General features: G+C 56.1%; 43 protein-coding genes. 30 read left to right on the forward strand and 13 right to left on the reverse strand.

Features of this window, described 5'->3' with window-relative positions; genetic code table 11:
- Positions 1-2463, forward strand: a 2463-nt coding sequence (locus QZ725_RS01165; RefSeq protein ID WP_293775671.1) for a calcium-binding protein, incomplete at its 5' end; no start/stop codon positions are given.
- Positions 2464-2529: 66 nt separating this feature from the next.
- On the opposite strand, the gene QZ725_RS01170 is transcribed toward QZ725_RS01165, so the two are convergent.
- A complete protein-coding gene (locus QZ725_RS01170) occupies positions 2530-3330 on the reverse strand; it encodes an outer membrane protein assembly factor BamD (protein ID WP_293775672.1) in 801 nt (266 codons plus the stop codon).
- Positions 3331-3446: 116 nt separating this feature from the next.
- On the opposite strand from QZ725_RS01170, the gene QZ725_RS01175 reads away from it, so the two are divergent.
- Both QZ725_RS01175 and pgeF read left to right on the forward strand, forming a co-directional pair.
- Positions 3447-4406 (forward strand): RluA family pseudouridine synthase, encoded by a 960-nt coding sequence (locus QZ725_RS01175; RefSeq protein WP_293775728.1) that lies wholly within the window; start codon positions 3447-3449, stop codon positions 4404-4406.
- A gap of 4 nt (positions 4407-4410) precedes the next feature.
- The gene (gene pgeF / locus QZ725_RS01180; protein WP_293775673.1) at positions 4411-5178 is read left to right on the forward strand and encodes a peptidoglycan editing factor PgeF; all 768 of its coding nucleotides are present in this window, start codon (positions 4411-4413) and stop codon (positions 5176-5178) included.
- Positions 5179-5198: 20 nt separating this feature from the next.
- Here the strand turns inward: pgeF and QZ725_RS01185 are convergent, their stop codons facing one another.
- Positions 5199-5420, reverse strand: coding sequence for a hypothetical protein (locus QZ725_RS01185; RefSeq protein ID WP_293775675.1), 222 nt, complete (start codon positions 5418-5420; stop codon positions 5199-5201).
- A gap of 199 nt (positions 5421-5619) precedes the next feature.
- Between QZ725_RS01185 and phaR the strand changes: the two genes are divergently transcribed.
- The 9 genes from phaR (at position 5620) to ehuA (ending at position 12996) form a co-directional block, all read left to right on the forward strand.
- On the forward strand, positions 5620-6090 hold the full coding sequence (gene phaR / locus QZ725_RS01190) for a polyhydroxyalkanoate synthesis repressor PhaR (protein WP_293775677.1): 471 nt from the start codon (positions 5620-5622) through the stop codon (positions 6088-6090).
- 80 nt (positions 6091-6170) lie between these two features.
- Positions 6171-7535, forward strand: a complete 1365-nt coding sequence (gene rimO, locus QZ725_RS01195) for a 30S ribosomal protein S12 methylthiotransferase RimO (protein ID WP_293775679.1) — start codon at positions 6171-6173, stop codon at positions 7533-7535.
- Positions 7532-8005 (forward strand): hypothetical protein, encoded by a 474-nt coding sequence (locus QZ725_RS01200; protein WP_293775681.1) that lies wholly within the window; start codon positions 7532-7534, stop codon positions 8003-8005. Before rimO ends, QZ725_RS01200 begins: the two co-directional genes overlap by 4 nt.
- A 66-nt stretch (positions 8006-8071) precedes the next feature.
- Entirely contained in the window at positions 8072-9238 is a 1167-nt protein-coding gene (locus QZ725_RS01205) for a cystathionine beta-lyase (RefSeq protein WP_293775683.1), read from the forward strand.
- 38 nt (positions 9239-9276) lie between these two features.
- On the forward strand, positions 9277-9732 hold the full coding sequence (locus QZ725_RS01210; protein ID WP_293775684.1) for a hypothetical protein: 456 nt from the start codon (positions 9277-9279) through the stop codon (positions 9730-9732).
- A 262-nt stretch (positions 9733-9994) separates the two neighbouring features.
- Positions 9995-10843, forward strand: a complete 849-nt coding sequence (gene ehuB, locus QZ725_RS01215; protein ID WP_293775686.1) for an ectoine/hydroxyectoine ABC transporter substrate-binding protein EhuB — start codon at positions 9995-9997, stop codon at positions 10841-10843.
- A 37-nt stretch (positions 10844-10880) separates the two neighbouring features.
- Entirely contained in the window at positions 10881-11537 is a 657-nt protein-coding gene (gene ehuC / locus QZ725_RS01220) for an ectoine/hydroxyectoine ABC transporter permease subunit EhuC (protein WP_293775730.1), read from the forward strand.
- Positions 11537-12220, forward strand: coding sequence for an ectoine/hydroxyectoine ABC transporter permease subunit EhuD (gene ehuD / locus QZ725_RS01225; RefSeq protein ID WP_293775688.1), 684 nt, complete (start codon positions 11537-11539; stop codon positions 12218-12220). The genes ehuC and ehuD overlap by 1 nt, the downstream gene beginning before the upstream one ends.
- A complete protein-coding gene (gene ehuA, locus QZ725_RS01230) occupies positions 12217-12996 on the forward strand; it encodes an ectoine/hydroxyectoine ABC transporter ATP-binding protein EhuA (protein WP_293775689.1) in 780 nt (259 codons plus the stop codon). Before ehuD ends, ehuA begins: the two co-directional genes overlap by 4 nt.
- 74 nt (positions 12997-13070) lie before the next feature.
- Here the strand turns inward: ehuA and QZ725_RS01235 are convergent, their stop codons facing one another.
- The 8 genes from QZ725_RS01235 to dapC all read right to left on the reverse strand — a co-directional run bounded on the left by QZ725_RS01235 (position 13071) and on the right by dapC (position 21908).
- Entirely contained in the window at positions 13071-13913 is an 843-nt protein-coding gene (locus QZ725_RS01235; RefSeq protein WP_293775690.1) for a Rossmann-like and DUF2520 domain-containing protein, read from the reverse strand.
- Between the two features lie 18 nt (positions 13914-13931).
- Positions 13932-15920, reverse strand: a complete 1989-nt coding sequence (locus QZ725_RS01240) for an ATP-binding cassette domain-containing protein (RefSeq protein ID WP_293775691.1) — start codon at positions 15918-15920, stop codon at positions 13932-13934.
- Positions 15921-16064: 144 nt separating this feature from the next.
- Positions 16065-16955: a 50S ribosomal protein L3 N(5)-glutamine methyltransferase gene (gene prmB / locus QZ725_RS01245; protein ID WP_293775693.1), complete on the reverse strand. Its 891-nt coding sequence runs from the start codon at positions 16953-16955 to the stop codon at positions 16065-16067.
- Between the two features lie 112 nt (positions 16956-17067).
- Complete coding sequence (gene dapE, locus QZ725_RS01250; protein ID WP_293775695.1) at positions 17068-18195, reverse strand: succinyl-diaminopimelate desuccinylase; 1128 nt, start codon at positions 18193-18195, stop codon at positions 17068-17070.
- A 4-nt stretch (positions 18196-18199) separates the two neighbouring features.
- On the reverse strand, positions 18200-18559 hold the full coding sequence (locus QZ725_RS01255; RefSeq protein ID WP_293775696.1) for an ArsC family reductase: 360 nt from the start codon (positions 18557-18559) through the stop codon (positions 18200-18202).
- Positions 18560-19687, reverse strand: coding sequence for a PilT/PilU family type 4a pilus ATPase (locus QZ725_RS01260; protein ID WP_293775697.1), 1128 nt, complete (start codon positions 19685-19687; stop codon positions 18560-18562).
- Between the two features lie 143 nt (positions 19688-19830).
- Positions 19831-20655, reverse strand: a complete 825-nt coding sequence (gene dapD, locus QZ725_RS01265; RefSeq protein WP_293775698.1) for a 2,3,4,5-tetrahydropyridine-2,6-dicarboxylate N-succinyltransferase — start codon at positions 20653-20655, stop codon at positions 19831-19833.
- Between the two features lie 44 nt (positions 20656-20699).
- A complete protein-coding gene (gene dapC, locus QZ725_RS01270; RefSeq protein WP_293775700.1) occupies positions 20700-21908 on the reverse strand; it encodes a succinyldiaminopimelate transaminase in 1209 nt (402 codons plus the stop codon).
- 9 nt (positions 21909-21917) lie between these two features.
- On the opposite strand from dapC, the gene QZ725_RS01275 reads away from it, so the two are divergent.
- The 5 genes from QZ725_RS01275 to def all read left to right on the forward strand — a co-directional run bounded on the left by QZ725_RS01275 (position 21918) and on the right by def (position 29787).
- Positions 21918-22151 carry a hypothetical protein gene (locus QZ725_RS01275; RefSeq protein WP_293775701.1) on the forward strand — a complete coding sequence of 78 codons (234 nt, stop codon included), beginning with the start codon at positions 21918-21920 and terminating at the stop codon, positions 22149-22151.
- Positions 22152-22182: 31 nt separating this feature from the next.
- Positions 22183-25698 (forward strand): chromosome segregation protein SMC, encoded by a 3516-nt coding sequence (gene smc, locus QZ725_RS01280; RefSeq protein WP_293775702.1) that lies wholly within the window; start codon positions 22183-22185, stop codon positions 25696-25698.
- 328 nt (positions 25699-26026) lie between these two features.
- Positions 26027-27139, forward strand: a complete 1113-nt coding sequence (locus tag QZ725_RS01285; RefSeq protein ID WP_293775703.1) for a cell division protein ZipA C-terminal FtsZ-binding domain-containing protein — start codon at positions 26027-26029, stop codon at positions 27137-27139.
- Between the two features lie 6 nt (positions 27140-27145).
- On the forward strand, positions 27146-29221 hold the full coding sequence (gene ligA / locus QZ725_RS01290; RefSeq protein WP_293775705.1) for an NAD-dependent DNA ligase LigA: 2076 nt from the start codon (positions 27146-27148) through the stop codon (positions 29219-29221).
- Positions 29222-29250: 29 nt separating this feature from the next.
- Complete coding sequence (def, locus tag QZ725_RS01295) at positions 29251-29787, forward strand: peptide deformylase (RefSeq protein WP_293775706.1); 537 nt, start codon at positions 29251-29253, stop codon at positions 29785-29787.
- Between the two features lie 50 nt (positions 29788-29837).
- Here def and QZ725_RS01300 read toward each other — a convergent pair whose 3' ends face one another.
- Genes QZ725_RS01300 through map form a run of 3 tightly spaced genes read right to left on the reverse strand, consistent with a single transcriptional unit; the run spans position 29838 to position 34024 of the window.
- Complete coding sequence (locus QZ725_RS01300; protein ID WP_293775708.1) at positions 29838-30584, reverse strand: pseudouridine synthase; 747 nt, start codon at positions 30582-30584, stop codon at positions 29838-29840.
- Between the two features lie 54 nt (positions 30585-30638).
- On the reverse strand, positions 30639-33191 hold the full coding sequence (locus QZ725_RS01305) for a [protein-PII] uridylyltransferase (protein WP_293775710.1): 2553 nt from the start codon (positions 33189-33191) through the stop codon (positions 30639-30641).
- 2 nt (positions 33192-33193) lie between these two features.
- Positions 33194-34024, reverse strand: a complete 831-nt coding sequence (map, locus tag QZ725_RS01310; protein WP_293775712.1) for a type I methionyl aminopeptidase — start codon at positions 34022-34024, stop codon at positions 33194-33196.
- Between the two features lie 254 nt (positions 34025-34278).
- On the opposite strand from map, the gene rpsB reads away from it, so the two are divergent.
- From rpsB to lpxA, 13 genes are all read left to right on the forward strand, one after another.
- Entirely contained in the window at positions 34279-35025 is a 747-nt protein-coding gene (gene rpsB, locus QZ725_RS01315) for a 30S ribosomal protein S2 (RefSeq protein ID WP_293775713.1), read from the forward strand.
- Between the two features lie 155 nt (positions 35026-35180).
- The gene (gene tsf, locus QZ725_RS01320; protein WP_293775715.1) at positions 35181-36062 is read left to right on the forward strand and encodes a translation elongation factor Ts; all 882 of its coding nucleotides are present in this window, start codon (positions 35181-35183) and stop codon (positions 36060-36062) included.
- Between the two features lie 183 nt (positions 36063-36245).
- Entirely contained in the window at positions 36246-36962 is a 717-nt protein-coding gene (pyrH, locus tag QZ725_RS01325; RefSeq protein WP_293775716.1) for a UMP kinase, read from the forward strand.
- Positions 36963-37036: 74 nt separating this feature from the next.
- The gene (gene frr, locus QZ725_RS01330; protein WP_293775717.1) at positions 37037-37597 is read left to right on the forward strand and encodes a ribosome recycling factor; all 561 of its coding nucleotides are present in this window, start codon (positions 37037-37039) and stop codon (positions 37595-37597) included.
- A 49-nt stretch (positions 37598-37646) separates the two neighbouring features.
- On the forward strand, positions 37647-38414 hold the full coding sequence (gene uppS, locus QZ725_RS01335; RefSeq protein WP_293775718.1) for a polyprenyl diphosphate synthase: 768 nt from the start codon (positions 37647-37649) through the stop codon (positions 38412-38414).
- Complete coding sequence (locus QZ725_RS01340) at positions 38408-39226, forward strand: phosphatidate cytidylyltransferase (RefSeq protein ID WP_293775719.1); 819 nt, start codon at positions 38408-38410, stop codon at positions 39224-39226. The genes uppS and QZ725_RS01340 overlap by 7 nt, the downstream gene beginning before the upstream one ends.
- A 7-nt stretch (positions 39227-39233) precedes the next feature.
- A complete protein-coding gene (ispC, locus tag QZ725_RS01345) occupies positions 39234-40406 on the forward strand; it encodes a 1-deoxy-D-xylulose-5-phosphate reductoisomerase (protein WP_293775721.1) in 1173 nt (390 codons plus the stop codon).
- A complete protein-coding gene (gene rseP / locus QZ725_RS01350; protein WP_293775723.1) occupies positions 40403-41767 on the forward strand; it encodes an RIP metalloprotease RseP in 1365 nt (454 codons plus the stop codon). The genes ispC and rseP overlap by 4 nt, the downstream gene beginning before the upstream one ends.
- A gap of 49 nt (positions 41768-41816) precedes the next feature.
- The gene (gene bamA, locus QZ725_RS01355; protein ID WP_293775724.1) at positions 41817-44201 is read left to right on the forward strand and encodes an outer membrane protein assembly factor BamA; all 2385 of its coding nucleotides are present in this window, start codon (positions 41817-41819) and stop codon (positions 44199-44201) included.
- Between the two features lie 82 nt (positions 44202-44283).
- Entirely contained in the window at positions 44284-44775 is a 492-nt protein-coding gene (locus QZ725_RS01360) for an OmpH family outer membrane protein (RefSeq protein WP_293775731.1), read from the forward strand.
- Positions 44776-44789: 14 nt separating this feature from the next.
- On the forward strand, positions 44790-45830 hold the full coding sequence (gene lpxD, locus QZ725_RS01365) for a UDP-3-O-(3-hydroxymyristoyl)glucosamine N-acyltransferase (protein WP_293775725.1): 1041 nt from the start codon (positions 44790-44792) through the stop codon (positions 45828-45830).
- A 19-nt stretch (positions 45831-45849) separates the two neighbouring features.
- Positions 45850-46335, forward strand: coding sequence for a 3-hydroxyacyl-ACP dehydratase FabZ (fabZ, locus tag QZ725_RS01370; protein WP_293775726.1), 486 nt, complete (start codon positions 45850-45852; stop codon positions 46333-46335).
- A 4-nt stretch (positions 46336-46339) separates the two neighbouring features.
- The coding region (gene lpxA / locus QZ725_RS01375; RefSeq protein ID WP_293775727.1) for an acyl-ACP--UDP-N-acetylglucosamine O-acyltransferase at positions 46340-46809 on the forward strand (470 nt) is incomplete at its 3' end.

Consider the following 46809-nt stretch of genomic DNA (forward strand, 5'->3'; position numbering starts at 1 on the left):
GATACCTTCATTGCCAGCGCTGCGGCGAATGCCTTGGATGGCGGTGCAGGCAGCAACACCGTGCATTACGGTGCCTCGACCGCGGGCGTCATCGTCAATCTGAGCAGCGTGACGCAGGGTGGTGTCAACGCGATGAGCGGTAGCGGTGGTTATGCCGATGGCGATACCTATGCCAATATCCAGAACGTCACCGGCAGTAGCGGTAATGATGTCTTTTATGGCGGTAGTGTCGCGAATGTCTTCAACGGGAATGGAGGTCGTGACCGCGTCAGCTATGCCGCCGACACGGCAGATCTCATCATCAATTTTTCTGCTGCATCCGTCACAGTCGGCAGTACGACCGTTGCTGCCGGACGAGGTGCGGGCGGCAATGCATTAAATGACACTTATACTGCCATCCAGGATGCAACCGGTGGCAGCGGCAACGATACTTTCGCTGCGAGCGCATCGGCAAATGCCTTCGATGGTGGTGGTGGCAACAATACCGTCACCTACATCAATTCCGCTGCCGGGGTGAGAGTCAATCTTTCCGACGAAGTGGTCAATACCGTAGCGGCACGCAGCGGCAAGGATAGTCACGCCGAAGGTGACAGTTATACAAATATCCAGAACGTGATCGGTAGTGGTTCGGCTGATACGCTGATCGGCGCTAGCAGTGGTGCTACGGTGCTTACGGGCGGCGCTGGTAGCGATACGCTGATAGGTATTGCTGCGAATAGCAGCAATACCTATGCGAGCTATGCCGGTTCAACAGCGGGCGTCACCATCAATCTGATGGCAGGCACCGCAACGGGTGGCCATGCGCAAGGTGATACCTTGTCCAATATCGATAACCTCATTGGCAGTTCATTTGACGATATCTTTATCGGTAATGGCAAGGTCAATATATTCAATGGTGGCGCTGCGGGAAATAACACGGTGAGCTATGCAGCATCGTCATCCGCCGTACGCGCCGATCTCAATGGCACGACCAATTCCTTTGGCGATGCGACCGGCGATACGTATATCAATATCCAGAACCTGACCGGTTCGGACTATGACGACGTGCTGATCGGTCTGGCGGCGGGTGGTTCCATCCTCACCGGTGGCATGGGGGCCGATCAGATGACAGGTTATGGCCTGAACAATACGATCAACTACGCCGGTTCGGCTCTGGGGGTGGTGGCAGATCTTCATAATGGCAACGGTATCGGTTCTGTTGTCGGCAGTGAGTCTTATGGCGATACGTTTACAGGTATCCAGAACGTAATCGGTAGTACCTCGAATGATCTGTTCTACGCCAGCAGCCAAGCCAATATTTTCCGTGGTAATGGCGGAGTGGATACCGTTAACTACACCCATTCAACGAGTGGCGTGACTGTCAATCTCTCCGCCACGACCATCGGTGGCGTGGCGGGAGGAAGCGGTTCGGGTGGCTTCGCTACGGGCGACACCTATGTTGCCATCAGCAATGTGGTTGGCAGCAATTTCAATGACACCTTCATCGCGAGCGACGTGGCGAATGCATTCGATGGTGGCGCTGGTAACAATACGGTCAGCTATGCCGCTTCTGCGACAGGCGTTACGGTGAACCTTTCCGGCACGACCGTGAGCGGGGTTGCTGCCGGAACCGGGGCCAATGGTTATGCCGCTAGCGATAGCTATGCCAATATTCAGAATGTGACAGGTGGCGCCGGTAACGACACCTTCATCGCCAGTGATGTCGCGAATATTTTCGATGGTGGTGCCGGGAACAATACCGTCAGCTATTACGCGATGACCGGCAATGTCAGTGCCAGTTTGGCTTCGGGTACTGGCGGTACGGGGGGCGTTGATGTCGACACCTATGCAAATATCCAGAATTTGACGGGAAGTGCCTTAAACGGCGGTAATGTTCTTGGTAGCAATGAATATCACAATCTGCTGATTGGTAATACCGGCAGCAATATCCTGACTGCGAGCGGTAGCAATACCGTTAATCGCCTTGAAGGCGGTGGCGGCAACGATGTACTGGACGGTATTCTGGGTGGGCAAAATACCTTGATCGGCGGCAGTGGCAACGACACTTTCAAGATCACGGCCAATACCAACGGCTCCAATGTTACTTCCAGTAACGCTGTTTCGATTGTCGGTAATGGCGGTAGCGATACGCTGGAAGTGCACGGTACGGGAACGACACTCAATGTTTCGGCATTTTCGAATATCGTCACGTACGGCAGTATCTCCACGTTGGATTTGAGTCAGGGCAGCTGGTCGCTGATCAAATTCAGCTTTGCCGATATTTCCTCGGGTAGCAGTGGTATCGGTTACACCGGTGTCAATAACAATCCTTATTTGAACATCACGCTGAAGAACGGCCAAGGTTTTCAGATTGAATCGAGCGCGGGTAGCGATTCCTTTGCGTATTTCTCGGGGGCGTCGGAATACCGGTTCTATGACAATGGGACAGAGGTAGGTCGTATTCACCTCAATAATATTGCCTGATCCCAAAGTCGTGACGATAAATAAAAAAGCCTCGCAGTTGCGAGGCTTTTTTCTATCTGGATGCGATTACCAAATCTGATACCAAGCCTTGTCCTTGGCTTTCGGTCCACCGCTGAAATAAGCGCTGTTTGGATAATTTAGTCGTAACACACGCTCGGCATCGGCGCGCAACTCAGGCATATTCATTGCCTCGTAAGACTTCATCATGATGAACAAGGCCTGTTCGCTTGCAGGGGTGCCAGGATAGTTCTTTACGGCAGACTGGGCGCGGTTGGCAGCAGCGAGGTAGGCACCGCGGCGATAGTAGTAATCGGCGACGTGCACATCGTATTTGGCCATGGCATTGACGAGATAGGCGAGGCGATCGCGTGCATCCGGCGTGTACTTGCTGTCAGGGAAGCGTTGCACCAGCAGCTTGAAGGCATCGAATGCTTCGCGTACTGCTTTCGGGTCACGTTCGGTCGGGTCCTGACGTGAGAGCGAGTCGAAAATGCTGACGCGATCGTTGAAGTTGATCAGGCCACGCAGGTAATACATGTAATCGACGTTCGGGTGATCGGGATGCAACTTGATGAAGCGCTCGACTGCGGCAAGTGCCTGTGGTTGATCGCCCTGACGATAGTATGCATAGGCAATTTCCATTTGCGCCTGTTGGGCGTAGGTGCCGAATGGATAGCGCGATTCGAGTTTTTCGAGATGCTTGATGGCTTTTTCGAAGTTACCCGAATTCATCTCGTCGCGGGCCTCCGCGTATAATTTCGACGGCGACCAGTTCTTGGTTTCGTCTGCCTGTTCGGAAGTGGAGCTGCATGCTGCCATCAAAACGGCGAAAGCGACGAGAAGGATTTTTTGCGTGAGTTTTTGCATGATGTGCGTAATGTGCGAAATGGCCGCTAAACGATGGGTGATTATAGCTGATGGGACGGGTAGTGAAGCAGACAGAGAAAGTGATTCCTGAAAATACGGATTTCGAGGACGAATGGCTGGCCGATGAGGCAGAGGCCGTCGAGAGCGCTGATGCGGCCATCGAACTGGAATTGACAGCGGAAGTGTGCGGCCAGCGCTTGGACAAGGTCCTTGCCACATTGGTGCCGCAGTATTCGCGCAGCCGTTTGCAGCAATGGATCGATGCCGGCCACGTCAGCGTTGATGGCGCGGTTGCCAAGGCCAAGATGACCTTGTACGGCGACGAGAAAATCGTCATCCAGCCGCAGCCGGCGCCTGAAGAGCTGGCATTCAAGGCCGAAGCCATGAATCTTGCCATCGTGCATGAAGATGCGGCCATCCTCGTGATCGACAAGCCGGTCGGCATGGTCGTGCATCCGGCTGCCGGTAACTGGTCGGGCACCTTGTTGAACGGCTTGTTGCATCATTTTCCGGACATCTCCGGCGTGCCGCGGGCTGGCATCGTACATCGTCTGGACAAGGACACCAGCGGATTGATGGTCGTTGCGAAATCGCTGATCGCGCATACGGATCTCGTACGCCAATTGCAGGCACGTACCGTCAAGCGCGAATATCTGGCGCTGGTCTGGGGTACGCCCAATGCCAGTGGTCGTATCGAAGCATCGATCGGACGCCATCCGCGCGACCGTATCAAGATGGCAGTGTCGGAGAATTTTTCGGCCAAGCCGGCGGTTACCCATTTCGAGCGGCTGGCGACTGGCATGCTGGATGGCAAGCCGGTCAGTCTCGTGCAATGCCGCCTTGAAACGGGCCGCACCCACCAGATTCGCGTGCACATGCAATCAATCGGTTTTGCACTGGTTGGTGACGGTTTGTACGGCAAGCAGCATTTGATGACGGCGTTTCCACGTCAGGCACTGCATGCGCGTCGTCTTGGATTGGTCCATCCGGTTAGTGGCGAAACCTGCGAATGGTCGGCCTCCTTGCCGCAAGACATGAACGATCTGTTGCAACGCGCCGGTATCGCCGCACCTTGACATCATGACGATGGCCTTGCCGCTATTGAAGCCGGAATGGACCGTCGCAATGCCGAATGTCGCGGCGTGCATGACCACGCGTGTCGGTGGCGTCAGTGGCGGCGTATATAGCGATGTCGTTGGACATGGCGGCCTCAATCTGGGCACCCATGTTGGCGATGATCCCCATGTCGTGCAACAGAATCGTGCCTTGCTACGCGCGGTCTTGCCGGCTGAGCCAGCCTGGCTGACCCAAGTACACGGTACGCAGGTACTGGATGCTGCTGACGTCGCAGATGCGCCGCAGGCAGATGCAAGTTTTACCGATCGGGCCGGAATCGTGTGCGCCATCATGACCGCCGATTGCCTTCCGGTACTGCTGGCCGATGTATCCGGCAACGTTGTGGCCGCCGCGCATGCTGGTTGGCGTGGATTGGCTGCCGGGGTACTGGCGCAGACCGTTCAACGCATGCGTGATGCGGGTGCCGAGACGATCCAGGCCTGGCTCGGGCCGGCTATCGGTCCGCAGCATTTCGAGGTCGGCGAGGATGTGCGACAGGTTTTCATGCAGCACGATATGTCGTTTGCAGCTTGTTTTGTTGCCGTTTCCGGCAAGCCGGCCAAATATCTGGCCGATATCTATGCGTTGGCGCGTGCCATGCTCAAGCAGCATGGTGTGACCATGGTCACGGGTGGTGATGCCTGCACTGTCGCTGATGTCACACGCTTTTACTCCTATCGGCGTGACGGCGTTACTGGACGAATGGCTGCGCTGATCTGGCGCCAGCCCTGATAAAAAGTGTTTTCTATTTTCTAGCTGCCGGATGCGTCAGGTGGCGTTGCCTGTTTCGTCTGTTCACGTTCCAGACGACGTTGGCGATTCGCGCGACGCTTGCCTGTCGTTCCGATATAAAAAATGATGGCAACCGGCAGCGCGCCGTACAGCAAAAATGTCATGACACCCGCCACGGCCGAGGTTTCGGTAATGGCCATCATGAAGGCGACATAAATCCAGGCGATGACGACGATGTACATGGCGGATGGCTGTTGCGGTCGAAAGCATGACAATACGCGAAAAGTATGCAACGATGAAATTGGCTGAATATCCGACAAATCGCCAAGGCATTTTCATGCTCCGCTGGTCGCAGCAGCACTATAATCATGCGATTCGCCGCCTGAACGGTTTTTGTTCAATCTGTTGCCGATCCCGTGATGCCATTTACCGGAGTTTTCGATGCCGAACGTCCATCTGCTCTCTGATCGCCTCATCAAGAAATATCCGAATCGCCGCCTCTACGATACGCAGAACAGCGTCTACATCACCGTTCAGGATGTTCGCGAAATGGTGCGGGGTAACGAGTCATTCGTGGTGGTCGATGCGCGCAGCGGCGACGATCTCACGCGCAGCGTGCTGCTGCAGATCGTGATGGAAGAGGAAGAGGGCGGCATGCCCTTGTTGTCGTCCGAGATGCTGGCGGCAATGATCCGCAGTTATGGCCGTACGGTGCAAGGCATGATGGAACACTGCCTGGAAAAAAGTCTGCAGACGTTTTCGGTCATGCAGGACAGCTTGGCCTTGCCCGCGGGCGATCACGACAAGACTGCCGCGCCAGTCGTTGATTTGTCGTCAACCACACCGTCGACGGCACTTTTCGGTCAATTTTCCGCCGAGCAATCTTCTGAGTCACCCCCGCTGAACGCCTAGGCTGTTCTACAACATTGCCGACAGGTGAAGAGGGCGAGCAGGTACAATAGCGGCTTCGTTTTTCACAGCCGCAGTCTGCCATGACCACTCATACTCAAGCCGCGCCCAAGATCGGCTTCGTTTCCCTCGGATGTCCCAAAGCGCTGGTCGATTCGGAACAGATTCTGACCCAGTTGCGTGCCGAAGGTTACGACACGGCAAAATCCTACGATGGTGCCGATCTGGTCATCGTCAACACCTGCGGTTTCATCGATGCGGCCGTGCAGGAATCGCTCGACGCGATTGGCGAAGCGCTCAACGAAAACGGCAAGGTCATCGTGACTGGCTGTCTCGGTGCCAAGAAGGATGCTGACGGCGACGACCTGATTCAGAAGATTCACCCCAAAGTTCTGGCTGTAACAGGTCCGCATGCTTTGGGCGAAGTCATGGATGCCGTGCATATCCACATGCCCAAGCCGCATGCGCCGTTCATCGACTTGTTGCCACCACAGGGCGTCAAGCTCACGCCCAAGCATTTTGCCTATCTAAAGATTTCCGAGGGCTGTAATCATCGTTGTAGCTTCTGCATCATCCCGTCGATGCGCGGCGATCTCGTATCGCGTCCGATTGCCGACGTCATGCTCGAAGCAGAAAACCTGTTCAAGGCGGGTGTCAAGGAATTGCTGGTGATTTCGCAAGACACTAGTGCGTATGGCGTGGATGTCAAATTCCGCACCGGTTTCTGGAATGGCAAGCCGGTCAAGACGCACATGACGCAATTGGCGGAAGCGCTGGGCGAACTGGCTGCGCAATACGGTGCATGGATTCGTCTGCATTACGTGTATCCGTATCCGCACGTTGATCAGGTGATGCCGCTGATGGCTGAAGGCAAGATTCTGCCGTATCTGGACGTGCCGCTGCAGCATGCGCACCCCGATGTACTCAAGCGCATGAAGCGCCCAGCCAGCGGCGAAAAGAATATCGAGCGTATCCAGGCCTGGCGTTCCATGGTGCCTGATCTGACGATTCGCTCTACCTTCATCGCCGGTTTCCCCGGCGAGACCGAAGCCGAATTTGAATATCTGCTCGATTTCCTCAAGGAAGCGCAGATCGACCGCCTCGGCTGTTTTGCCTATTCGCCGGTTGAAGGCGCAACGGCCAACGACATTCCGGGCGCGGTGCCCGAAGAAGTGCGAGAAGAGCGCCGTGCACGTGTCATGCAATTGCAGGAAGAAATTTCCAAGCAGCGTCTGCAAGCCAAGGTCGGCAAGACCATGCGCGTGCTGATTGATGAACTCGATCGCAGCGGTGGTGTGGGTCGCTCTGCTGCCGATGCGCCGGAGATTGATGGCGTGGTTTATGTGAAACCACCGTATGAACCGAACCGCAAACTCAAGGTCGGTGAATTCGTGGAGGTAAAAATCACTGCGGCCGATGCGCATGATCTGTGGGCGGAGGCGCAATGAAATTGTTTTCCGCTTCATGCGTGATGCTGGCGGCAATGGCTGGCATGGCCTCGCCGCATGCGGCCGAGCCGACGGTTGTCGCAGCAAGCGCTTCAGCGGCGCAGCCGGCACAAGTGTCGCCATTGTTCCAGCAAGCGGTACATCTGCGCGGCACGATTGGCGACACAGGGGTCCAACTTGTCTTGCGCCCCAAGGTGCCGGCGGAAGATGGCGTGGAAGGCGAGTATTTTTTCTTTGGTCAGTCGTTGCGCGTTCTGGTGGCGGGCGAGATTGCCGGCGATGTTTTTCTGCTCGAAGAGTCGCAGGATGGAACGCATATTTCCGGCGAATGGGATGGCGACATTCGTGACGATCGCATCACGGGGACATGGATGTCGGCCGATGGAACGGTGACCAAACCGTTCGCTCTGCAAATCGTGCAGCAAACCAACGCAACGGTCGCCGTGAAAAAGAAGGCTGCCAAACAATAGCTTCTATGCGGCATGGCGACACGTGCTGGCGCCAGAACATTAACCGAATCTGATCGAGGTGAATTCGTGGCAAACCGTCGTGCATTGCAAACCACATTAGTCCACAGCGATTACCAGGCCCCCGAGGGTTTCGGTGCCTTGCCACAGGCGATTCACCATGCGTCCACCGTGTTGTTCGATAACGTTGCCGCCATGCGCGCGCGCAACTGGCATGACAAGAGCGGTTATACCTACGGCCTGCACGGTACACCAACGACATTCACCTTGGAAGCGCGCCTGGCCGAAATCGAAGATGGTCGTCATTGTGTGCTCGCGCCGAGCGGATTGGCGGCGATCGCGCTCGTCAATTTTGCTTTCCTGAAAACGGGCGACGATGTGCTGTTGCCGGATAACGTCTACAGCCCGAGCCGCGAACTTGCGAACTGGCTGCAACAGGATTTCGGCATCATCGCACGTTACTACGATCCGATGATCGGCGGCGATATCGCGGCGCTGATGCAGGACAACACCCGCCTGATCTGGGTCGAGGCACCGGGCTCGGTATCGATGGAAGTGCCTGACCTGCCTGCCATCTGCGCGGCTGCACATGCAAAGGGTGCGCTGGTGGCGCTCGACAATACGTGGTCGGCTGGTCTGGCGCTGAAGGCGTTCGAACTGGGCATCGATATCGTGATGCAGGCACTCACCAAATATCAATCGGGCGGATCCGATGTGTTGATGGGGGCCGTCATCACGCGTGACCAGGCCTTGAACGCCAAGCTCGACGCTGCGCACATGCGTCTCGGTTTTGGTGTCGGGGCCGACGACGCGTATTTGGTCTTGCGCAGCTTGCCGACCATGAAAGTACGCTTCGATGCGCACGACGCCGCAGCACGGAAAGTGGCTGCATGGCTGAAAACACGTCCCGAAGTGGCGGCTGTGTTGCACCCGGCTTTTGAGGATTGTCCGGGGCATGCAAATTGGCAACGCGATTTTACTGGTGCTGCGGGTTTGTTTTCGATGGTCTTCGATGCGAAGTACAGCGAAGCGCAAACTGATCGCTTTGTCGATGCGCTCGAACTCTTCAAAATCGGTTTCAGCTGGGGTGGAGTACACAGTCTTGCCGTACCGTATCGCATGCATGGCATGCGTCGTAACTGGCCGTACGCGGGCCAACTGGTGCGCCTCAATATCGGGCTTGAAGCGGTAGACGATTTGATCGCCGATCTTGCGCGTGCATTGGAAGCACTGTGATGAAATTCCTGTCAAGCATGCGGATGAAAGAGGGGCATATGCGTTTTTTCGCAGTGACTTGCCTCGCTGCCCTGTTGTTGATGGCGGCCTTGTCACGGGCGGAACTGATTGGCGAGCATAAGGACCCACGCGCCGCCGTGCTGGAAATGGCTGCCCATTATTACAGTACGCAAGAGGTCGCACGCCAGTGCGGTGCGCTGCTGCCTGAAAAGCGCAGCATGTTCGATTCGGCCTGGACGACATGGCAGACGCGCAACGCAGCGACATGGGAATTGATTGGCAAGGTACGCGACAAGCGTCTTGGCAAAAGCGATCGTCAACAGTTGGGGCAGCTTGCCGACACCATCCGTCAACAGTACGCAACGGCACCATTCGACGCCAGCATGTGTGAGACTGCCCTCAAGATGCTGCGATCCCAAGCATGGGATTTCCCCGTCAAGTTTCCTGCGCAACTCGCGTTATTGAAGCGGGCGAATGACACAGCCTCCCATTGACTCTATCTGACAATATTTGAGCGATGCATCGCTACTCATGGTGTTTCCATGGGCAGCATGCGTTCTAAAGTGCTGTGTTGATGGCGAACAAGCATGATATGTCGCATCCCTGAAAATCGTTTTGAATAGAAACGATTTGACATCAATCTTATTTTCTATATAAGATTCCTTTCTGTTTCTTTGAGATTGAACAAACGCATAAGCGCTGCATTGCAGTTGCCCGTTTGATGAATCGTTTCTTCCAGTCTCTGACGGAGCCGTGATGCGCCATGCAATCGAACGGCTTGCGGCGGCAGCGTGTTGCGTTGTCGGTTTGTTGGCCTCTATTCCTTCCCATGCAGAAACCACCTGGCAGCGTATTCAGCGCACCGGTGAGGTACGTATCGGTTACGCCAACGAAGTACCGTTTGCTTACAGCGATCTCAAAGGCAAGGTAACGGGCGAATCGCCGGAAATTGCCAAGGTCGTCTTTGCTTGCCTTGGCATTCCGCACGTCAAGGCAATCCTGACGGAGTGGGGCGCGTTGATTCCCGGCTTGCAAGCGAATCGTTTCGATGTGATCGCAGCCGGCATGTACATCACGCCGGATCGCATGCAACAGGTGTTATTTGCCGATCCGCATTATCAGCTTGATGACACGCTGCTCGTACGCAAGGGGAATGCACGCAAGTTGCACAGCTTCGCCGATATTGCACGCGACCCGACGTTGAAACTCGCCGTCATGGCCGGCACAGTCGAATACGACTATGCGATCAAGGGCGGTGTCGCGCCGGAACAGATTCTCCAGGTGCCCAACACGATTGCGCAATTTCAGGCCGTGAAGACACAACGCGCGCATGCCGCCGTCGGTACGCGCCTGACGATGAAAGACATGGCCAGCAAGAGCAAGGGCAGACTGGAAGCCGTCGAGGTTTTTCATGATGATCCCGCCCACATGGGATACGGTGCGCTGGCTTTCCGCAAGGAGGATCAGGATTTGCGAGATGCCGTGAATGAAGCCCTGCAATCCTGGGTTGGCAGCGAAGCGCATTTGCGAACCATCGCACCTTTCGGTTTTGACCGTCGCAACCTGACGCAGAAAAAGCTTGCCGATTTCGAGGTGCAGCCTTGAGACACTGCACCAGAGCCCCGGCGGAGCGTGTCGAATGATCGCCGATATATTGCCCTTGCTGCTCAAGGGAACGCTGACCACGATCCAGATCACCGTGCTGGCGTCGGCGCTGGCAATCGTGCTGGCTTTTGCTGCGGCCTTGGGCAAGCTCTCGCCCGTGTCGCCAATCCGCTGGCTGGCGAATGGTTACATAGAAGTCTTTCGTGGCACCTCCTTGCTGGTGCAGTTGTTCTGGCTGTATTTCGTTTTGCCGTTGCCACCGTTCAATGTCGAGATGTCGGCCTTTACCGTCGCGGTGATCGGATTGGGGCTGCATATCGGTGCCTACGGGGCGGAAGTCGTGCGCGGGGCACTGCAAGCCGTGCCGCGTGGCCAGATCGAGGCGGCGATCGCCCTCAACATGCCACCGTGGCGACGTTTCCTGCGCATCGTGTTGCCACAAGCCCTCATCGCAGTCATTCCGCCTGCCACGAATCTGCTGATTGAGTTGCTGAAGGGAACCGCGCTCGTGTCGCTGATCACGCTCGGCGATCTTACCTTCCGCGCCAATCAGATCGTGCAACTGACCTTCATGAGTCGCGAGGTATTCGGTATCACCTTGCTGATCTATTTCGTACTCGCGCAATGCATCAATTTGGGCATGCGCTGGCTGCTGAGTCGTCTCAAACGCGGTAGCGTACAGGTGAGCCGCTGATGGAGGATTTGATCGATCTGCAGTTTGCGCGGGATATCTTGCCCGATCTGCTGCATGCAGCCATCAACACGGTCGTGATTACGCTGTTGGCGTTCGCGATCGCCTTGGTTGGCGGGTTGCTGCTTGCGCTGTTGCGCCGCAGTCATCTCAAGATGTTTTCCTGGCCAGCCACGGTGCTGATCGAATTCATTCGCAGCACACCTTTGCTGATCCAGTTGTACTTCCTGTTTTATGTCATGCCGGAATTCGGCCTGACGCTTTCGGCATGGTCGGCAGGTGTCATCGGTATCTCCCTGCATTACTCGTGCTACACAGCGGAAGTCTATCGTTCTGGTCTGGACGGCGTCCCCCGCGGGCAATGGGAAGCGTGCAAGGCGCTGAGCATGGCGCCTTGGCAGACGTATCGCCGCGTGATTCTGCCGCAGGCGATACGTCCGATCGTGCCTGCGTTGGGCAATTATCTGGTTGCCATGTTCAAGGACACGCCAGTGCTATCCGCCATTACGGTCGTCGAATTGATGCTGCAGGCAAAAAACATCGGCTCTCGCAGCTTCCGTTATCTGGAGCCGATCACGATTGCCGGCATCTTTTTTCTCATTCTCAGTCTGATCGCGGCTTTGCTGATTCGTCAGCTTGAACAGCGGCTGCAGCTGTCGCGCCTGTATGGCAAGGAGTCTTCATGAACGACGCATCTTTCGTGCGCTTCCATCAGGTCACCAAACGCTATGGTGCATTGACGGTGCTCAATGCGTTGGATCTCGATATCGCACGCAATGAAAAGGTTGCCCTGATCGGTCCCAGCGGTTCCGGCAAGTCGACCTTGTTGCGCATGCTGATGTTGCTGGAAGAGATTGATGACGGTTTGATTGAGGTGGATGGTCGTCCGCTGACACATATGCCGGCGAATGGCGGATTGATTCGTGCGGACGAGCGGTATAAGCGGGAAGGCCGTCGTCGTATCGGCATGGTGTTTCAGAATTTCAACCTGTTTCCCCACATGAGTGCGCTGGAAAATGCCATGGAAGGCCCCGTTTCCTCACTTGGATTGGCGAAGCAGGAGGCGCGAGCGCGTGCCGCCGAACTGCTCGAAATGGTCGGGTTGGCTGACAAGCTGGATCATTATCCAGCGCAACTGTCCGGCGGCCAGCAGCAACGCGTGGCGATTGCTCGTGCACTGGCAATGCGTCCGCAGATCATGCTGTTCGATGAAGTGACATCGGCGCTCGATCCGGAGTTATGCGGCGAAGTGCTGAATGTGATCCGTCGTCTGGGTGACGAACATGATTTGACCATGCTGATGGTCACGCACCAGATGGGATTTGCGAAGGAGTTTGCCGACCGTATCTGTTTCTTCTCGGAAGGCAAGATCGTCGAGCAGGGTACGCCCGAGGCGGTCTTCGGCTCTCCACAACATCCGCGTACGCAAGCGTTTTTGCGTGCGGTAACAGAGGCAATTTGACGGCTCAAACAGGCTGCAGATTCTAAGTCACTTGCCCGTGCCAGGATTGCTTCGGCTGCAAATTCTGTTGATGTTTAGCTAGCCATCTTTCGTCGACGATTTGCCAAATGCATGGTTTCGACGCCGAGTTGCTTGTAGAGGCGACCGTGTGCCGGATGGGTCGCTTTCAGTGCGTGATACTGGCGATTGACGGTGTCGATGTCGCCGCGCGCGATCGGCCCGGTTAGCGCCTGCTCGGGTCCGGTCTGCAAGACATTGCTGATGGTTTCCCGGACGAGGACCGACATCATCTTCAATGCCACATCCTGCGGAATGCCTGCGCGGGCATAGGTCTGGATCGCGGTGTCCAGCAATGTCACCAGATAGTTGGATGCGAACACGGCTGCCGCATGATAGAGCACTTTCGCTTCCCGTTCGATGGGAACGAAGCGCGCACCCACGCTATTGAATAACGGTGTCAGTACATCAAGCGCGCGTGTATCACCCTCGACGCCGCAATAGGTGCCGGGAAAATCCTCCACGACTTTTTCCGGTTGCGCAAAACTCCGGATGGGGTGAATGCTCGCGACCGCGGCACCTTGTTGGCGTGCGGCTTCCAGTACGGTCGAAGGCAGTGCGCCGCTGCAATGAAACACCACGCTGCGGGGTGACAGGATGCCTGTCTGTGTCAGTGCTTCGCAGCACGGGACAATCTGGTCGTCGGGCGTCGCAAGAAGGAAGATATCGACGGCACGCAGATCGGCGTAGCGTTGTACAACCCGACCGCTACCGATGAATTCGACGGCACGCGTGCCGCTATTCGTATTGAGGTTGAGCACGTCGGCCAGCATGGCACTGTTATGTGTAACGAACAGGCGTGCCAGTGAGCGGCCCAGCTTGCCGCAGCCTATGATCGAAAGAGTCGGTACCGTGCTCATCGTGCTTCTCCGCAAAGTTCAGTTGATTAGCTGCTCCAGCGCTTCCTGCTGTTCCAGCCACTCTGTCTCCATCTCTGCCAGCTCTTTGGTGCAGTAAGCCTGGTCGGCCAGCAACTGCTTGAGCGTTTCCTTTTTTGCCGCATCGTAGAGGGTTTCATCGGCCAGTTGCGCATCCAGCTCGGCTTTGCGCGCCGTGGATTTGACCATTTTTTCTTCGAGTCGCTTGATGCGTGCGTCGATGGGTTTGCGCAAGGCCGCCAGTTTTTGCCGCGCTTCGGCATCCTGTTTCTTTTGTTCCTTGCGATCAACTATCGGTGCCGGTGCTGCTGTGACGGCTGCTTTCACGACAGGCGTAACCGTGGCCTTATCCGTTTTGCCGGCAGACGCGGCCGCCAGATCGGCCGCAACATTTTTGCTGGCCAGCTTGGTCTTGAACAGCCAGTCCTTGTAATCGTCGAGATCGCCGTCAAAAGGTTGCAATTTGCCGTCGGCGACGATGATGAATTCGTCGGTGGTGGCACGCAGCAGATGGCGATCATGCGATACCACCAGCAGGGTGCCTTCGAACTGGGCCAGCGCTTCGGTCAGCGCTTCGCGCGTTTCGAGGTCCAGATGGTTGGTCGGTTCATCGAGCAGCAACAGATTCGGACGTTGCCAAACGATCAGTGCCAGCGCCAGGCGTGCTTTTTCGCCACCGGAGAATGGTGCAATCGGGCTGGTGACCATGGTGCCGGGGAAGTTGAACCCGCCGAGGAAATTGCGCAGCTCCTGTTCACGCGTGGTCGGCGCAATCTTGGCGAGATGCCACAGCGGCGATTCGTCATGGCGTAGCATTTCCACCTGGTGCTGGGCGAAGTAGCCGATATTGAGACCCTTGCCGGTAGTGGCTTCTCCGCTCAAGGGCGTGAGTTCGCCGGCGATGGTCTTGATCAGCGTCGATTTGCCCGCGCCATTCACGCCCAGCAGACCGATGCGCTGGCCGATTTGCAGCGAGAAGTTGATGCGATCGACGATGGTCTTGTGCGTGATCTGGCCTGATTTTTCGTCTTCGATTTTGTAGCCCGCTTCAACGTCTTCCATCACCAGTAATGGATTGGGTGCGCTCAGCGGTTCGCGGAATTCGAAGGAGAATTCGGCCGCTGCGCGAAGCGGCGCCAGTTCTTCCATCTTGGCCAGCGCCTTCATGCGGCTCTGTGCCTGACGTGCCTTGGAGGCCTTGGCCTTGAAACGTTCGATGAACGATTCAAGATGGGCGCGCTTGCGTTGCTGCTTTTCGATTGCGCCGGCGGCCAGTGCCATTTGGGCGGCACGTTGACGTTCGAATGCCGAGTAGTTGCCCGAATAACGCTTGAGCTTGCGTTCGTCGATATGCACGATCACGTTGACGACTTCGTCGAGAAAATCGCGGTCATGCGAAATGATGAGCAAGGTGCCCGTGTAGCGCTTGAGCCAGTCTTCCAGCCAGATGATCGCATCCAGATCCAGATGGTTGGTCGGTTCATCGAGCAGCAGCAGGTCGGAAGGGCACATCAGTGCCTGAGCCAGATTCAGGCGCATTCTCCAGCCACCCGAAAAACTAGCCACAGGTTGCTGCATCTGTTCCAGCGTGAAACCCAGTCCCAGCAGCAACTGCTCGCCACGCGATTGCACGGTATAGGCATCGGCATCGGCCAGCGCGCTGTAGAGTTCGCCGATGGCGATGCCGTTATCAGCCGATTCGGGTTCGTTTTCCAGGCGTGCCAGTTCGGCTTCGAGCTTGCGTAAGGTGGTATCGCCATCGATCGCGTAATCGAGCGCCATGCGTTCGAGCGGCGGTGTTTCCTGCGCCACATAGGCAACCCGCCATTTGGCCGGAAAGTCGATCTCGCCCTGATCCGCATGCAGTTCGCCCCGCAACATGGCAAACAGACTCGATTTGCCCGCGCCATTGGCGCCGATCAAGCCGATCTTGTCACCCGGATTGAGCGTGACATCGACGGATTCAAGAAGCGGCTTGACGCCGCGCATGAGGGAAACTTGCTGAAAACGGATCATGGACGGAATACGGCGATATCAAGAGGTCGCCGGTCTTTCAGAGAAAAAATGCGAGGGAACGCAACGCTATGACAGTCAAGACTGCCACAGGTTGCAAAAAATGCATGAAATACGCGCTTACTGCAATTGGTCGGCGGTGATCAGGAACACCATGTCGTCGCCAGCGCTGGTGGTCATCCATGTCAGATCGAGATCGGCGAAAGCCGCTTCGGCATACGCGCGTTCGTTGCCGATTTCCACGACCAGCAAGCCGTGCGGCGTGAGGCGCGTGCGCGCTCCTTCGACGATCTTGCGCACCAGATCCATGCCGTCTTCGCCACCGGCGAGGGCTATCTGCGGTTCGGCCAGATATTCGGCCGGCAGCTTGCTCATCGATGCAGCATTGACATAAGGCGGATTGGTCACGATCAGATCGTACTTGCGCTCTGGCACGTTGGCGTAGAGATCGGACTGGATCAGCGTGATGCGATCCTGCAATTCGTAATCGGCAACGTTGCGTTCTGCCACGGCCAAGGCATCGGGCGAGATATCGACGGCATCGATTTGCGCATTTTCAAATGCATCGGACAGCAGAATCGGCAGGCAGGCAGAACCTGTACACAGTTCGAGGATGTGTTCGACCTTGTCCGGGTTGTTGACCCACGGTGAAAACTGTTCCGGAATCAACTCCGCGATGAACGAGCGCGGCACGATCGTGCGCTGATCGACGTAGAAGCGATAACCGCCAAGCCAGGCTTCATTGGTGATGTAAGCGGCAGGCAGGCGCTCGTCGGCGCGCTGGTGGATCACACGCAGCACGTCTTCGACTTCGTTTTGCAGCAGACGCGCATCGAAGAATGGGTCGAGCTTGTCTAGCGGCAACTTGAGCGTGTGCAGGATCAGATAGGCCGCTTCATCAAGCGCATTGTTGCTGCCGTGGCCGAAGAACAGGTTGGCAGTGTTGAAGCGCGTAACCGCGTAGCGCAGCAGATCGCGGATGGTGGTGAATTCATTCGGGTTGGTAGGCATGGATGAAAGTGAATCTGGTAAATGAAAACGGGAAGTCAAGTTGGCATCGTCATTGATGCCGTGAAACGTTCAGGCCGAAAAGACAGAAGCCGGGGCTGCCCGGCTTCTCGCATTACAGCAGCAGGTTTTCCATGGTGCGCCGGTAGATGTTCTTCAGCGGATCGATGAAGCGGACTTCGATATGTTCATCGATCTTGTGGATGCTGCCGTTGGGCGGGCCGAACTCGATCACCTGCGGGCAGATCTTGGCGATGAAGCGGCCATCGGAAGTGCCTCCAGTCGTAGACAGTTCGGTCGTGACGCCGGTTTCATCGAGAATCGCTGCCGACATCGCATCGCTCAACGATCCTTTCGGCGTCAGGAAGGGATGGCCGCCGACGGTCCAGGCTAGATCGTAGTCGAGCTTGTGCTTGTCGAGAATCGCATGTACGCGCTGCTGCAAGCCTTCGACCGTGCTGGCGGTGCAGAAGCGGAAGTTGAAGTCCACCACGACCGCACCCGGGATCACGTTGGATGCGCCGGTACCGGCATGAATGTTGGAAACCTGCCAGGAAGTCGGCAGATAGTATTCGTTGCCGTCATCCCATTTTTCAGCGACCAGCTCGGCCAGTGCCGGTGCCAGTTCATGCACGGGATTGCGCGCCAGTTGCGGGTAGGCGATATGGCCCTGGATGCCCTTGACTGTCAGCTTGCCCGACATGGTACCGCGACGACCATTCTTGATCGTGTCGCCGAGCACGTTAGACGACGTCGGTTCACCCACCACGCAATAGTCGAGCTGCTCGCCACGCGCCTTCAATGCATCACAAACGATGACCGTACCATCGGTGGCCGGGCCTTCTTCATCGCTGGTGATCAGCAGGGCAATCGATCCCTTGTGATCGGGATGTGCGGCGACGAATTCTTCCGCCGCAATCACCATCGCGGCGATCGATGTCTTCATGTCGGCAGCCCCACGGCCGTAGAGTTTGCCATCGCGATGCGTGGGTTCGAACGGTGGTGAGGTCCATTGTTCGACCGGGCCGGTCGGCACCACGTCGGTATGGCCGGCAAATACCAAGAGCGGCTGTTCGGTGCCTTTGCGCGCCCACAGATTGGTGACGCCGCCGGATTCGATGGTTTCGCAATGAAAGCCCAGCGGTTGCAGCAGTTCGATCAGGCGTGCCTGGCAACCTTCGTCGCGTGGCGTGACGGAGGAGAGGGCGATCAGTTCTTCGGTCAGTGCGAGCGTATTGCTCATGGTCTTATTTCTTGAAAATGTGTTGATAGGCATCGGCCGAGAAGCCGACACTGGTCTTGCCGGCACCGACGAGGACCGGACGCTTGATGACAGAAGGCGATTCCAGCATCAGCGCGGTAGCGCTGGCATCGTCGATGACGGCGGCTTTTTGTTCGTCGGTGAGCTTGCGCCACGTGGTGCCCTTGCGATTGACGAGCGTGTCATGCGGTACGTCGCGCAACCACGCCGTTACCGTTGAGGCGTCCAGGCCGTTCTTCTTGAAATCGTGAAAAGTGTAGTCGATGCCGTTGTCGTCCAGCCAAGTGCGGGCTTTCTTGACGGTATCGCAATTGGGAATGCCGTACAGCGTGATCGTCATGGTCATTTACATCTTGAGAGTGAATTCGGTAAAGCTCGCGCCTTCTTCCTTGACTGGCGCTTCTTCCTCGGCCTTGCCGTTCTGGTTGTTGAGCAGCCAGAACAGATTGCTGGCGGAATCGGCGTGGCTCAGCGCTTCTTCCTGCGTGACGATGCCATCCTGGATCAGTTGCAGCAGTGCCTGTTCAAAAGTCTGTGAACCTGGAGACATGCTGTTGTCGATCGCTTCCTTGATCTGCGACAGTTCGCCTTGTTCGATCAGTTCGGCAACGTGACGCGTGTTGATCATCACTTCGACCGCAGGACGGCGCTTGCCGTCGATGGTACCGATCAGGCGTTGCGACACAATAGCGCGCAAGGTTGCCGACAGATCGCTGAGCAGGGATTGGCGATGTTCGAGCGCATAGAAATTGACGATACGCGTCAATGCCTGATAGCTATTGTTCGCATGTAGCGTGGCAACCACCAGATGGCCGGACTGCGCATAAGCAAGTGCGGCCGACATCGTTTCGGCATCGCGAATTTCGCCGATCAGCATGCAGTCCGGCGCTTGTCGCAATGCATTGCGCAAGGCCAGTGCCAGATCGCGCGAATCGGTACCGATTTCACGCTGGTTGACGATGGATTTCTTGTTCCTGAACAGAAATTCGATCGGGTCTTCCAACGTCAGGATATGCCCGCTGCGCAATGCATTGCGATGGTCGAGCATGGAGGCGATCGTGGTCGATTTGCCCGAGCCCGTCGCGCCAACCACGAGTAGCAGGCCGCGCTTTTCCATGATCAGGTCGGGCAACACGGCCGGCAGATGCAGCGTGTCGAGCGCAGGAATATCGCCCGGAATGTAGCGCACCACGGCGGAAATACTGCCGCGCTGGCGGAATGCCGAAAGCCGGAAGCTACCGACGCCTTGCACGGGGATACCAATGTTGAGTTCGTTTTCGAGTTCGAGTTCGGCCAGTTTGGCGGCCGGCACGACTTCAGACAGCAGCGCCATGATGGATGCCTGATCCATCTTCGTCTGGTTCACCGGAATGAGCTGCCCGGCGATCTTGACATGAATGGCTGCGTTGACAGCAATGAACAAGTCGGATGCCGCTTTTTCCTTCATCAGAAGAAACAATCGATCCATTGCCATTGCGTACTCCGTCTGGTGCGAAGGTGGAAGAGAAATAACAGAAAAGAGCAGGGCTGACGATCGCCTTGGAAGTCAGCCCATGTTCGATGATGCAGCTTCGGCCATCGGGCCGAAGCGTGTTTCAGTGCGAAATAAGCGCGAGATCAGTCGCGCAGCAGTTCGTTGATCGAGGTCTTCGAACGCGTTTGTGCATCGACTTTCTTGACGATCACGGCGCAGTACAGGCTGTACTTGCCATCGGCCGACGGCAGGTTGCCCGAAACAACGACCGAACCGGCAGGAATACGGCCATAGCTGACTTCGCCGGTTGCGCGATCGTAAATCTTGGTCGATTTGCCGATGTAGACGCCCATCGAGATGACCGAGTTTTCTTCAACGATCACGCCTTCGACGATTTCCGAACGCGCACCAACGAAGCAGTTGTCTTCGATGATGGTTGGATTGGCTTGCATTGGTTCCAGCACACCGCCGATGCCGACGCCACCGGACAGGTGAACGTTCTTGCCGATCTGTGCGCACGAACCGACGGTGGCCCAGGTATCGACCATCGTGCCTTCATCGACGTAGGCGCCGATGTTGACGTACGAAGGCATCAGGATGACGTTCTTGCCGATGTAGCTTCCGCGACGTGCGACGGCTGGCGGCACCACTCGGAAACCGCCAGCGGCGAAATCGGCTTCGGTGTAATCGGCGAACTTGGTTGGTACCTTGTCATAGAACTGCATGCCGGTGCCGCCGGGCACGACGACGTTGTCTTCCAGACGGAACGACAGCAGCACGGCTTTCTTGACCCACTGGTTGACGATCCATTCGCCGTTGGCTTTCTGTGCCACGCGCAGCGAACCCTTGTTCAGTTGTTCGATGACGTCGGCAACGGCTTTGCGCACATCGGCAGGCGCATTTTTCGGCGAGAAATCGTTACGGTTTTCCCAGGCTTGATCGATCAGTTGTTCGAGTTGTTGAGTCATTTGTCGTTGTTCGTTGGGTTGAGTAAATTGAAGAATAGTAAGGATCAGCCGGCAGCGAGCTTCTTGCAGAAGGCGACGATGCGTTGCGCAGCTTCCAGGCATTCATCGACCTCGGCGACCAGCGCCATGCGTACGCGGTTGCTGCCGGGATTGATGCCATGCGCTTCGCGGCCAAGATAACTGCCGGGCAAAACCGTCACATTATATTCGGCATACAGGCGCTTCGCGAATTCGACATCGCTGATCGGTGCCAGTTTGTCCACACGTGCCCACAAATAGAAGCCGGCATCCGGCAGGGAAACGTCGAGCACGTCCTGCAGCATCGGTGTGACCTGATTGAATTTGGTGATGTATTTCTGGCGATTTTCAACCACGTGCTGCTCGTCGTTCCAGGCGGCGATGGATGCCGCTTGCACGGATGGGCTCATGGCGCTGCCGTGATAAGTGCGATACAGCAGGAATTGCTTGATGATTGCCGCATCGCCAGCAACGAAGCCGGAGCGCATGCCCGGCACGTTCGAGCGCTTGGACAGGCTGGAAAAGCCGATCAGGCGTGGATAATCGGTACGACCGAGCTTGTGTGCCGCTTCCAGACCGCCGAGTGGTGCCTCGTCCTTGAAATAGATTTCGGAATAGCACTCGTCGGCGGCGATGATGAACCCGTAACGGTCAGACAGATCGAACAGTTCCTTCCAGTCTTCCAGCGTCAGCACGGCGCCGGCCGGATTGCCGGGCGAGCAGACGTACAGCAGTTGCACACGCTTCCATGCTTCGGCGGGGACGGCCGAGAAATCCGGCGCGAAATTGCGTTGGGGATCGCAATTGACGAAATAGGGTTCGGCACCAGCCAGATACGCGGCACCTTCGTAAATCTGATATAGCGGATTGGGGCAGATCGCGAGCGCTTTCGCATTCGGATCGATGACGGTCTGTGCCAGTGCGAACAGTGCCTCGCGTGAGCCGTTGACGGGCAGTACTTGCGTTGCCGCATCCAGTTTTGGCAGGTTATAGCGGCGCTCCAGCCAGCCGGCTATGGTCTGGCGCAGCGCATCGCTGCCTGCCGTGGTCGGATAGGCAGCCAAACCATCGAGGTTATCGGCCAATGCCTGTTGAATGAAGGCAGGGGTCGGATGCTTGGGTTCACCGATGCCGAGGCTGATTGCCCGATAGTCGGCATTCGGCTTGACCTCGGCGAACAGTTGCTTGAGTTTTTCGAACGGGTAGGGTTGCAGCTGGTTCAGAAGTGGATTCACGGCGGACAAATGAGCGGCAAAGAATGGATTGGCGTCGCAGGGACGTGCCGGGCGATCCCGGAACTAAAGTTGGCAGACATTATAACGCTGGCAAGCATCCGTTTCCTGTCGTGCTTGGCGAAGGCGGCAGGATTGCCCGATTTCGTTGTTTCAAATGCTATGATGTGGCCCTTTCAAGGCTTGCCGATGCGGCATTGCCCGCAGGTTTCTTTGGCTGCCGCTGATTTGTGGTGTGGCGGCTGAATCTCGAATATTTCCAGGAACGGTCGATAACGTGCGCTTAACTTCCATTAAATTGTCTGGATTCAAGTCTTTTGTCGATCCGACGAATTTTCAGGTGCCGGGGCAACTGGTCGGCGTCGTCGGTCCCAACGGTTGCGGCAAGTCCAACATCATCGATGCGGTGCGCTGGGTACTGGGCGAATCCAAGGCGTCGGAACTGCGCGGCGAATCGATGCAGGATGTCATTTTCAATGGTTCCACGCATCGCAAACCGGCCGGGCGTTCGTCCGTCGAGCTCGTATTCGACAATGCTGATGGCAAGGCAGCCGGCCAATGGAGCCAGTACGCTGAAATTGCCGTCAAACGTACGCTGACGCGCGACGGTACTTCGACCTATTACATCAACAATCAGGCGGTGCGCCGTCGCGATATTCAGGACATCTTCCTCGGCACCGGCCTTGGCCCGCGTGCTTACGCCATCATCGGACAGGGCATGATTTCGCGCATCATCGAGGCGCGCCCCGAAGAGTTGCGTATTTTCCTTGAAGAGGCTGCCGGCGTTTCCAAGTACAAGGAACGTCGTCGCGAAACCGAAAATCGCCTGCAGGACACGCGCGAGAATCTGTTGCGGGTCGAAGACATTCTGCGCGAGCTGAATGCCAACCTCGAAAAATTGCAGGGTCAGGCTGCCGTTGCCCAGAAATTCCACGAACTGCAAGCCGAGCAGGACGAGAAGCAGAAGTTGCTCTGGCTGCTGCGCAAGAACGAAGCCAAGACCGAGCAGGAAAAATTCTTCCGCGATATCGAAAGAGCGCAGATCGATCTGGAAGAGCAGACAGCCAAGCTGCGCCATGTCGAAGCCGAACTCGAACATCTGCGCCTGTCGCATTACGCGGCGGGCGATCGCATGCATCAGGCGCAAGGGCACCTGTATCAGACCAATTCCGAGATCGGCAGTCTGGAAGCGCAGATCAAGTTCGTCATCGAATCGCGCACGCGCTTGCAAGCGCAACTGAATTCCCTGACGGCGCAACGCGATCAGTGGCAACGCCAGGGCACGCAATTCCAGGAAGATCTGGCCGAAGCCGAGCTGCAACTCGAAGAGCAGGCCATGCGTGTCGAACAGGCGCAGGAAACGGCGCAACGCGAGAACGATCGCGTGCCGGCGATGGAACAGGACTGGCGCGAAGCGCAACTCAAGACGACCGAATCACGCAGCCGCATCATGCAGGCGCAGCAACAGATCGAACTGGAGTCTGCACATCAACGCAATGCGTCGAACATCCTGTCGAATCTGGCGACGCGTCGCGAGCGTCTCTCGCAGGAAAAGCAGGGCCTGCATCTGCCAGACTCCACGCATCTGTCGAACCTGAAGATGCAACTGGAAGAAAAGCAGGCGACGCTGGAAGAAGCAACGGCACAACTGGAAGAAGCGCAGGCGCAACTGCCAAAGCTCGAAGAAGAGCGTCGCACTGCACAGCAGCAGGTCAATACCGAAACGGCCAACAATGCACAGCTCGAAGCACGGCTGTCTGCCCTGAAGCAATTGCAGGAAAACGTGCAGACGCAAGGCAAGGTGCAACCTTGGTTGCAGAAGCACGAACTCGGCGAGTTGCCGCGCCTCTGGCAAAAGCTGCAAATCGATCAGGGTTGGGAAACTGCGCTGGAATCCGTTTTGCGCGAGCGCACGTCGGCGCTGGAAATGTCCAATCTCGATTGGGCCAAGGCCTTTTTCAACGATGCGCCACCCGCCAAGCTCGCGCTGTTTTCACCCAATGCCGTAGCAGCGACAGCCAACGAACCGGTCGCCGGTCTCAAACCGTTTCTGAGCCTGTTGCAACTCAACGATCCGGGCTTGCGCGCATTGATGCAGGATTGGCTACATAACGTCTATGTGGCCGACGATACGGCAGCAGCTTTTGTCGATCGTAACAAGTTGCCGGCAGGTGCCTGCTTTGTCACGCGACAGGGTCACGTGATCGGTCGCTCCAGCGTGCGTTTCTATGCTTCCGACTCCGAGCAAGATGGCATGCTGGCACGCCAGCAGGAAATCGAAAACATCACCAAGCAGTTGCGTGCGCAGCAGATGCTGGCCGATGAAGCGCGTTCACGCGCCGTGCGTGCCGAATCCGCACTGACACAAGCTACGCAACGCCTGCAGGAAATTCGCCAGCGCGTGCAATTGCTGACGCAAAACGTGCATGGCTTGCAGATCGATGTGATGAAACAATCTGAAGTGCAGGAGCGCTTCAACCAGCGCAGTTCGCAGATCACGGCCGATTTGGAAGAGATCGCGGCGCAGGAAGCCGAGCAGCAGATGATCAAGGCGGAATCCGAAGCCAAGTTCGAGCAGCTTGATGCCGAACTGGCGGAACTGCAGGAAACGCATGAACACGGGCAGACCGATTATCTGAGCAAGGAGCAGCAACTCAACGATGTGCGCCAGCGCGTGCGCGAACTCGAACGTGCGGCGCAGGAAGCCGAATTCGCCGAGAAGTCGCAGCGCAACAAGATCGAGGAACTCAAGCGCAATATCGCCACCGCCCTGGAACAGGCTGCGCAGTTGTTCGCCAACATGCAGCAGGGTTCGCTCGAACTCGAAAGCCTTGACGATCAGGCTGCACAGGCCGGTTTGCAAAGTCTGCTCGACAAGCGTAGCGAACAGGAACGCGCGCTGGCCGATGCGCGCCATGAACTCGATCAATTGACGCAAACCTTGCGCGGTCACGATGAGTCGCGCCTGCAGGCTGAACGCAGCCTGCAACCGATTCGTGATCGCATCACGGAATTGCAACTGAAGGAACAGGCGGCTCGCCTGAATCAGGAACAATACGCGCAACAACTTGCCGAAGCACAGGCCGATGAAGCGGCGCTGGCAGAAAAGCTCAATCCCGACATGCGTCCTTCGTATTTGCAGGGCGAGGTTACGCGTCTGACGAACGCGATTTCAGGCTTGGGCGCAGTCAATCTGGCCGCATTGGATGAACTGGCTGCGGCGTCGGAACGCAAGAATTTCCTCGATGCGCAAAACGCGGATCTGACGGAAGCCATCACGACGCTGGAAGATGCAATCAACAAGATCGACAAGGAAACGCGCGAATTGCTGCAGGACACTTTCGACAAGGTCAACAAGCACTTCGGCGAACTGTTCCCGATCCTGTTTGGTGGTGGGCAGGCCAAGCTGATCATGACCGGCGAAGAAATTCTGGATTCCGGTGTACAGGTCATGGCGCAGCCGCCGGGCAAGAAGAACGCGACGATTCACCTGCTGTCAGGTGGAGAAAAGGCGCTGACAGCGACGGCGCTGGTGTTCTCGATGTTCCAGTTGAATCCGGCACCGTTCTGTCTGCTAGACGAGGTGGATGCGCCGCTGGATGACGCCAATACCGAGCGCTTCTGCAACATGGTCAAACGCATGTCGTCGCATACGCAGTTCCTCTTCATCTCGCATAACAAGATCGCGATGGAGATGGCGCAGCAGCTGATTGGCGTGACCATGCAGGAACAGGGTGTGTCACGTATCGTGGCGGTGGACATGGAGTCTGCCGCGGATTTTGCGACTGCGTGATACGGACGTCACGAAGATGGCGCCGGAAAAAATGTTTCGGTGCGGTCGGCTGAATGGATGCTGACGGCGTTAAGCAGGTGAAGGAATAGGGCAACGCGGTTGCGGTGAGCGGGTTGCTTTGTAGTACTCTTTGCAATACGTGCTTCGAAAGCAATGGCAAGAACAATGACAATGCAGTACGCAGTGCATGCCGCTGGCAGCTCCCGGTCTTGCCGGTCGAGCCGAAATGGCAGCGCCGCCTAATTTATGGATACGCAATGAATCGATTTGTTTTTCAGAATGAAGAAGCTGGCTTGATGATGGGCACCACGATGAAAGGCGGTGTCGCATGACTGACCTGCAAGCCAGCCTGATCGCCATTGGTGGTGTCATTGTCGTCGGCGTCATCGCCTACAACAAATGGCAGGAGCACAAGGCCAAGAAAAGTGTGGAGCGTGCTTTTTCTTCCTCCCACGACGATGTGCTGATGGGCGCATCGAGTGCGCCGGTTTCTGTGGGCGAACGGCAGGAGCCGCATTTTTCGCAGCACGATATGGAAGCCGTGCAGCAGGAGTCGATAGCGCAGGATGTGCCTGCCGATGTCCATGCAGCCGAAGCACCGCTCGATGAAAGCACGCCTGTCGAAAGCATCAATCTGGCGGAAGAAAAGGAATTGCCCGTCGATTACCTGATCGATTGCACGGTACCGCTGACGTTGTCGTCACAACTGCGTGGCGAGAAGGTGCTGGCAGCGACCCAATCGCTGCGCTCGGTGGGCGGCAAGCCGATTCATTTTGTCGGTCAGCGTGTCGATGGTGGCTGGGAAGCCATCACGCATGGCAGCATCTACAAATCCTTGACGGCTGGCGTGCAGTTGGCCAATCGCAACAATGCGCTCAATGAACTCGAATATTCCGAATTCGTGATGCGTCTGCGTCAGATTTGTGACGATTTCGATGCCGATCCCGATGTGCCGGACATGACCGAAGTTATGGTAACGGCGCGCTCGCTGCATCATTTCGTTGCCGAGCATGATGCCAAGCTTGGTATCAACGTGCAGTCCAAGGGCGCGCCGTGGTCGGTGACGACGCTTCTGTCTGCGCTCGAACGCCAAGGCTTCGATGTGCGCCCAGAAGGACGTTTGGTGATGCCGGATGGCGATGGCGGCGTGCTGTTTTCGCTGTCCACCAATGTTACGTTGGCGGAAGAAACCACGAACCGCCTCACGCTCTTGCTCGATGTGCCGGTCGTATCGCCATCGCGTGACGGCTTCGGCGCGATGGTGGCTTGTGCACGTTCGCTGGCCTCGCGCCTCGATGGCGCGGTGGTCGATGATGGCGGCCAGCCATTGTCTGACGAAGTACTGGCGGAAATCGCCGGACAGATCGACGCCTTCTATGCCGATATGGAATCGTCTGATATTCCTGCCGGTTCAACACGCGCGCTACGCCTGTTCAATTAATTAAAAATGCAAGCTGATCTGTTTTCTGCCGGATCGCAGACTGCTCCGGAGGAGCCGGATGCCAGCGATCCGCCTGCACGTGCTGCCTGGCTGCGGCACGAACTCAATCGCCACAATTACGCCTACCACGTCCTCGATGACCCGACTGTACCCGATGCCGAGTACGACAAGATGTTTCGGGAGTTGCAGGATATCGAAGCGATCCATCCGGAATTGCTGGTACACGATTCGCCTACCCAACGAGTCGGTGCACTGGCACTGACGCCTTTTCCGCAAGTGACGCATACGGTGCCCATGCTGTCGCTAGGGAACGGTTTCGAGGATGACGATATCGTCAACTTCGATCGTCGGGTGCGCGATGGTCTGGAGAGCTTGCAGGAAGTCGAGTATGCGACCGAGCTGAAATTCGATGGCCTGGCGATCAATCTGCGTTATGAAAACGGTGTGCTGGTTGAAGCGGCGACGCGCGGCGATGGCTATACCGGCGAAAACGTGACCGCCAATATTCGCACCGTGCAGGCGATTCCCTTACGTCTGCAAACCGCTCATCCACCGGCATTGCTCGACATTCGCGGTGAAGTCATGATGTACAAAGCCGATCTGGCGAAGCTCAATGCGCGCCAGCGTGAAGCCGGCGGCAAGGAATTCGCCAATCCGCGAAATGCAGCGGCCGGCAGCTTGCGGCAACTTGATTCGCGCATCACGGCGCAGCGCACCTTGCGTTTTTTTGCCTATGGCATCGGTGGATTGGAAGGTGCGGATATGCCGGCGTCCCATTCGGCATTGCTCGATTGGTACGCTTCGATGAACGTACCGGTCTGTGCTGAGCGTGCCGTGGTGAAAGACGCAGCGGGTTTGCTGGATTTCTATCGGCGCATCGGTGAAAAGCGTGAAGGCCTGCCGTATGAAATCGACGGTGTGGTTTACAAGGTCAATCGCGCCGATCAGCAGCGCCAGCTTGGTTTCGTATCGCGCGCCCCGCGCTTTGCGATTGCGCACAAATTCCCGGCGCAGGAAGCCTTGACAACGGTGCAGGACATCGAAGTACAGGTCGGACGCACCGGGGCGATCACACCGGTCGCACGTCTCGCGCCTGTGTTGGTTGGCGGCGTGACGGTGACAAATGCGACCTTGCACAATGAAGATGAAGTGCGTCGCAAGGATATACGGATCGGCGATACGGTGACGGTCCGACGTGCCGGCGATGTCATTCCCGAGGTACTGGCGTACGTGCCGGAAATGCGGCCTGCCGATGCACGGCAGTTTGTCATGCCGACCGCGTGCCCGGTTTGCGGTTCGCCTGTGGTTCGTCCCGAAGATGAGGCGGTTGCGCGCTGTTCCGGCGGCTGGGTCAAATGCGCCGCGCAGCGCAAGGGCGGTTTGCTGCATTTCGTGTCGCGTCGTGCGATGGATATCGAAGGCATGGGCGACCAGTTGATCGAGCAACTGGTGGACAAGCACATCATCACGACGGCCGCCGATCTCTACAAACTCGGGTTTCGTGCACTGGCCGAACTCGATCGCATGGCAGACAAGTCGGCGCAAAACGTCATGGCTGCCCTGGAAAAATCCAAGAGCACGACGCTGGCGCGTTTCATCTACGCGCTGGGCATCCGCCATGTCGGCGAGGCGACGGCAAAGGAGCTGGCACGTCACTTCGGCAATCTTGATGCGGTGCTTGTCGCCAGCGAAGAGCAATTGCTGGAAGTAGCTGATGTTGGTCCCGTCGTTGCAACGTCGATTCGCAACTTTCTCGACGATACCATGAATGCGGAGCTGATCGAGCAATTGCGTGCAGCGGGCGTGCACTGGCCCGAACATGTGGTGGAAAGCACGCCGAAGCCGTTCGCCGGCAAAACCTTCGTGCTGACCGGCACGCTGCCGACACTCAAGCGTGATGAGGCGGCTGCGAAGATCGAGGTGGCAGGCGGCAAGGTGGCCGGCTCCGTGTCGAAGAATACGCATTACGTCGTCGCTGGCGAAGAGGCCGGTAGCAAGCTGCTAAAGGCGCAGGAGCTTGGTGTTGCCGTACTCGATGAAGAAGGTTTTCTGAATTTGCTGGCCAATCCGCCAGCAGCATGATCGTAATGCAATCAACCAAGGAATGAGGCATGGCCGTTCGTGAAATCCTGAAAATGGGCGATCCGCGCCTGTTGCGTGTGGCGGAGCCGGTAGCGCATTTTGATACGCCAGAATTGCACGCCTTGATCGCCGACATGTTCGATACCATGCATGCCGCCAATGGTGCCGGACTGGCCGCGCCACAAATCGGTGTCAACTTGCGTGTCGTGATTTATGGGTTCAAGCAGAATGTTCGCTATCCCGATGCGCCAGCGGTTCCCGAGACAGTACTCATCAATCCGCGCTTGCAGCCTTTGTCGGCGACCCGTGACGAAGCGTGGGAAGGTTGTCTTTCGGTGCCGGGTATGCGCGGCGTGGTGCCACGTTTTTTAGCCTTGCACTACGAAGGATTTGATCAGTACGGCAAGGCAATCAGTCGCGACGCGGACGGATTCCATGCACGCGTCGTGCAGCATGAATGCGATCACCTCGATGGCATTCTCTATCCGATGCGGATTGAGGATTTCTCGAAATTCGGTTTCACCGAAGTGCTGTTTCCCGAACTCGACCCCAACGACGACGACTGAGGTACGCCAAGCGCGTGATGCGCATTGATGCAGGACAGATCGAAGTTAAATCAGAACTGCTCGTCTTCGCGCAGATAACGCCACTGGCCGACCGGCAGGTCGCCAAGGCGTACCTTGCCGATGCGCACACGTTTCAAACCAAGCACCTTGAGCCCCACGATATCGCACATGCGACGAATCTGGCGCTTCTTGCCTTCCTTCAGCACAAAGCTCAGCTGATCTTCGTTCTGCCAGCGGACTTTCGCCGGCAACAGCTTTTTACCATCCAGACTCAAGCCGTGGTTGAGTCGGCGTAAATCGGCTTCCGGCAGGGTGCCCGGTTTGGTGTATTGCACACGTACCAGATATTCCTTTTCGACCGAGGTGTCTTCGCCGATCAATTGCTTGGCGATACGGCCATCCTGCGTCAGCACCAGCAGGCCGACCGAATCGATATCGAGACGTCCTGCAGGGACCAGACTGCGCAACTGGCTCGGATGAAACTGGATTGCTGCCGTGTCTTCCTTCCAGCGTGCTTCCGGGCGTACCAGCACGGAAGCCGGCTTGTAGCCATCCTCGGCCTGGCCACTCACATAGCCAACCGGCTTGTTGATAAGGATGGTGACACGCTTGCTTTGTTCGGCTGCAGCCTGCCGTTCGACTGTCACGCGTTGCGATGGCAGGATTTTTGTGCCGAGTTCGGAAACCACCTTGCCGTCCACGCGCACCCAGCCGCGCGCGATCCATTCGTCGGCTTCGCGGCGCGAGCACAGGCCGAGTTCAGACATGCGTTTGGAAAGGCGGAGCGGTTCGTTCATGGCAACAAAAGAGAAGAAAAGGTGAGGCGAGAATGGCTGGTGTTTCGTCGAGGATCAGACCCGTAATACGTCGAGCAATTCGCTTTCGAGCTGAATCTGGCTGCGTGCATTGTTGAGCACGGCGCCATCGACAAGAAAGATATCTTCCACGCGTTCGCCCAAAGTCATGATCTTGGCGGTATGCAGATTGACCTTGTGACGTGCAAGCACATTGGCAATCGAATACAGCAAGCCATTACGGTCATTGGCGGAAACGGTCAGCAGGTAATACTGCCCGCGTTCATCGGGGCGCAGATCGACGGTCGGTGTGGCCGGGAAGTTGCGCGACAGGCGCGACAGCCGACCCTTGATCGGCGACGGCAGGTTTTCCTGTGTACTCAGGACTTCGCCGAGTTCGTGTTCGATCAGGCTGATCAAATCACGATAATTCTTGGCAAACAGCGGATCGGTAATGAGGAAGGTATCGAGCGCATAACCGTGCTTGGTTGTATGAATCTTGGCATCGAGAATGCTGAAGTTCTTGCGATCGAAATAGCTGCAGATACGTGCGAACAGATCAGACTGATCTTTCACATACACCGTCACTTGCAATCCTTCACCAATTGGCGACAGGCGGCATTTGACAACGGGTTCTTTGCTGTCGATGCGATCGTAAAGCGTACGCGTTTGCCATGCGATATCCGAGGCATCGTGACGCAGGAAATAGACGACATCCAACTGTTCCCACAGTTTTTTGTATGCATCTTCCGGCAGGGCATACAAGCGCAAATTGGCAAGCGCATCTTCCTGCCGCTTTTTCAATTCGCGTTCTGCCGAAGGAGCCTGGCCATCGAACACGCGCGCCGTCATCTTGTAGAGATCTTCGAGCAGCTTGCCTTTCCACGCATTCCATACCTTCGGGCTGGTGCCGCGAATGTCGGCCACCGTCAGCAGATAGAGTGCGGTGAGGTGACGTTCGTCTTTCACTACATCGGCAAAATGACGGATCACATCGGGGTCGGACAAATCCTGCTTCTGTGCAACCTGCGACATCGTCAGGTGATTTTCGACGAGGAAGACCACGAGTTCGGTATCTTCCTTTGACAGGCCGTGATCAACGCAGAAATCCTCCGCATCCTGCATGCCGAGCTTGGAGTGATCGCCGCCACGGCCTTTGGCAATGTCATGGAAGAGTGCGGCGATGTACAACAGCCACGGCTTGTTGAAATCGGCAGCGAGCTGGCTGCAGAACGGATATTCGTGTGCGTGCTCGCTGAGCATGAAGCGCCGCACATTGCGCACCACCATCATGATGTGCTGATCCACGGTGTAGACGTGGAACAGGTCATGCTGCATCTGGCCGACGATGTCGCGGAAGTTCGGCAGATAACGACCGAGGATGCTGGTCTGGTTCATGCGGCGCAATGCATGCGTGATGCCCTGCGGTGCCTGAAGAATTTGCAGGAAAAGGGCACGATTGGCCGGATCACGACGGAACTTATTGTCGATCTTGAAGCGTGAGTGCCAGAGCGCACGCAAGGTACGCGCCGTCATGCCTTTCAATTGAGGATGCAGGGCAGTCAACAGAAACACTTCAAGCATGGCCGATGGCGTTTCATCGAAGGTATGGTCGTCGGCAATGTCGATAAAACCATTGACCTCGTTAAAGCGCGCATTGATGGCGACTGGCGACGTCATCTGCGGGAACAAGCGTTCCTCGATGTTCTGCAGCAGGATCGTGTTGAGTTGCGTGACGGCTTTGGCGGCGCGATAGTAGCGCTGCATCAGATATTCGCTGGCGCGACGCGTGCTCGTATTCTTGAAACCGATCGATTCAGCAATCGCGGTTTGCACGTCGAACACCAGACGGTCTTCATGCCGATTGGTAACGATGTGCAGACGAATGCGCACTTCCTTGAGCGCACGTTCATTCTGCTTGAGCTGACGGGCTTCGGTCGGGGTGAGCAGATCGCGTTCCGCCAGTTCGCGCCACGAATTCCCCAAACCGGCCGCCTTGGCGACCCACAAGATGACTTGCAGATCGCGCAAGCCCCCCGGACTTTCCTTGCAGTTGGGTTCGAGGCTGTAGGGCGTGTCTTCGTACTTGGCGTGGCGTTGTCGCAGTTCGAGTGTCTTGGCTTGAAAGAAGGCATGCGGATCCATTGCCGCATCGCACTGCGTTTTCAGCGTTTGAAACAACGTTTCGTTGCCCTTAATCAGACGTGCTTCGAGCAAACTGGTTTGCACGGTGATGTCGGCCTTGGCTTCGCTTAGGCATTCGTCAACGGTACGGATGCTATGACCGATTTCGAGACCGATATCCCAGAACAGTTGAACCAGTTCTTCCAGCTTGCCCTGGAGTTCGGTATCCGGCTCGCTATCGAGCAGGATCAGCACATCCACGTCTGAATGCGGAAACAGTTCGCCGCGGCCATAGCCGCCTACCGCGACCAGTGCGGCGCTCTGTGGTAACGCAAATGCGGTCCATGCTTTTATCAATGCGGCATCAACGCTGTCCTTCAGCGAAGTGAGCAGCAATTCTGCCTTGCCACTCTTGAGGAAACGATCAATGACACGTTGACGCTCGGTTTTGAGCTGTTCCTTCAGAGAGAGGGCAAGTGACGTCATGATCAGGCGTCGATGGCTTGAGGTTGTGCGTTCGTGATGAATGCCGGCGGTGCTGGTGTGCCGGCGGATTGCGTGAGAATTTCGTAGCCGGTTTCCGTCACGAGCACGGTGTGTTCCCATTGTGCCGACAGGCTGCGATCCTTGGTCTTGATGGTCCAGCCATCGCCCATTTCGCGAATTTCACGACGACCCGCATTGATCATCGGTTCCACGGTGAAAATCATGCCGGCGGCAAGTTTTTCAAGCGTGCCGGGACGGCCGTAATGCAGTACTTGCGGTTCTTCATGGAAAATCTTGCCGATGCCGTGGCCGCAGAATTCGCGCACGACGCTGTAGCCGGCTTTTTCTGCATGCTGCTGGATAACATGGCCGATATCGCCCAGATGCGCACCCGGCGTGATCTTCGAAATGCCGAGCCACATGCATTCGTAGGTGATTTCGGTCAGGCGTTTGGCGAGAATCGATGGTTCGCCAATGTAGAACATGCGGCTCGTGTCACCGTGGTAGCCATCCTTGATGACGGTGACGTCGATGTTGAGTACATCGCCATTCTTGAGTACCTTGTCGCCAGGAATGCCGTGACAGATTACATCGTTGACCGAGGTGCAGACCGATTTCGGATAGGGCGTGTAACCGGGCGGGCAGTAGTTGAGCGGTGCCGGGATCGTGCCTTGCACGTTGATCATGTACTCGTGACAGAGCCGATCGAGTTCACCAGTGGTGACGCCCGGCTTGACGAATGGTGTGATGTAGTCGAGCACTTCGGAGGCGAGTCGCCCTGCGATGCGCATGCCGGCGATGTCTTCCGCCGTTTTGATGGAAATATTGCCCATAGGAATCTGCAAAGTTGCTGAAATGCCAGCATTGAGGAATCAAACAAGTATGAATTATAGACGAGGCTGCCCAATGGCGTCGCTTCTTGCCAATTGCGGTACTTGAAACAGCGGCCGGTTATAGAGTAGAATCTCGGGCTGCCCGGAAAGGTTTCGGGCAGTTTTTGTAAATCGCGAATCCGTTCCCAAAGGGTGCTCCCGCCAAAAAAGTGAGGGCGACTGAGCGGATTTCAGACCTAACCCTGGAGAAATTCATGTCCGTTACCATGCGTGAAATGCTGGAAGCCGGTGTCCACTTCGGTCACCAAACGCGCTTCTGGAACCCAAAGATGGCCCCATTCATTTTCGGTCATCGCAACAAGATTCATATCGTCAACCTGGAAAAAACCCTGGGTATGTACCAGGAGGCGATGAAGTACATTCGTCAACTGTCGTCCAATCGTGGCACCGTGCTGTTCGTCGGTACCAAGCGTCAGGCACGTGAGCTGATCGCTGCCGAAGCACAACGTGCCGGCATGCCTTACGTTGATCAACGCTGGCTCGGCGGCATGCTGACCAACTTCAAGACGATCAAGACCTCGATCAAGCGTCTGAAGGAAATGGAAGCTGCCATCGAAGACGGTTCCGTCGACAAGCTCAGCAAAAAAGAAGCGCTGATGTTCGAGCGTGAAAAAATCAAGCTGGAAAAATCGATTGGCGGTATCAAGGATATGGGTGGCATTCCTGACGCGATCTTCGTGATCGACGTTGGCTACCACAAAGGCGCCATCACCGAAGCCGCGAAACTGGGTATCCCGGTCATCGGCGTGGTCGATACCAACCACTCGCCAGAAGGCGTGACCTACGTCATCCCTGGTAACGACGATTCGTCAAAAGCCATCACGCTGTACGCTCGTGGCGTTGCGGATGCAATCCTCGAAGGTCGTGCCAATGCGGCAACCGATCTGGTCGAATCGATCAAGGGCGGCGATGATTTCGTTGAGGTTGAAGAGCAGGCGTAATCCCTGTCTCTGATGGCTCGCGCATCAGGATGAAAGGGGCAACGATCGTTCGCCCCTTTTTTTTAAGCGAATTTTTGAATAGATATTTCGAACACGATATTGAACGTGTCGGAATGAAAGACGTCTGAGAGACGTCATTTGCAAGGAGATTTGTAATGGCAGCAATTACAGCAGCAATGGTTGGTGAACTGCGCGCACGTACCGATGCGCCAATGATGGAATGCAAAAAGGCACTGACGGAGGCTGATGGCGACATGGAACGTGCGGAAGAGATTCTGCGCGTCAAGCTGGGCAGCAAGGCATCGAAAGCCGCTTCGCGCGTGACCGCTGAAGGCGTGATCGCCACCTACGTTGCCGGCAACGTGGGCGCGATGGTCGAAGTCAACTGCGAAACCGACTTTGTTACCAAGAACGACGATTTCCTGGCGTTTGCCAATGCCGTTGCCAAGGCAGCAGCTGAAGCCAATCCAGCAGACGTGGCCGCACTGGCAAACGTCAAAATCGGCGACAAGACCGCCGAAGAAACCCGTACCGAACTGATCGGTCGTATCGGTGAAAACATGTCGATCCGCCGCTTCGTGCGTTTCGACACGACCGGCAAACTGGCTTCGTACCTGCACGGTACGCGTATCGGCGTCATGGTCGATTTCGACGGCGCGGAAGAGCAGGTTGGTAAAGACGTGGCAATGCACATTGCTGCAATGAAACCGGTTGCTCTGGGTACTGCTGACGTGCCAGCCGATCTGATCGCCAAGGAGCGTTCGGTTGCCGAGCAAAAGGCTGCTGAATCCGGCAAGCCGGCTGACATCGTCACCAAGATGGTCGAAGGTTCGGTGCAGAAATACCTGAAGGAAGTTTCCCTGCTGAATCAATCGTTCGTCAAGAACGACAAGCAGACTGTCGAACAAATGCTGAAAGAAGCAAAAACTACGGTGAAATCGTTCACGATGTTCGTGGTTGGTGAAGGCATCGAGAAGAAACAGGATGACTTTGCCGCCGAGGTTGCGGCGCAGGTAGCAGCAGCAAAACAGGCGTAATAAAAAAATCGGGCCGAAAGGCCCGTTTTTTTCGCATCATCCAGTATGCTTTCGCTTTGACAAACGATGAAGCTTTAACCGTTTTGTCCATGCGAACAAAAATGCAGCAAACCGTCTTGCGGGACGGTCGTCATAAACAATAAAACTGTTCGGAAGAGCCGGACAAGACAAGGAATACAGCCCATGACAACTCCAGCATACAAGCGCGTTCTCCTCAAGCTTTCGGGTGAAGCGTTGATGGGAGACGATGCTTATGGAATCAATCGGGCTACGATCGAACGGATGGTGGCCGATGTCTCTGAAGTGGCGAAACTGGGTGTTGAACTCGCCATCGTGATTGGTGGTGGCAATATTTTCCGTGGTGTTGCACCGGGTGCGCAGGGAATGGATCGTGCGACAGCCGATTACATGGGCATGCTGGCCACCGTGATGAATTCGCTGGCGCTGGCCGATGCCATGCGTCAGGCCGGTTTGACGGCACGTGTGATGTCGGCAATCGGTATCGAACAGGTCGTCGAGCCTTACGTGCGTCCGAAGGCATTGCAGTATCTCGAAGAAGGCAAGGTCGTGGTCTTTGCAGCCGGTACCGGCAATCCGTTCTTCACGACGGATACCGCGGCAGCTTTGCGCGGTGCGGAGATCGGTGCCGAGATCGTGCTCAAGGCGACCAAAGTCGACGGGGTGTACAGCGCCGATCCAAACAAGGATGCTTCTGCCACGCGTTACTCGACCATCACGTTCGATGAAGCCATTGCCAAGCATTTGCAGGTGATGGACGCCACGGCATTTGCGTTATGCCGCGATCAGCGCCTGCCGATCAAGGTGTTTTCGATCACCAAGCCTGGTGCGCTCAAGCGCCTGATCATGGGCGAGGATGAGGGTACGCTGGTTCACGTTTGATCGCGCTTGCCTTCCGATTGCAAAGGGAAGGCCTGATGAAATACGGATTCAATAGCAGTAAAAAGGAGTAGTAAATGTCTGTTGCAGATGCAAAAAAGACCGCCGAGCAAAAAATGCAAAAGTCCATCGAGACGCTCAAGGCGGATTTGGCAAAGGTTCGTACCGGCCGTGCACACGTCGGCATCCTCGATCATGTGATGGTCGAATACTATGGCAACCCAACGGCGCTGAATCAGGTCGCCAGCCTGACGCTGATCGATGCGCGTACCATCGGTGTGCAGCCTTTTGAAAAGAAAATGGGCGCCGTGATCGAGAAGGCAATTCGCGAAGCCGATCTGGGCCTGAATCCTTCGTCGCAAGGCGATCTGATTCGCGTGCCGACGCCACCGCTGAATGAAGAGCGCCGCAAGGAAATGGTGAAGCTGGTCAAGACCGAAGCCGAAGATGCAAAGATTGCGATCCGCAACATTCGTCGTGATGCCAACGAGAGCCTGAAGAAGCTGGTGAAAGACAAGGCCTGCTCCGAAGACGACGAGCGTCGCGCACAAGACGACATCCAGAAATTGACCGACAAGTTTGTTGCCGAAGTCGACAAGCTGGTGGTCGAAAAGGAAAAAGAGGTCATGACGGTGTGACGCCGTCTTTGCCTGTGTTTTCCCTTCATTCCAGCCTGATCGCCCTTACATGACGTCCAAGAGTTCAACCGAGATCGTGCCGGAGGTTTCTTCCGTGCCACGCCACATCGCCATCATCATGGATGGCAACGGACGCTGGGCGACCAAGCGGTTCATGCCGCGCGTGGCGGGTCACGTCAAAGGCGTGGAGGCCGTGCGCGGCGTGGTGGAGGCGTGTGCGCGACAAGGCGTGGAATACGTGACCTTCTTTGCCTTTAGCTCCGAAAATTGGCGTCGCCCCGCGGATGAGGTGTCGACGTTGATGCGCTTGTTCGTTACAGCGCTGGAGCGTGAAGTTTCCAAGATGCATGCCAATGGCATTCGTCTCAAAATCGTGGGAGATCTCGGTCGTTTTGATGAAAAGCTTCAAAAGCTCATCCAGAATGCCGAACGCAAGACGGCAGACAATACCGGTTTGACTGTAACCGTCTGCGCCAATTATGGCGGGCGTTGGGACATCATGCAGGCAGTCAATCGCATGGTGGCAGAAAATCCGGGTGCTTCAGATTTCAGCGAGGCACAACTTTCTCCTTATCTGGCATTGGCCTATGCGCCCGAGCCTGACCTGTTTATCCGCACCGGCGGGGAAGAGCGCATTTCGAATTTCCTGCTGTGGCAACTGGCGTATTCCGAACTCTACTTCACCGATACCTACTGGCCGGACTTCGATGCCGAGGCACTAGAGCTGGCGATTGATTCTTATCGTCAACGCGAGCGTCGTTTCGGCCGTACCAGCCAGCAAGTGGTCGAGCAAAGGGAGGCGGTAGCCAAATGCTGAGAACGCGCATCATCACGGCAGTCGTCCTGCTGATCATTCTTCTGGCGGTTCTCTTGTCCGGTTCCTGGCTTGCGTTTGCCGTGCTGACAGGCGTGTTTTTTGCAGTCGCTGCGTGGGAGTGCCTGCGCCTGTTCGGCAACAAGAGCCCGGTGGCGGGGACCGTCATCTGGATTGCGGCGTTTGTGTGGCTCGTTTATAGCCAAAGCTTCAATCAAAACATGGTGTTGCCGGGTATTTGCGTGGCGATCTGGGCGTTGCGTTTGACGCCCTCCCTGGGCTTTGGCCTGCCGCCGCTGGAAAGTATTACTAACAAGCTGTTGACCGGGCTGTACGGGATTGCACTACTGGGCGCTTTTCTGGCAATCCTCGCGCTGTTTGAGCGCTCTGTCCTCTACATGTTTTCCGTCATGGTGCTGGTATGGATTGCCGATATTGGCGCCTATTTCAGCGGCAAGGCATTCGGCAAACGCAAGCTTGCACCGTCCATTTCGCCCGGCAAATCCTGGGAAGGCGCAATCGGCGGCGGCGTTCTCGTCTTGCTGGCCGGTTTTGGTTCGATTTTCGTACCAGCCTTGCGCGATACGTTTGCCGTGAGTCTGTACCACTCGTGGGGCGTGGCCGGTATGGTTCTGATACTGACGCTCTTGGTCGCTGCCAGTATTGTTGGCGATTTGTTCGAATCGCAGCTCAAGCGCCGCGCCGGGATGAAGGACAGCAGTAATCTGCTTCCAGGACACGGTGGCGTGCTGGATCGGCTGGATGCGCTGATTCCCACCGTGCCGTTGGCGGTACTCGTCTGCCACTGGATGTAAGGTCTTCATGCAGCACATCACCATTCTCGGTTCGACCGGGTCCATCGGCGTCTCGACGCTGGATGTCATTGCGCGCCATCCCGAGCGCTATCGCGTCTTTGCCCTGACAGCACAAAATCGCGTCGAAGAACTCGCCGATCAATGCGTGCGCTTTCACCCCCAACTGGCCGTGGTAGGCACGTCTGAAGCTGCTTCGCGTTTACAGCAACTGCTGGACGGTAAGGGCGTTGCCACGCAGGTAATGCATGGCGAGCAGGCGTTGTGCGAGGTTGCCAGCGCATCCGCCTGCACGACGGTCATGGCCGCCATTGTCGGCGGTGCTGGCTTGGCCCCCAGTTTGGCGGCCGCACGTGCCGGCAAGCGCGTTTTGCTGGCGAACAAGGAAGCACTGGTGATGTCTGGCAGCTTGTTCATGGACGCCGTGAAAACCAGCGGTGCCGTGCTGATGCCCATCGATAGCGAACACAATGCGATTTTTCAGTGCCTGCCACAGGATTACTCGCGTGTACCCGAAGCGCATGGTATTTCGCGTATCTTGCTCACGGCATCGGGCGGGCCGTTTCTCACGCGTCCGCTCGATACGCTGGATAGCGTCACTTGTGCCGAAGCTGTAGCGCATCCGAAGTGGGTGATGGGCCGCAAGATTTCCGTCGATTCCGCCACGATGATGAACAAAGGCCTGGAAGTCATCGAGGCGCATTATCTGTTTGGGGTGCCGGCAGACGATATCGAAGTGGTGATTCACCCGCAAAGCGTGGTGCATTCCATGGTGTCGTATGTGGATGGTTCGGTACTGGCGGAATTGGGAAATCCCGATATGCGCACGCCGATTGCCCATGCACTTGCTTATCCGGAACGGATTGCTTCCGGTGTGGCGCCGCTGGATCTCATGCAGATTGCCAATCTGAGTTTTATGGCCCCGGACTTCGCACGTTTTCCGTGCCTGAAACTGGCGTATGATGCATTGCGCGCTGGCGGTTCTGCGCCGGCTTTGTTGAATGCGGCCAATGAAGTGGCGGTACAGGCGTTTCTCGATGAGCGCATCGGCTTCCGCAAGATCGATGCACTGATTGCGCAAGTCATGGATGCACTGCCTGTCTGCAACGTCGATACCATCGAGAGCGTATTCGAGCAGGACCGTCTGGCTCGTGATCTGGCCGAAAAACTGATACTGCAATGACCCTGCTGCAAACCATCCTCGCTTTTGCTGTTGTGCTCGGTGTATTGATCATCGTGCATGAGCTTGGGCATTACCTTGTGGCACGTTGGTGTGGTGTGAAGGTGCTGCGTTTTTCGGTCGGAATGGGCAAGGTGATTTATTCGCGTCGCGTGGGGCCGGACCAGACCGAGTGGGCTGTTTCCATCCTGCCTCTTGGCGGCTACGTGAAAATGCTCGATGCGCGCGATCATGACGGCTTGCCCTTGAGTCCGGAAGAGCGCAAGCGCGAGTTCACCAGTCAATCCGTCTGGCGCCGTATCGCCATTGTGGCTGCCGGGCCGATCGCTAATTTCCTGTTGGCTATTCTGGTTTTTGCCGCGCTGTTCGTGCATGGCATTCCCGAACCTTCCACCAAATTGCGTGCGCCTGCCGAGCAGACTGTTGCGGGGCAATCCGGTTTGCGTGGCGGCGATCACATCATTGCCGTTAACGGCAAGCCGGTGCATGTCTGGAACGATCTGCGCTGGGCGATGGTGCAAGCTGTCGTAGATCGTCAGCCGGCGAAATTCGATGTGCAACGGGGCGGTGCATCTGCTGGCGAGCAAAGCGTACAAGCCATCGTCATGCCGGTCGCATCCATCAGCACGGAAGAACTGGAAGGCGATTTCCTCGGCAAGCTGGGTCTGGATGTGGCGCGCCCACCTGCGGTATTGGGCAAGGTTGTGCCGGATGGACCGGCGCAACGTGCCGGTTTGCAGGAGGGAGATCTGGTGCAGGCCATTGATGGCAAGCGCATCAATGATGGCTTGATGCTGGTTGAGACTGTACGTGCGGCGGCAGGCAAGACCTTGACTCTCGATGTGTTGCGTGAAGGTCAGGCACGATCGGTGTCGCTGGTGCCGGACGTCGTTGAGCAGGATGGACAGCGATTCGGTCGTATCAAGGTCGAAGTGCCGATGATGCCGGAGATGGTGACCGAAGGCAGTAATCCATTGGTCGCCCTTTGGAAAGGTGTCGTCAAAACCTGGGATACGGCAACCATGACGCTCAAGATGGTCGGCAAGATGATCATCGGCGAAGTCTCATGGAAAAACGTAACAGGTCCAATCACGATCGCTGATTACGCCGGACAGACGGCACGCATAGGACTCGTCAGTTATTTGAGCTTTATCGCCTTCGTCAGTATCAGCCTGGGCGTGATGAATCTCCTCCCCATTCCAGTGCTGGATGGGGGGCATTTGCTGTATTATGCTGTGGAAGTTTTAACTGGTCGTCCAGTCTCCGAGCGTGTGAGCGCAGTCGCACAGCGGGCAGGCATAGGAATTCTGATGACCCTGATGCTGGTTGCTGTCTTCAATGACATCAACCGGCTTGTTTCTTGAGCGCCGCGCGCTGCGTTGCGTCTGACAGGTAACCTAATCTCAACACCCAATGAAATTCTATTCAGAGCGCTTTTCCTTGCCAATTTTCCCTCGTCGTATCGTCGCCATTGCCGCCTTCGCTCTTTGCTCGAGCTACGCTCAGGCGGCGGATCCTTTCACCGTCAAGGACATTCGCGTAGAAGGCATTCAACGTACCGAAGCCGGCACGGTGTTCAGTTATTTGCCGGTACGTGTGGGCGATACTTTCACCGATGAAAAAGGCGCGGATGCGATTCGTGCGCTGTACGCAACCGGCTTTTTCAAGGATGTGCGCATCGAGGTGGAAGGCAATGTCCTGGTGGTATTCGTCGAAGAGCGTCCTGCCATTGCGACTGTGGAGTTCACCGGTACCAAGGAATTCGACAAGGATCAGCTGAAAAAGGCACTCAAGGAAATTGGTGTTGGCGAGTCGCGTATCTATGACAAGGCATTGGTCGATCGCGCCGAACAGGAGTTGAAGCGCCAGTACCTTTCGCGCGGCTTGTATGGTGTGTCGATCACCACGACCGTGACACCGCTCGAACGCAACCGCGTTGCCGTCAACTTTGCTATTGAAGAAGGCGATCCGGCTCGTATCAAGAGCATCAACGTCATCGGTGCCAAGGCTTACAGCGAGAAAGAACTGGTCAAGAACATGACCCTGACCACGCCAGGCTGGTTTACGTGGTTCTCGAAGAACGATCAGTACTCGAAGCAAAAACTGGCTGGTGATCTGGACAAGCTGAAGGCGTTCTATCAGAACAATGGCTTCATCGAGATGCGTGTCGATTCGACGCAGGTATCGATTTCGCCAGACAAGAAAGATATTTTCATTACCGTCAATATCACCGAAGGTGAGAAATACAAGGTTTCCGACGTCAAGCTCGAAGGAGACCTGCTGGGACGTGAGAGCGAACTGAAATCGCTGGTGCAGTTGAAGGCGGGCGATGTCTATTCGGGCGCGAAACTGACGGCCAGCACCAAGGCAATTTCTGATCGCATGGGTAATTTTGGCTATGCATTTGCCAACGTGAATGCCAATCCGCAGATCGATCGCGAAAAGAACGAAGTTGCCTTCACGATCATGGTTGATCCTGGCAAGCGTGTCTATGTGCGTAACATCAATATCAGTGGCAATACCAAGACGCGTGACGAAGTGATTCGTCGTGAAATGCGTCAGTATGAAAATTCCTGGTATGACGGTGAAAAAATCAAGCTTTCGCGTGATCGCATTGATCGTCTCGATTATTTCACCGAAGTCACGCTTGAAACTCCGGATGTTCCCGGTACGACCGATCAAGTGGACGTGAATGTCGGCGTGACGGAAAAGCCAACCGGTAACATCATGCTGGGCGCCGGTTTCTCCAGCAGTGAAAAGCTCATGCTGAGCGGTTCGATCAATCAGGCCAATGCATTCGGCAGTGGTAATACGATTGGCCTGGACGTGAATACCAGCCGTCTGAATCGTACGATCGCTGTGTCGAGCACGAATCCGTATTTCACAGAAGATGGTATCAGCCGTAGCTATGAAGTCTTTACGCGTACGACGCGTCCGCCAACTACTTCTACTGGTGACTATCGTTTCCGCAGTACGGGTGCCAATGTAAAGTTCGGTGTGCCGTTTTCGGAAGTTGATCGTGTGTTCTTCGGTGTTGGGGTAGAGCGCACTGACGTAGAGGTATATCAAGGCTTGAGCAATTATCGTACAAGTCCACAGCGCTTCCTCGATTATGTCGCACGCATGGATCCTAGCCAAAAAGCTGCGATTGAAGCAGGTACGGCTGGTAAGTATTCAGCATCTGCTACAGGTGTGCCATTGACTGTGGCTTGGCAACGTGACAGCCGTGATAGCGCTCTTGTGCCAACTCGCGGACGCTATCAGCGTGCCAACTTCGAAGTATCGCCAGCGGGTGATTCGAAGTATTACCGTACGACTTACCAGCAACAGTATTTCCTGCCCCTGTTCAGCTTCAGCACGTTGGCGCTGAATGGTGAGCTCAACTACGGTAAGGGTATTGGTGGAAATGGCTACCCGATCTTCAAGAACTTCTATGCCGGCGGTATTGGTTCTGTGCGTGGCTATGAAAGTGCATCCCTTGGCCCGAAAGCTAGTAATGGCGATCCCCTGGGCGGCTCTTCCCGTATCATCCTGAATGCAGAATTGCAATTTCCGTTTCCTGGTTCGGGAACGGACCGTACATTGCGCTGGTTCATCTTTACCGATGCGGGTAACGTTTACGATGGCAATTTCGGCGGAGATCTCAAGTATTCGGCTGGCCTCGGTTTAAGCTGGGTATCTCCGATCGGACCTCTGAAGTTGAGTTTCGGCAAGCCGTTGAACCCGAACAAAAGTTCGTTGGCTACGGAACGAGATCGCTCCCAAGCGTTCCAATTCCAGTTGGGAACAGGCTTCTGATCATCTAGGGCATAATAGCCAGCCGGTGATCGACACATGAAATGCGGAGATTAATTTGAAGTCCACAATCACATCATCAGTTATCAAGAAAAGTGCAGCGGTAATCGTTGCCGGTTTTTGTCTTGTTTCCACTGCGCAATCGCAGGAAACCCGTATTGGTTTCATCAGCACGGAGCGTGTCTTCCGTGAAGCTGCACCGTACAAGGCAGCCCAAGTCAAGCTGGAGCAGGAATTTGCCAAGCGCCAGAAAGAATTGCAGGACATGGCAAATCGCTTGAAAACCGCGGCTGACAAGTTCGACAAGGATGCGCCAGTTTTGTCCGAGTCGGACCGTGCGCGCCGTCAGCGTGAATTGTCCGAAATGGATCGTGATTTTCAGCGTGCTCAACGTGAATTCAAGGAAGATCTGAATCAGCGTCGTAACGAGGAAACCGCATCTGCTATCGACAAGACCAATCGTGTCATCAAGCAGATCGCCGAAGCGGAAAAATACGACATCGTCCTGCAGGAAGCTGCCTATGTCAGCAACCGCATCGATATCACCGACAAAGTCATCAAGGCTTTGGGTAAATAAATAACAAGGCAACCATGAGCACTCGACTGGGAGACTTGGTCGAACGCTTGGGTGGCAGGTTGATAGGCAATGCCGACCAGACTGTGGTCGGCATTGCGCCATTAAGCGATGCCGATTCATCGCACATCACCTTTCTTTCCAATCCCAAGTTAAGAACACAGGCTGCGCAGACCAAGGCAGCATGTCTAATCCTGTCCGAAAAGGATCACGAAGCAATCGCGGATTTTGCCGGCGCACGCATTGTGACCGCCAATCCGTACGCCTATTTTGCACACGTCGCGCAATTCTTTGCGACTTTGCATACGCCGGCAAGATCTCCTGGCGCGCATGCTACGGCGGTGATCAGCCCGAGTGCACGAGTGGCCGCGTCTGCCGTGGTCGGTGCACATGTATTTATCGACGATGGTGCAGTCGTCGAAGATGATTGCACCATCGAGGCTGGTTGCGTGCTGGGACGCAACGTGCGAGTGGGCAAGGGGACATTGTTTCATCCGCGTGTCACGTTTCTCGATGGTTGTTCGATCGGCCAGCGCGGCATCATTCATTCGGGTGCCGTGATCGGTGCCGATGGCTTCGGTTTTGCCAACGAAAGCGGCAAGTGGGTGAAGATTCCTCAGACAGGGGCTGTGCGCATCGGTGATGACGTGGAAATCGGTGCCAATACGACCATTGACCGCGGTGCGCTCGCCGACACGATCATCGAAGAAGGCGTCAAGCTCGATAACCAGATTCAGATCGGCCACAATTGTCATATCGGCGCACATACGGCGATGGCAGGTTGTGTAGGTGTCGCTGGCAGCGCCATCATCGGCAAATACTGCACTTTTGGCGGTGCGGCCATGATCCTCGGCCATCTCACGATTGCCGACAAGGTACATATTTCTTCCGGTAGCCTGGTTTCGCGCTCGATCAGTGAGCCGGGGCAATACACGGGCATCTATCCGCTAGCAAAAAATGCCGACTGGGAAAAATCAGCGGTTATCGTGCGCAATTTGTCGTCAATGCGTGAGAAAATCCGGGATCTCGAAAAAACCATCCAGTCGCTTGGCGAATAACGTAACAACAGAACGATAAATGAACACACCAGTCAGTAAAACGCTCGATATCAACCTGATCAAACAATACCTGCCGCATCGTTATCCGCTGCTGCTGGTTGATCGCGTGTTGAACTGGGAGTCGGGCAAATCGATCACGGCCATCAAGAACGTGACCGCAAATGAAGAGTTTTTTAACGGGCACTTCCCGCACAAGCCGGTTATGCCGGGCGTGCTGATGATCGAGGCACTGGCGCAGACAGCTGCCTTGCTTTCCTTCCTGACGATGGGCCTCAAGCCAGATGACAATAGCGTGGTCTATTTTGTCGGTATCGACGGTGCGCGTTTCAAGCGTCCGGTCGAGCCGGGCGATCAACTGAAAATGGATGTACAAATCCTGCGTAATGCACGCGGTATCTGGAAGTACAGTGCAGTCGGTACCGTCGATGGTCAGGTCGCGCTGGAAGCCGAACTGATGTGCACGATGCGTACGATCAACGATACGGCGCAGCCTGCGGGGCAGTAGGCAGATGGCGATCCATCCGACAGCTCTGGTCGATGCCAATGCCATCATCGATTCGTCCGTAGAGATCGGTGCGTATTCGGTCATCGGGCCGCATGTGCGTATTGGTGCCGGTACGGTCATCGGGCCGCATGTCGTCATCGAAGGCCACACCACGATTGGCGCAAAAAATCATATTTTCCAGTTTGCCTCGATCGGTGCTGCACCGCAGGACAAGAAGTATGCGGGTGAGCCGACACAACTGATCATCGGTGACGGCAATACGATCCGTGAATTCGTCACCATCAATCTGGGTACGGTACAGGATGGCGGCATCACGCGCCTGGGCAGCAACAACTGGATCATGGCATACGTGCACATTGCGCACGATTGCCAGCTTGGCGACAACATCATTCTGGCCAACAACGCCACCCTGGCAGGGCACGTGCATCTTGGTGACTGGGTCTTCCTCGGCGGTTTTACTTCGGTACACCAGTT

It is taken from the genome of uncultured Oxalicibacterium sp., assembly GCF_913776015.1.
In the GTDB taxonomy this organism is placed as follows: domain Bacteria; phylum Pseudomonadota; class Gammaproteobacteria; order Burkholderiales; family Burkholderiaceae_D; genus Oxalicibacterium.

Bases quoted from the DNA above. Each gene is read 5' to 3' on its own strand.
- tsf (WP_293775715.1), top strand. From the start codon at position 35,181: ATGGCAGCAATTACAGCAGCAATGGTTGGTGAACTGCGCGCACGTACC.
- ehuD (WP_293775688.1), top strand. From the start codon at position 11,537: ATGGAGGATTTGATCGATCTGCAGTTTGCGCGGGATATCTTGCCCGAT.
- prmB (WP_293775693.1), bottom strand. From the start codon at position 16,955: ATGCCTACCAACCCGAATGAATTCACCACCATCCGCGATCTGCTGCGC.
- ehuB (WP_293775686.1), top strand. From the start codon at position 9,995: ATGCGCCATGCAATCGAACGGCTTGCGGCGGCAGCGTGTTGCGTTGTC.
- rseP (WP_293775723.1), top strand. From the start codon at position 40,403: ATGACCCTGCTGCAAACCATCCTCGCTTTTGCTGTTGTGCTCGGTGTA.
- QZ725_RS01185 (WP_293775675.1), bottom strand. From the start codon at position 5,420: ATGTACATCGTCGTCATCGCCTGGATTTATGTCGCCTTCATGATGGCC.
- uppS (WP_293775718.1), top strand. From the start codon at position 37,647: ATGACGTCCAAGAGTTCAACCGAGATCGTGCCGGAGGTTTCTTCCGTG.
- ispC (WP_293775721.1), top strand. From the start codon at position 39,234: ATGCAGCACATCACCATTCTCGGTTCGACCGGGTCCATCGGCGTCTCG.
- dapD (WP_293775698.1), bottom strand. From the start codon at position 20,655: ATGACTCAACAACTCGAACAACTGATCGATCAAGCCTGGGAAAACCGT.
- QZ725_RS01240 (WP_293775691.1), bottom strand. From the start codon at position 15,920: ATGCGCGGCGTCAAGCCGCTTCTTGAATCCGTCGATGTCACGCTCAAT.
- bamA (WP_293775724.1), top strand. From the start codon at position 41,817: ATGAAATTCTATTCAGAGCGCTTTTCCTTGCCAATTTTCCCTCGTCGT.
- pyrH (WP_293775716.1), top strand. From the start codon at position 36,246: ATGACAACTCCAGCATACAAGCGCGTTCTCCTCAAGCTTTCGGGTGAA.
- fabZ (WP_293775726.1), top strand. From the start codon at position 45,850: ATGAACACACCAGTCAGTAAAACGCTCGATATCAACCTGATCAAACAA.
- rimO (WP_293775679.1), top strand. From the start codon at position 6,171: ATGACCACTCATACTCAAGCCGCGCCCAAGATCGGCTTCGTTTCCCTC.
- pgeF (WP_293775673.1), top strand. From the start codon at position 4,411: ATGACGATGGCCTTGCCGCTATTGAAGCCGGAATGGACCGTCGCAATG.
- lpxD (WP_293775725.1), top strand. From the start codon at position 44,790: ATGAGCACTCGACTGGGAGACTTGGTCGAACGCTTGGGTGGCAGGTTG.
- QZ725_RS01285 (WP_293775703.1), top strand. From the start codon at position 26,027: ATGACTGACCTGCAAGCCAGCCTGATCGCCATTGGTGGTGTCATTGTC.
- frr (WP_293775717.1), top strand. From the start codon at position 37,037: ATGTCTGTTGCAGATGCAAAAAAGACCGCCGAGCAAAAAATGCAAAAG.
- QZ725_RS01255 (WP_293775696.1), bottom strand. From the start codon at position 18,559: ATGACCATGACGATCACGCTGTACGGCATTCCCAATTGCGATACCGTC.
- def (WP_293775706.1), top strand. From the start codon at position 29,251: ATGGCCGTTCGTGAAATCCTGAAAATGGGCGATCCGCGCCTGTTGCGT.
- ligA (WP_293775705.1), top strand. From the start codon at position 27,146: ATGCAAGCTGATCTGTTTTCTGCCGGATCGCAGACTGCTCCGGAGGAG.
- QZ725_RS01210 (WP_293775684.1), top strand. From the start codon at position 9,277: ATGCGTTTTTTCGCAGTGACTTGCCTCGCTGCCCTGTTGTTGATGGCG.
- QZ725_RS01300 (WP_293775708.1), bottom strand. From the start codon at position 30,584: ATGAACGAACCGCTCCGCCTTTCCAAACGCATGTCTGAACTCGGCCTG.
- ehuA (WP_293775689.1), top strand. From the start codon at position 12,217: ATGAACGACGCATCTTTCGTGCGCTTCCATCAGGTCACCAAACGCTAT.
- QZ725_RS01305 (WP_293775710.1), bottom strand. From the start codon at position 33,191: ATGACGTCACTTGCCCTCTCTCTGAAGGAACAGCTCAAAACCGAGCGT.
- QZ725_RS01275 (WP_293775701.1), top strand. From the start codon at position 21,918: ATGAGCGGCAAAGAATGGATTGGCGTCGCAGGGACGTGCCGGGCGATC.
- phaR (WP_293775677.1), top strand. From the start codon at position 5,620: ATGCCGAACGTCCATCTGCTCTCTGATCGCCTCATCAAGAAATATCCG.
- QZ725_RS01235 (WP_293775690.1), bottom strand. From the start codon at position 13,913: ATGAGCACGGTACCGACTCTTTCGATCATAGGCTGCGGCAAGCTGGGC.
- rpsB (WP_293775713.1), top strand. From the start codon at position 34,279: ATGTCCGTTACCATGCGTGAAATGCTGGAAGCCGGTGTCCACTTCGGT.
- dapE (WP_293775695.1), bottom strand. From the start codon at position 18,195: ATGAGCAATACGCTCGCACTGACCGAAGAACTGATCGCCCTCTCCTCC.
- map (WP_293775712.1), bottom strand. From the start codon at position 34,024: ATGGGCAATATTTCCATCAAAACGGCGGAAGACATCGCCGGCATGCGC.
- QZ725_RS01340 (WP_293775719.1), top strand. From the start codon at position 38,408: ATGCTGAGAACGCGCATCATCACGGCAGTCGTCCTGCTGATCATTCTT.
- QZ725_RS01260 (WP_293775697.1), bottom strand. From the start codon at position 19,687: ATGGCAATGGATCGATTGTTTCTTCTGATGAAGGAAAAAGCGGCATCC.
- QZ725_RS01170 (WP_293775672.1), bottom strand. From the start codon at position 3,330: ATGCAAAAACTCACGCAAAAAATCCTTCTCGTCGCTTTCGCCGTTTTG.
- QZ725_RS01200 (WP_293775681.1), top strand. From the start codon at position 7,532: ATGAAATTGTTTTCCGCTTCATGCGTGATGCTGGCGGCAATGGCTGGC.